This window comes from Bacillus sp. F9_6S_D1_P_5 (genome assembly GCF_054823925.1).
This window is the reverse complement of record NZ_JBTREW010000009.1, coordinates 172,204-218,460: the sequence shown is the minus strand read 5'-3', so window position 1 is coordinate 218,460 and position 46,257 is coordinate 172,204. Positions and strand designations below refer to the sequence as shown.

56 protein-coding genes and 1 riboswitch (1 of these 57 only partly in view) are annotated in these 46,257 nt (G+C 35.8%); of the genes, 51 read left to right on the top strand and 5 right to left on the bottom strand.

The genetic code is table 11. From position 1 onward, the window contains the following. Window positions 1-120: 120 nt before the first annotated feature. On the bottom strand, window positions 121-807 hold the full coding sequence (locus tag ACUXEY_RS13800) for a hypothetical protein (protein WP_166702151.1): 687 nt from the start codon (window positions 805-807) through the stop codon (window positions 121-123). Window positions 808-1,053: 246 nt separating this feature from the next. Beyond that, window positions 1,054-1,193: riboswitch (FMN riboswitch) on the top strand. Between the two features lie 162 nt (window positions 1,194-1,355). On the opposite strand from ACUXEY_RS13800, the gene ACUXEY_RS13795 reads away from it, so the two are divergent. Continuing rightward, the gene (locus tag ACUXEY_RS13795; protein ID WP_000810851.1) at window positions 1,356-1,934 is read left to right on the top strand and encodes an ECF transporter S component; all 579 of its coding nucleotides are present in this window, start codon (window positions 1,356-1,358) and stop codon (window positions 1,932-1,934) included. A 124-nt stretch (window positions 1,935-2,058) separates the two neighbouring features. Here ACUXEY_RS13795 and ACUXEY_RS13790 read toward each other — a convergent pair whose 3' ends face one another. Beyond that, window positions 2,059-2,307: a ferredoxin gene (locus ACUXEY_RS13790; RefSeq protein ID WP_166702152.1), complete on the bottom strand. Its 249-nt coding sequence runs from the start codon at window positions 2,305-2,307 to the stop codon at window positions 2,059-2,061. A 298-nt stretch (window positions 2,308-2,605) separates the two neighbouring features. Between ACUXEY_RS13790 and ACUXEY_RS13785 the strand changes: the two genes are divergently transcribed. From ACUXEY_RS13785 to ACUXEY_RS13730, 12 genes are all read left to right on the top strand, one after another. Beyond that, complete coding sequence (locus ACUXEY_RS13785; RefSeq protein WP_166702153.1) at window positions 2,606-3,667, top strand: YpbB family protein; 1,062 nt, start codon at window positions 2,606-2,608, stop codon at window positions 3,665-3,667. Then, window positions 3,657-5,186 (top strand): RecQ family ATP-dependent DNA helicase, encoded by a 1,530-nt coding sequence (locus tag ACUXEY_RS13780; protein WP_166702154.1) that lies wholly within the window; start codon window positions 3,657-3,659, stop codon window positions 5,184-5,186. Before ACUXEY_RS13785 ends, ACUXEY_RS13780 begins: the two co-directional genes overlap by 11 nt. Continuing rightward, window positions 5,186-5,749, top strand: a complete 564-nt coding sequence (locus tag ACUXEY_RS13775; RefSeq protein ID WP_429602201.1) for a CPBP family intramembrane glutamic endopeptidase — start codon at window positions 5,186-5,188, stop codon at window positions 5,747-5,749. The genes ACUXEY_RS13780 and ACUXEY_RS13775 overlap by 1 nt, the downstream gene beginning before the upstream one ends. Before the next feature lie 22 nt (window positions 5,750-5,771). Further along, a complete protein-coding gene (locus tag ACUXEY_RS13770) occupies window positions 5,772-6,251 on the top strand; it encodes a LysM peptidoglycan-binding domain-containing protein (protein WP_166702156.1) in 480 nt (159 codons plus the stop codon). 58 nt (window positions 6,252-6,309) lie between these two features. After that, window positions 6,310-7,086 carry a metallophosphoesterase gene (locus tag ACUXEY_RS13765; RefSeq protein WP_166702157.1) on the top strand — a complete coding sequence of 259 codons (777 nt, stop codon included), beginning with the start codon at window positions 6,310-6,312 and terminating at the stop codon, window positions 7,084-7,086. Beyond that, window positions 7,086-7,949, top strand: coding sequence for a MerR family transcriptional regulator (locus tag ACUXEY_RS13760; RefSeq protein WP_461300927.1), 864 nt, complete (start codon window positions 7,086-7,088; stop codon window positions 7,947-7,949). The genes ACUXEY_RS13765 and ACUXEY_RS13760 overlap by 1 nt, the downstream gene beginning before the upstream one ends. A 77-nt stretch (window positions 7,950-8,026) precedes the next feature. Then, window positions 8,027-8,635 (top strand): genetic competence negative regulator, encoded by a 609-nt coding sequence (locus ACUXEY_RS13755; protein WP_048527005.1) that lies wholly within the window; start codon window positions 8,027-8,029, stop codon window positions 8,633-8,635. A 267-nt stretch (window positions 8,636-8,902) separates the two neighbouring features. After that, window positions 8,903-10,189, top strand: a complete 1,287-nt coding sequence (gene gudB, locus ACUXEY_RS13750; protein ID WP_048527007.1) for an NAD-specific glutamate dehydrogenase — start codon at window positions 8,903-8,905, stop codon at window positions 10,187-10,189. A 79-nt stretch (window positions 10,190-10,268) separates the two neighbouring features. Next, on the top strand, window positions 10,269-10,478 hold the full coding sequence (locus ACUXEY_RS13745) for a hypothetical protein (protein WP_048527009.1): 210 nt from the start codon (window positions 10,269-10,271) through the stop codon (window positions 10,476-10,478). A gap of 92 nt (window positions 10,479-10,570) precedes the next feature. Next, window positions 10,571-10,807 (top strand): DUF3961 domain-containing protein, encoded by a 237-nt coding sequence (locus tag ACUXEY_RS13740; RefSeq protein WP_098385274.1) that lies wholly within the window; start codon window positions 10,571-10,573, stop codon window positions 10,805-10,807. Window positions 10,808-10,886: 79 nt separating this feature from the next. Then, entirely contained in the window at window positions 10,887-11,417 is a 531-nt protein-coding gene (locus tag ACUXEY_RS13735) for a peptidoglycan recognition protein family protein (RefSeq protein WP_461300926.1), read from the top strand. Window positions 11,418-11,526: 109 nt separating this feature from the next. Further along, window positions 11,527-12,507, top strand: a complete 981-nt coding sequence (locus ACUXEY_RS13730) for a YpdA family putative bacillithiol disulfide reductase (protein WP_087958114.1) — start codon at window positions 11,527-11,529, stop codon at window positions 12,505-12,507. Between the two features lie 37 nt (window positions 12,508-12,544). Here ACUXEY_RS13730 and ansA read toward each other — a convergent pair whose 3' ends face one another. Then, window positions 12,545-13,519, bottom strand: a complete 975-nt coding sequence (ansA, locus tag ACUXEY_RS13725; RefSeq protein WP_087958115.1) for an asparaginase — start codon at window positions 13,517-13,519, stop codon at window positions 12,545-12,547. Window positions 13,520-13,699: 180 nt separating this feature from the next. Between ansA and ACUXEY_RS13720 the strand changes: the two genes are divergently transcribed. The 4 genes from ACUXEY_RS13720 to ACUXEY_RS13705 all read left to right on the top strand — a co-directional run bounded on the left by ACUXEY_RS13720 (window position 13,700) and on the right by ACUXEY_RS13705 (window position 17,225). Then, the gene (locus tag ACUXEY_RS13720) at window positions 13,700-13,873 is read left to right on the top strand and encodes a DUF5359 family protein (RefSeq protein WP_166702160.1); all 174 of its coding nucleotides are present in this window, start codon (window positions 13,700-13,702) and stop codon (window positions 13,871-13,873) included. Between the two features lie 128 nt (window positions 13,874-14,001). Continuing rightward, on the top strand, window positions 14,002-14,679 hold the full coding sequence (gene cmk / locus ACUXEY_RS13715; RefSeq protein WP_044790500.1) for a (d)CMP kinase: 678 nt from the start codon (window positions 14,002-14,004) through the stop codon (window positions 14,677-14,679). A 335-nt stretch (window positions 14,680-15,014) separates the two neighbouring features. Then, window positions 15,015-16,163 (top strand): 30S ribosomal protein S1, encoded by a 1,149-nt coding sequence (gene rpsA, locus ACUXEY_RS13710; RefSeq protein ID WP_151631079.1) that lies wholly within the window; start codon window positions 15,015-15,017, stop codon window positions 16,161-16,163. Window positions 16,164-16,175: 12 nt separating this feature from the next. After that, a complete protein-coding gene (locus tag ACUXEY_RS13705) occupies window positions 16,176-17,225 on the top strand; it encodes a type 2 isopentenyl-diphosphate Delta-isomerase (RefSeq protein WP_429602170.1) in 1,050 nt (349 codons plus the stop codon). Window positions 17,226-17,530: 305 nt separating this feature from the next. Here ACUXEY_RS13705 and ACUXEY_RS13700 read toward each other — a convergent pair whose 3' ends face one another. Then, window positions 17,531-17,665, bottom strand: a complete 135-nt coding sequence (locus tag ACUXEY_RS13700; protein ID WP_000513900.1) for a YpzI family protein — start codon at window positions 17,663-17,665, stop codon at window positions 17,531-17,533. Window positions 17,666-17,781: 116 nt separating this feature from the next. Between ACUXEY_RS13700 and ACUXEY_RS13695 the strand changes: the two genes are divergently transcribed. The 29 genes from ACUXEY_RS13695 (at window position 17,782) to ACUXEY_RS13555 (ending at window position 42,388) form a co-directional block, all read left to right on the top strand. After that, a complete protein-coding gene (locus tag ACUXEY_RS13695) occupies window positions 17,782-18,393 on the top strand; it encodes a YphA family membrane protein (RefSeq protein ID WP_429602171.1) in 612 nt (203 codons plus the stop codon). Next, complete coding sequence (locus ACUXEY_RS13690) at window positions 18,386-19,279, top strand: YIEGIA family protein (RefSeq protein ID WP_098521194.1); 894 nt, start codon at window positions 18,386-18,388, stop codon at window positions 19,277-19,279. Before ACUXEY_RS13695 ends, ACUXEY_RS13690 begins: the two co-directional genes overlap by 8 nt. Continuing rightward, on the top strand, window positions 19,276-19,461 hold the full coding sequence (locus ACUXEY_RS13685) for a capping complex subunit for YIEGIA (RefSeq protein WP_098521193.1): 186 nt from the start codon (window positions 19,276-19,278) through the stop codon (window positions 19,459-19,461). Before ACUXEY_RS13690 ends, ACUXEY_RS13685 begins: the two co-directional genes overlap by 4 nt. A 124-nt stretch (window positions 19,462-19,585) precedes the next feature. Then, entirely contained in the window at window positions 19,586-20,896 is a 1,311-nt protein-coding gene (der, locus tag ACUXEY_RS13680) for a ribosome biogenesis GTPase Der (protein WP_098521192.1), read from the top strand. 18 nt (window positions 20,897-20,914) lie between these two features. Beyond that, window positions 20,915-21,937, top strand: a complete 1,023-nt coding sequence (locus tag ACUXEY_RS13675) for an NAD(P)H-dependent glycerol-3-phosphate dehydrogenase (protein ID WP_029440681.1) — start codon at window positions 20,915-20,917, stop codon at window positions 21,935-21,937. A gap of 115 nt (window positions 21,938-22,052) precedes the next feature. Next, window positions 22,053-22,304, top strand: coding sequence for a stage VI sporulation protein F (locus ACUXEY_RS13670; RefSeq protein ID WP_000369753.1), 252 nt, complete (start codon window positions 22,053-22,055; stop codon window positions 22,302-22,304). 268 nt (window positions 22,305-22,572) lie between these two features. Next, entirely contained in the window at window positions 22,573-22,776 is a 204-nt protein-coding gene (locus ACUXEY_RS13665; RefSeq protein ID WP_001288997.1) for a DUF2768 domain-containing protein, read from the top strand. 64 nt (window positions 22,777-22,840) lie between these two features. After that, entirely contained in the window at window positions 22,841-23,554 is a 714-nt protein-coding gene (locus ACUXEY_RS13660) for a hypothetical protein (RefSeq protein ID WP_098521191.1), read from the top strand. Window positions 23,555-23,797: 243 nt separating this feature from the next. Beyond that, on the top strand, window positions 23,798-25,276 hold the full coding sequence (gene spoIVA, locus ACUXEY_RS13655; protein ID WP_000416519.1) for a stage IV sporulation protein A: 1,479 nt from the start codon (window positions 23,798-23,800) through the stop codon (window positions 25,274-25,276). A gap of 299 nt (window positions 25,277-25,575) precedes the next feature. Beyond that, window positions 25,576-25,848, top strand: coding sequence for an HU family DNA-binding protein (locus tag ACUXEY_RS13650; RefSeq protein WP_001043860.1), 273 nt, complete (start codon window positions 25,576-25,578; stop codon window positions 25,846-25,848). 120 nt (window positions 25,849-25,968) lie between these two features. Beyond that, entirely contained in the window at window positions 25,969-26,538 is a 570-nt protein-coding gene (gene folE / locus ACUXEY_RS13645) for a GTP cyclohydrolase I FolE (protein WP_001151482.1), read from the top strand. A gap of 215 nt (window positions 26,539-26,753) precedes the next feature. Further along, window positions 26,754-27,503, top strand: coding sequence for a heptaprenyl diphosphate synthase component 1 (locus ACUXEY_RS13640; protein ID WP_141539642.1), 750 nt, complete (start codon window positions 26,754-26,756; stop codon window positions 27,501-27,503). A gap of 29 nt (window positions 27,504-27,532) precedes the next feature. Further along, on the top strand, window positions 27,533-28,246 hold the full coding sequence (gene menG, locus ACUXEY_RS13635; protein WP_166702165.1) for a 2-heptaprenyl-1,4-naphthoquinone methyltransferase: 714 nt from the start codon (window positions 27,533-27,535) through the stop codon (window positions 28,244-28,246). Window positions 28,247-28,283: 37 nt separating this feature from the next. Next, window positions 28,284-29,246 (top strand): heptaprenyl diphosphate synthase component II, encoded by a 963-nt coding sequence (hepT, locus tag ACUXEY_RS13630; protein WP_048527036.1) that lies wholly within the window; start codon window positions 28,284-28,286, stop codon window positions 29,244-29,246. Window positions 29,247-29,370: 124 nt separating this feature from the next. Further along, window positions 29,371-29,817, top strand: a complete 447-nt coding sequence (ndk, locus tag ACUXEY_RS13625; RefSeq protein ID WP_000415885.1) for a nucleoside-diphosphate kinase — start codon at window positions 29,371-29,373, stop codon at window positions 29,815-29,817. A 270-nt stretch (window positions 29,818-30,087) separates the two neighbouring features. Then, window positions 30,088-31,260, top strand: a complete 1,173-nt coding sequence (gene aroC / locus ACUXEY_RS13620; protein WP_429602175.1) for a chorismate synthase — start codon at window positions 30,088-30,090, stop codon at window positions 31,258-31,260. After that, window positions 31,260-32,345, top strand: a complete 1,086-nt coding sequence (gene aroB / locus ACUXEY_RS13615) for a 3-dehydroquinate synthase (protein ID WP_429602176.1) — start codon at window positions 31,260-31,262, stop codon at window positions 32,343-32,345. Before aroC ends, aroB begins: the two co-directional genes overlap by 1 nt. 108 nt (window positions 32,346-32,453) lie before the next feature. Then, window positions 32,454-33,566: a histidinol-phosphate transaminase gene (hisC, locus tag ACUXEY_RS13610; protein ID WP_166702169.1), complete on the top strand. Its 1,113-nt coding sequence runs from the start codon at window positions 32,454-32,456 to the stop codon at window positions 33,564-33,566. A gap of 360 nt (window positions 33,567-33,926) precedes the next feature. Next, complete coding sequence (locus ACUXEY_RS13605) at window positions 33,927-35,189, top strand: tetratricopeptide repeat protein (RefSeq protein WP_071723338.1); 1,263 nt, start codon at window positions 33,927-33,929, stop codon at window positions 35,187-35,189. A gap of 73 nt (window positions 35,190-35,262) precedes the next feature. Further along, window positions 35,263-35,799, top strand: a complete 537-nt coding sequence (locus tag ACUXEY_RS13600) for a ReoY family proteolytic degradation factor (RefSeq protein WP_001095922.1) — start codon at window positions 35,263-35,265, stop codon at window positions 35,797-35,799. A 153-nt stretch (window positions 35,800-35,952) separates the two neighbouring features. Continuing rightward, window positions 35,953-36,408 carry a YpiF family protein gene (locus tag ACUXEY_RS13595; RefSeq protein WP_166702170.1) on the top strand — a complete coding sequence of 152 codons (456 nt, stop codon included), beginning with the start codon at window positions 35,953-35,955 and terminating at the stop codon, window positions 36,406-36,408. A 143-nt stretch (window positions 36,409-36,551) separates the two neighbouring features. After that, complete coding sequence (qcrA, locus tag ACUXEY_RS13590; RefSeq protein ID WP_048527045.1) at window positions 36,552-37,064, top strand: menaquinol-cytochrome c reductase iron-sulfur subunit; 513 nt, start codon at window positions 36,552-36,554, stop codon at window positions 37,062-37,064. Beyond that, window positions 37,065-37,739, top strand: a complete 675-nt coding sequence (qcrB, locus tag ACUXEY_RS13585; protein ID WP_000932700.1) for a menaquinol-cytochrome c reductase cytochrome b subunit — start codon at window positions 37,065-37,067, stop codon at window positions 37,737-37,739. A 43-nt stretch (window positions 37,740-37,782) separates the two neighbouring features. Continuing rightward, on the top strand, window positions 37,783-38,550 hold the full coding sequence (qcrC, locus tag ACUXEY_RS13580) for a menaquinol-cytochrome c reductase cytochrome b/c subunit (protein ID WP_098345131.1): 768 nt from the start codon (window positions 37,783-37,785) through the stop codon (window positions 38,548-38,550). Window positions 38,551-38,673: 123 nt separating this feature from the next. Continuing rightward, window positions 38,674-39,264, top strand: coding sequence for a lipoprotein heptaprenylglyceryl N-acetyltransferase LhaT (gene lhaT, locus ACUXEY_RS13575; protein ID WP_461300925.1), 591 nt, complete (start codon window positions 38,674-38,676; stop codon window positions 39,262-39,264). A gap of 17 nt (window positions 39,265-39,281) precedes the next feature. Further along, window positions 39,282-39,968, top strand: coding sequence for a lipoprotein intramolecular transacylase Lit (lit, locus tag ACUXEY_RS13570; RefSeq protein WP_098345133.1), 687 nt, complete (start codon window positions 39,282-39,284; stop codon window positions 39,966-39,968). A 107-nt stretch (window positions 39,969-40,075) separates the two neighbouring features. Next, window positions 40,076-40,864, top strand: a complete 789-nt coding sequence (ypjB, locus tag ACUXEY_RS13565; RefSeq protein WP_098345134.1) for a sporulation protein YpjB — start codon at window positions 40,076-40,078, stop codon at window positions 40,862-40,864. Window positions 40,865-40,965: 101 nt separating this feature from the next. Continuing rightward, a complete protein-coding gene (locus ACUXEY_RS13560) occupies window positions 40,966-41,649 on the top strand; it encodes a zinc metallopeptidase (protein ID WP_087958132.1) in 684 nt (227 codons plus the stop codon). Window positions 41,650-41,746: 97 nt separating this feature from the next. Next, window positions 41,747-42,388 (top strand): uracil-DNA glycosylase, encoded by a 642-nt coding sequence (locus ACUXEY_RS13555; RefSeq protein WP_098345135.1) that lies wholly within the window; start codon window positions 41,747-41,749, stop codon window positions 42,386-42,388. 28 nt (window positions 42,389-42,416) lie between these two features. Here ACUXEY_RS13555 and ACUXEY_RS13550 read toward each other — a convergent pair whose 3' ends face one another. Then, window positions 42,417-43,298: a YitT family protein gene (locus ACUXEY_RS13550; RefSeq protein ID WP_461300924.1), complete on the bottom strand. Its 882-nt coding sequence runs from the start codon at window positions 43,296-43,298 to the stop codon at window positions 42,417-42,419. A 269-nt stretch (window positions 43,299-43,567) separates the two neighbouring features. Between ACUXEY_RS13550 and ACUXEY_RS13545 the strand changes: the two genes are divergently transcribed. The 5 genes in view from ACUXEY_RS13545 to bshA are tightly spaced (at most 14 nt apart) and all read left to right on the top strand, a layout consistent with a single transcriptional unit that may run on beyond the window. Beyond that, window positions 43,568-43,909, top strand: coding sequence for a nucleotide pyrophosphohydrolase (locus tag ACUXEY_RS13545; RefSeq protein WP_001992677.1), 342 nt, complete (start codon window positions 43,568-43,570; stop codon window positions 43,907-43,909). Further along, entirely contained in the window at window positions 43,909-44,709 is an 801-nt protein-coding gene (dapB, locus tag ACUXEY_RS13540; RefSeq protein ID WP_098345136.1) for a dihydrodipicolinate reductase, read from the top strand. The genes ACUXEY_RS13545 and dapB overlap by 1 nt, the downstream gene beginning before the upstream one ends. Before the next feature lie 14 nt (window positions 44,710-44,723). After that, window positions 44,724-45,119, top strand: coding sequence for a methylglyoxal synthase (mgsA, locus tag ACUXEY_RS13535; protein ID WP_098345137.1), 396 nt, complete (start codon window positions 44,724-44,726; stop codon window positions 45,117-45,119). 11 nt (window positions 45,120-45,130) lie between these two features. Then, complete coding sequence (gene bshB1 / locus ACUXEY_RS13530) at window positions 45,131-45,835, top strand: bacillithiol biosynthesis deacetylase BshB1 (RefSeq protein ID WP_429602179.1); 705 nt, start codon at window positions 45,131-45,133, stop codon at window positions 45,833-45,835. After that, window positions 45,832-46,257, top strand: the 5' end (the start) of a protein-coding gene (gene bshA / locus ACUXEY_RS13525) for an N-acetyl-alpha-D-glucosaminyl L-malate synthase BshA (protein ID WP_166702173.1). 720 nt of this gene lie beyond the right edge of the window; the window shows 426 of its 1,146 coding nt (coding positions 1-426); it begins with the start codon at window positions 45,832-45,834; its stop codon lies beyond the right edge, outside the window. The genes bshB1 and bshA overlap by 4 nt, the downstream gene beginning before the upstream one ends.

Sequence of the window (46,257 nt, the reverse complement as noted above, 5' to 3'; positions counted from 1 at the left end):
AATTCTATGATTTTATATTGTTTTCTTTCACTAAAATCAAAAAAGATTCCGGAGTGTTGGGAACCCCTTCAGGGTTTCCCAACACTCTGAAAAAAAGAGCTAGTTTAACTAGCTCTTTTTTTACCAAAAAATAAAGACACATATAAACCCAGAAATAGCTAAGTAGCTATATAAGTAAAATACTTTCGTTCTTGTTTTTTCATTTGTTCGAAACAGTACAATAGTCGGTTCAATTAAACCTATTGTCAAACAAAGTAAACCAAGAAGCATACAACCGATTGAAATGGAGTACAGGGCGATTTGTGGTGCTTGAAATGGAATCATCCATTTTAATAAAAATGCAATAAGTGCAGTGTAGCAAATGCTGCCGATGTATTTATTCAATGGTGTATTAGAACGAAAACCTGGAAGTTTTTTTAAGAAAGAGCGGGAAACAACTTCAGTTTGTAAAGATGTGTGCTCTTCGATTATTTTTTGAGCTTCTTTTCCTTTTTGGAAAAGGGATAATATCCAGTTTCGCTCCCCTTGGAAAATAAATTGAGAAGTTGTTAAATAATGATCCACCTTCACTTTATTCCAACTCTTCCACGGATGACGCTCACATAATTTTAATTTACTTTCTGTTTTTTTATCATACTGATAAATACTGATGCCATCCTCATCGAAAGCAGCATAGTATGTCTCGCTTGAGAATGTGCCTAAATCAATTGGACAGTAGAAAAGTAATTCTTTTTTTAAGTAAAAGTATTCTTTTCGTAAGTTTTTTTTCATTGCTTCTCGAATAGAGTGTCTCTTTTCTTTCTTCATGACATTTCCTCCATAATCCAGAAAATGTTCTTATCTTAACAATTCAACATCTTATCACTTTTAATTATATATGACTAGGGGATTCATAGGAGAAATGCCGAATACTAAAAAATATGGGGATGTATTGTAAAATATAACGAATTGTTTTGGTTATATAAAATTAATAACTTATTTTTAATAAGTTACGCTTTTTTTGTTCACAATACGATCATGTTGTTGTATAATGAAATGGAAAATAGAATATCGGTCTATCTTCGGGGCAGGGTGAAAATCCCGACCGGCGGTGATGAACTATATGTGATTTTGTTCTAAGCCCGCGAGCCGTTAAGGCAGGATTTGGTGTGATTCCAAAGCCGACAGTATAGTCTGGATGGGAGAAGATGGAGGTTCAAGCGTTCAAAAAAGATATGGATTTGAACGTCTGTTTGATGTGCCTTAAATTCTCCCTTTGTGTAAAACACAAAGGGTTTTTTCGTTCTATGAAAAAGTAGGCATAGCAGAACCTTTCCACTTTCCATGAGATGATCGATGGAAAAGGAGAGAGAAAGATGAAACAAAAAAACAGTGTAGTGCAGATGGTGAGTGTAGCGATGCTAAGTAGTATTGCATATTTACTGATGATGTTGGACTTCCCGTTCCCAGGGCTTCCGCCATTTTTAAAAATTGATTTTAGTGATGTACCAGCTCTAATTGCTGCGATTATTTTCGGGCCAGTTGCGGGGATAATTGTAGAGGCGATAAAGAACATTTTACATTACGGGATTCAAGGGAGTTTAACGGGAGTACCAGTTGGAGAAATTGCTAACTTTATTGCAGGATGCTTATTTATTGGACCAGCAGCTTTCTTGTTTAGAAAGTATCGTACTGTTAAAAGTTTAACGACAGGATTAATGCTAGGGACAATTACAATGGCGCTCATTATGAGTGTATTAAATTACATCATCATATTCCCAGCTTACACTTGGTTTTTAAATTCACCAGCTATGTCTAGCGAAGCTATAAGAACGACGGTTGTAACGGCAATCTTACCGTTTAATTTAATTAAAGGAATTGTTGTGACAATTGTATTTGTAGCGTTATTCTCACGCCTGAAAGTATGGGTGTTTGCAAAAATGAAAAATGCATAAATGTAAAATAAAAAACCATTAGTAGTATGGAACTACTAATGGTTTTTTATTAAGGAGAATGAAAATGGAAAACAAAAAATACCCCTCAAATGAATGAGGGGTATTTTTTGAAGTTAATAAAAGACTATTCGAATTTTAAAGCATCGCCGTCGAATGTTTCGTCAGCAACTTTGATTGAGTCAGTTGGACAACCTTCGAATGCATCCATCATATCTTCAAGTAATACATCTGGAATTTCAACGATACCTTGGTTATCGTCTAATGTTACGAATGCAATACCTTCATCATCATAGTCATAAATGTCTGGTGCAGCAGCGCCACAAGCACCACATGCGATACAAGTATCTTTATCAACGATTGTATATTTTGCCATCTTTTTTCCCTCCTGATAATATGTATGTGAAAAGCTCGCCATAAAAATTATAACCTTATTGTAAAACGGTTTTTAAAACTTTTCAACATAAAATTATAATGATAATGCTTATCAATTAGAGTGTCAACTAATTTTTGCATTATGTCATAAGATTTTCAAAATACGTAAATGTTATTTCGTTTGGTACAATAGACTATATACAAGTATATGTTGCCGGTATGATAAGTTTGATGAGTAACGGTAGACGGTGCAATCATACTAAAAAGCAATTAAATTAGACTGAAAGGTGGAAGCGGTAATGCAACTACAATATACTTTATTGTATTGTTTAAAACAATTGAATGGTGAAAGAACCGTTTCTTCTATTTATTATTTATTAAAGGGAAAACGTTCTTCGCAAACGTTTCAAGATGGAAATATGTTCCGAATTTCTTTTTTGTTTGGAATATATAAATCATTAAATAGAACTGACTATGATCGTGAAGTTGCAAAGTTATTGCAAGCAGATTGGATTCAAGAGATACACGAAAATACATATTTGTTAACACCTAAAGGTAAAAAGCAGTTACATACATGGGAGGAAGGGTATGCTTTTCCAGCGCATTTACATGGTTTGCACTATGGTGAATTAGGTGAAACATTTTGGAGAAGATTATCTTTAACTATTCAAACTATATCTAATTTACAACAGAATAATACGAAGTTTATTCCTATTCAACAAGATACAGAAATAATGGTGTGGGTGAAACGTTTTTTAACAAGTATGCCGTATAAGCGAAGTGAATTAGCGAAAAGATTATGGAAAGAAATACATAATCTTTTAGGTAAATGTGATGTGATAGAAGCGACGATTGTAACATATAGATTAACAGGATATGAACGTATCGGTTGTACATTGCAGCAGTTAGCGGAAATTACGAAACAAGATATATTCAGGGTGTACTTTTTATTTTGGGGTACAATTCATTTCCTTATACAAGAAGTTCGAGATAAAGAAAATGAATTTCCATTATTAGCTGAGATTATCTCTTATCCAAATGAGAGAGCTGAATTATTTAGTTTATCAACGAAAAAAACATATAATTTTTGGAGGCAAGGGCGCTCTTTAGAAGAAATAGCGACGATTAGAAATTTAAAGGTTGCAACGATAGAAGATCATTTTGTTGAAATTGCTTTGCGAGAAAGAGATTTTTCTATCGAGATGTTTATGGAAAAAGACAAGATAGATAAAGTAACAAAAGTAATTGATACATTACAAACACGTAAGTTGCGCGAGTTGAAGCAAGCGGTTGGAGAGGATATTTCTTATTTTGAAGTTCGTCTTGTATTGGCGCGGATGGAGGGTATAAATGAAACTTGAGGAATATTTATATAGGTGGTTTGGATATTCTGAATTTCGTCCAGGTCAAAAAGGGGTAATTACAGATTTATTGGAAGGAAAAGATGTTATAGCGATGCTTCCAACCGGAAGAGGGAAGTCAATGTGCTATCAACTTCCGGGGCTAATGCAAGAAGGAACAGTACTTGTTGTATCACCATTATTATCTTTGATGGAAGATCAAGTTACACAATTAAAATATGTTGTGAAAAACCGAGTGATAGCATTTAATAGTTTTCGGACATTACATGAAAAAAGAGAAGCGATGAAAAAATTAGCTTCATATAAATTTATTTTTGTTTCGCCAGAGATGTTACAGTCGGAATTGTTGATAAGAGAATTGAAGAAAGTTCATATTTCATTATTTGTTGTGGATGAGGCCCATTGTATTTCGCAATGGGGATATGATTTTAGACCGGATTATAAAAAACTAAATGTAGTCATTGAAAATATCGGGTCTCCTACGGTGCTAGCATTAACGGCAACGGCGACGAAAGATGTACTTCGAGATATAGCAGAGAGTCTAGATTTGAAGAATGTGAAGCAGCATGTATACTCAATTGATCGTCCAAATATTGCAATGGAAGTACAATTTGTAGAGACGATAGAAGAGAAGAAAGAAGCGCTTTTGGACCAGGTGATGTATTTACAAGGACCAGGGATTGTATATTGTTCAAGCAGAGCGTGGACAGAACGTTTAACGGAATATTTAAGAGGAAAAGGCGTGACTGGTGTCGCTTTCTATCATGGTGGTATGGAACATGAAGAGCGTATGTTAATTCAACAGCAGTTTATGAACGACCAGTTGCAGCTAGTAATATGTACAAGTGCTTTTGGTATGGGAGTAAATAAGTCGAATACGAGATATATTATTCATTTCCATTATCCGACTAATATAGCTTCTTATTTGCAAGAAATCGGAAGAGCTGGAAGAGATGGTGAACCGAGTATAGCTATCTTACTATGTAGTCCGTTAGATCACGATTTGCCAATTTCAATCATTGAAGACGAATTGCCAAGTCAGTCACAAATACAATTTTTATTCTCTTTACTACAAGAAAGAATGTTTCAAACGAAAGAATTACCAATAGAAGAGGTAGAAGAAATTTGTTATAATGCAGCAAGATTTAATGAACAATATTGGCGTTTCATCCGCTATCATCTGGAGCGGCTTGGAATCATACAACAGCGAAAATTAATATTAGAGAGCTTGTCAGATGAAATTATGAACAGATTAATAGCTGAAGTAGAAATAAGACTACGTAATAAATATAGTGAGCTAGAAAACATGAAATCATGGATACAAGTGAAAGGATGTAGACGTGAATATTTGCTGCAACAGTTCGGTTATAGAAAAGAGGACGAGTTGCAGAATTGCTGTGACTATTGTCATATTACAAAAACAGATTATAAAAAAAGACAAGCGCAACAATCGGATTTCGACTATAATTGGGAAACAGAGTTACAAAAGCTTTTCGGTCTAGAAAAGATGGGGGAATGATGAACATTCAAAGGCATAATATAGAAGATATGAGTCCGAAAGAAATAAGACTAAATCTGTATATCACACAGTTCATTATTATCGGTATCGGTTGTTTACTAGCATATATATTATTCCGAGATATAAAATCGGTGTATAGTCTGTGGAAATGGGAACCGATGTCTATACTTATAATAGGTGGCTTGTTAGCGATTGGTATTGTGTTATTAGATTATGTTGCAATGCGAGTATTTCCAGAGTCTTGGTTTGATGATGGTGGTATTAACGATAGGATGTTTCAAGGAATGTCAATTATGCATCTACTCGTTATTACGTTCATTATCGGCTTTGCAGAAGAATTTTTATTTAGAGGTGTAGTACAGACGCACTTTGGAATTGTAATAGCGAGTTTAGTATTTGCAGTGTTACATATTCGATATATAAAAAAGCCGTTTTTGTTTTGTTTCGTCTGTTTCATTAGTTTTGTCTTTGGTTATGTATTTGAATGGACAGGAAATTTGTTTATAACAATCTTTGCACACTTTCTTGTAGATTTTATAATGGGACTCCAATTAAGAAAATAAATGGAAGGTGGTGGTGAACAACATGAGGAAACGAATTCCTGATTTTGAAGAGGAATTAGAAGTTGAGCGAGTGGAAGAAAAAGAAGGTTTACCGCCGCGTAGTGAAATTCATAGAAATAAAGAGAAAAAACAAAAGTTTAAAATGAATCATATTTTCGTCCGGGTTTTAACATTTCTATTCATATTACTACCAATTAGTATTTTATGGTATACAGATAAATATATTCAGGTGAAAAGTGATGGTAATAACGCTGGAAAAAGTGCATTTGAGGTCATTTTCTTTGATTCAGCTAAATCTGATTCTGAAGCATCGTCTGAGAAGATCGTAACGCATACGGTGAAAGAGGGAGAAACTTTAGAAAGTATAGCGAAGCAATATTTTTCAGATGAAACTGGGATCGAAGTAATTAAAAAGTATAATGACTTAAAAGAAGATGAAGTGAATGTAGGTCAAGAATTAAAAATTCCGATAAAAGATAAGTCCACAAAACAAGAGAGTTAGTAAAACACTTACTATAAAAACTGAGGATTATCTTTATGAGGAAGGGAGTAAAAAATATATGATATGGATTATCTTATTAAGTACTCTCATATGTATTGGTAGTATATTTCTTCTTGTCATGTATAGAGAAGCAATGCGTAATACGGTGCTAGAACATACTTTAATATTTGAAGAGTTTCCGAAAAGTTTTCAAAAAGTAAATGTATTTTTTATATCTGATATTCATAGAAGGATCATTTCAAATTCGTTAATTGAACAAGTAAAAGGAAAAGTAGATCTTGTAATTATTGGTGGTGATTTAGCGGAAAAAGGTGTCCCTTTATCGCAAATCTCTGCAAATATACAAAAGTTAAGAGCGATAGCTCCTGTATACTTTGTATGGGGAAATAATGATTATGAGATTGAATATCATGAATTAGATGCTTTGTTATTAGAAAATAATGTGAAAGTTTTAGATAATACAAGAGTTGTATTTGAGTCTGAATTAGGAGAGAAAATTTGTTTACTTGGTGTAGATGATGTTGGGGTGAAACGAGATCGTTTAGATTTAGCGTTGGCTGATTGTAAAGAAGATGGTTTTCGCATATTAATTAGCCACAATCCTGATATAATAAACAAAATGTCTGGAAAAGAGCAAATTTCCCTTGTGTTAAGTGGACATACACATGGAGGGCAAATCCGATTATTCCCATCTAAAAAATATTTAAAAGGTGGCGTATATAAGCATTCAAATGTGACTCTTTTTGTTAGTAATGGTTATGGAACAACGTTGATCCCATTTCGTTTCCGAGCACCTGCTCAAACACATATTATTACGTTACGGGGAGGGAAATGATGCCGACTCTAAACGGAAAATATAACATAAAAGCTGTTTCGAATATAATTGGAATTCAGCCGAGTACGCTTCGTGCGTGGGAAAGACGATATCAAATTATTGCTCCAAAGCGGAATCATGCGGGGCATCGATTATATACAGAAGAGCATATTCAAATTTTGAAATGGTTAATGGACAAGGTTTCTTCCGGCATGATGATTGGACAAGCAGTTCAATTATTAGAAGGGAATCGTTTGCAGAGTGAGGTTCAAAAAGAAATACATTCGGATAGAGAAGTTGTTTTAGTGGACGATTTACTACAAGCTTTGTTAAAATTTGATGAAATTACAACTTCTGCATTGTTAAACGAGGCTTTTAGTATTTATGCAACAGAAAAAGTTATAGCAAGTATTGTGCTTCAAGTGTCAAATAAATTGTTAACGTTAAAAAATAATAATAAAGTTACAATGGTGCAGTTCCAATATGTCGTATCATTTTTACAAACTCGTCTAGGGATGGTGTATCATAATGCATCATCGTTTTCTTCTATACACAAAGTTGTTGTGTTAGAAAATAATATGTTGAAAGGGTTTGTTTTCTCAACGTATTTACGATTAAAAGGATATGAGGTGATATATATTAGGTCAAGCTTAGCAGAAGATCGTATTTTATTAGCTGTTGAGCAAATACAACCTACATATGTAGTAGTCTCTTTTGATGATGGACGAGAACTTAAGAACGTGAATGTATTACAAGAAAAAAATGAGGCCTTTTCTGTTGGGGTTATAGGAGAACTAAGTGCTCGAGATCAGTTGAACATTCAAACAAACCTAATTGGTGATACGAAAGAAGAATGGGATGAGTGGTTAAAAATGTTAGAATAGTTGTTCGAAAAGAACCATCTATTTTCTATTTCATATAATAAAAATTATATTCATTGGTTACGTAGGGAGGGTATGAGATGAGGCTGGAACGATTAAATTACAATAAAATAAAAATTTTCTTAACATTTGATGATTTATCTGAACGAGGATTAACGAAAGAAGATTTGTGGAGAAATGCACCGAAAGTACAGCAATTATTTCGTGATATGATGCAAGAAGCAAATAAGGAATTAGGATTTGAAGCGGATGGTCCGATTGCAGTTGAAGTATTTTCTCTACAAGCGCAAGGGATGGTCGTAATTGTAACGAAAGAACATCAAGAAGTTGATACAGATGATGAGTTCCGTGACGAGTTTATTGAAATGCAAGTGACTCTAGATGAAAGCGAGCATATACTTTATGAGTTTGCTACACTAGATGACGTAATTAACCTGTCGAATCGTTTATATAACCTTGATGTAACTGGCGGAAAATTATATACGTGGGATGGGCGTTTCTATCTTTGGATGGAAGAAGAGGAGCAAATTCAATTACTGAAGGCAGATTTTATAGCTATTTTAGCGGAATATGGCAATCCGTCTACGGCAACTATTTATCGCCTAATGGAATATGGTAAAGAATTAATGGATTCTCAAGCAATTGAACAAATACACAATTACTTTGTGAAAAAAGAAAACCTTAGCTAATAATATATAGCTAAGGTTTTCTTTTTTCATTTACTTAAATGTATCTTTCCAAATTGCTGTATGTAAGTAAAATAAAAAACATTTAAATATTTAAGTATTTTACTTTTCTAAAAGCAATAAAAGGACTATAATGATAGTGAAAACGCTTGCAACAGAAAATAGTTTGTATATATTTGTTAGCGTTTTCTATTGCATTCCAAATTTAACGGTGTATACTAGGCAATGAAGGTTTACTAAACAAGTGAAATTACAGGGGGTTTACTTACTATGGTAGCCGAAAAGGGAACTCAAACAAAAACACAACAACAAAGGGAACAACATTTTGAACTATTGAATTCAACACAAATTGTTATCAGTGAAGCGTTAGAAAAATTGGGTTATCCAAACGAAGTATATGAATTATTAAAAGAACCAGTTCGTATGATGACAGTGAAAATACCAGTTCGTATGGATGACGGGACTGTTAAAATATTTACAGGATATCGTGCACAACATAATGATGCTGTTGGTCCAACGAAAGGTGGAATTCGCTTCCATCCGAATGTAACAGAAAATGAAGTGAAAGCACTTTCAATCTGGATGAGTTTAAAATGTGGTATCGTTGATTTACCATATGGTGGAGGTAAAGGTGGAATTATCTGTGACCCACGTGAAATGTCATTCCGTGAGTTAGAAAGATTAAGCCGCGGTTATGTACGAGCAATTAGCCAAATCGTAGGACCGACGAAAGATATTCCAGCTCCAGATGTATTCACAAACTCTCAAATTATGGCGTGGATGATGGATGAGTATAGCCGTATTGATGAATTTAACTCACCAGGATTTATTACAGGTAAACCACTTGTATTAGGTGGATCACATGGACGTGAAACAGCAACGGCGAAAGGTGTAACAATTTGTATTCGCGAAGCTGCAAAAAAACGCGACATTGATATTAAAGGTGCACGCGTTGTTGTTCAAGGATTCGGTAATGCTGGTAGCTTCTTAGCTAAATTTATGCATGATGCAGGTGCGAAAGTTATTGCAATCTCAGATGCTTACGGTGCATTGCATGATCCAAACGGATTAGATATTGATTATTTATTAGACCGTCGTGATAGCTTCGGTACAGTAACAAAATTATTTAATAATACAATTTCAAATAAAGAATTGTTAGAACTTGATTGCGATATTTTAGTTCCAGCTGCAATTGAGAACCAAATTACAGAAGAAAATGCTAACAATATTAAAGCGAAAATCGTTGTTGAAGCTGCAAATGGTCCAACAACATTAGAAGCAACTAAAATTTTAACTGATCGCGGCATTTTACTTGTTCCAGACGTATTAGCAAGTGCTGGTGGTGTAACGGTATCTTACTTTGAGTGGGTACAAAATAACCAAGGTTACTACTGGACTGAAGAAGAAGTAGAACAACGTTTAGAAAAAGTAATGGTAAGATCATTTGATTCTATTTATGAAACAGCACAAGTTCGTAAAGTGAACATGCGCTTAGCTGCGTACATGGTCGGTGTTCGTAAAATGGCTGAAGCAAGTCGCTTCAGAGGTTGGGTATAATATTATAATGTGAGAAAACGTGATTCCTTTCGAGGGAATCACGTTTTTTTTGTTGAAGTATTAGAGAGAGGTGTTGTATATGGAAAATGAAATGATGGAACGAGTAGAACAACTAGAAGAAAAGGTTAAAAGGTTAGAGGGAGAGCTCGCGAGAACGACGAAATCCGAAAAAACAAGTATCGTTCGGGTGTTCGGGGAAGGACTGCTGTTTTTAATATTTGGTGCGGTTGTAGTAGGGCCGATTATCGCCTTTGTAATCACGATTCTTACTTCGTTTGCTGAAAAATAAAAAGAAAAACAAAAGAACGCTTGTTCTACACGAACAAACGTGCTATACTTTCCTTAGATAAACAAAACGGAAATGATTTTAAGGAGAGATAAATGATGAAAATGACAGTAGACCAAAGATTTATGATGCCAGCAGATGTTGTAGAGCGAGTGGAAGTATTAAGAAACAAACAAAGTAAGCGCGGCACATTATTACAATCAGTAAATACATTTTTCGGTTTAGATACGAAAGAAGATTGTGTTTGGTTTTACGGTTTTTATGGCGTTGCTGTAAGTATTTTATTATTTATGGTGTTCACATCAAATATTTTCGATTTTCTCTTCGCGTAAGAAATATGCTATAAGGGCATTGCTACCGAATACATATATAAAGAAGTAAGGTAATCTTCTGAAGCGGGAGTTGGTAGTAATGGCGATGTTTCCTATAGAACGTAATTATATTGGATATGGAAGTTCACGACCGGGAATCCCTCTTTCTAAAGTCAGGTTTATTGTAAGTCATGATACGGGGAATCCTGGTAGCAATGCGATAGGGAATCGGGATTATTTTAATGAAATACAACCGAAAGCTTCGGCACATACATTTATAGATGACAAAACAATATTAGAAATTATTCCTATAAATGAAGTGGCCTACCATGTTCGATATGGTGTGTCGACGGATAATGACTTATATGGTTATGATGCGAATAAGGCGGCTATTGGAGTGGAACTTTGTTATGGCGGTAATGTTAACTTTTGGGAAGCGTATACCCGTTTTACATGGTATCATGCGTATTTATGTCAATATTTCGGCTTGAATCCGAAAAAAGCTATCGTATCACATAAAACCCTTGACCCAGCTAGAAAGATTGATCCTGAAAATGTATTAGGGAAACAAGGTATTAAATTTCAGCAGTTTTTAGCAGATGTCTATCGGATGTATGTTTCGTTTAGATGACAAATATATGAAAAATGAATACAATAAAGATAGGTGCCTACTGCTGTAAGTAGGTTTTTTCTTGTTTATATAAATATTGTATTGGTAGAAGACTAGGAGTGAGCCGGGTATGCAGAAAGAAACAGCTATCATAATTGGAGGCGGTCCGTGCGGATTAGCAGCAGCAATTTCGTTGCAAAAGGTAGGGATAAATCCGTTAGTAATTGAAAAAGGAAACATTGTAAATGCGATTTACAATTATCCAACTCATCAAACATTTTTCTCTTCTAGTGAAAAATTAGAAATTGGTGATGTAGCCTTTATTACGGAAAATCGTAAGCCAGTTCGAAATCAAGCGCTTGCGTATTATCGTGAAGTAGTAAAGCGTAAATCTGTACGTGTAAATGCTTTTGAGCGAGTGGAGAAAGTTCAAAAAGATGGAGAAGTTTTTCATGTTGAGACAACAAAGCGTGACGGAAGTAAAGAAATATATATAGCGAAGTATGTTGTTGTAGCAACTGGATATTATGACAATCCAAATTATATGAATGTTCCAGGTGAGGAATTGAAGAAAGTAGCTCACTATTTTAAAGAGGGACATCCTTATTTTGATCGAGATGTAGTAGTTATAGGTGGAAAAAATTCGAGTGTAGATGCCGCGTTAGAACTTGTTAAAGCAGGTGCGCGTGTAACGGTACTATATCGCGGAAGTGAGTATTCACCAAGTATAAAGCCGTGGATTTTGCCAGAGTTTGAGGCATTAGTACGAAATGGTACAATTCACATGCATTTTGGGGCTCATGTGAAAGAAATTACTGAACATACGTTAACGTATACAGTGGATGGTGAGGCAAATACAATCCAAAATGATTTTGTATTTGCGATGACTGGTTACCATCCTGACCATAGCTTCTTAACGAAGATGGGTGTTCGAATTGATGAAGAGACAGGACGTCCGATTTTTGCAGAGGATACGATGGAAACAAACGCTGAAAATATTTTCATTGCAGGTGTAATTGCTGCTGGAAATAATGCAAATGAAATATTTATTGAGAATGGTCGATTTCATGGGGATGCGATTGCGCAAACCATTTCAACAAGAGAAATGTAAAAAGAAGCTGTCGAAATAAACTTCGACAGCTTCTTTTTTAATCGTGCATAAACATATTTTGGATTGTTTCATGTGAAGTCGTATTCTCTAGTGCAACTAATAATTTAATACGTGCTTTTTGAGCATTTAAACCGTATGTGAATACAATCCCCATATCTTTTAATTGTTTGCCGCCACCTTCATAGGAATATACATCTTGAACGATGCCGTTAAAACAGCGAGAAACTAATACGACAGGAATTCCTTTATTTATTAATCGTTCTAGACTAGGAAGTGTTCTTGGGGGTAAATTACCTTGTCCAAGTGCTTCAATAACAATCCCGTCTACTGGAAGATTTTCAATTGCTGCTAACAATGTATCGTCCATACCAGCGTACGCTTTTAGAACGACTACATTTTTAGAAACCTGTTTTACTGAATATGTTTCGTGATGTACTAAAGCATGGTGGAATACAACACCACGTTTTGTTACCATACCAATTGGTCCATATTGTGGACTTTGGAATGTTGCTACATTACTTGTATGTGTTTTCGTTACATTTGTAGCGCAATGAATTTCGTCGTTTAATACGACTAAAACGCCTTTTTCTGCGGCTTCATTACTGCTAGCGACTTTTACAGCTGATAAGAAGTTATATAGACCGTCAGCACCTAATTCATTGCTAGAGCGCATTGCACCTGTCACAACGATCGGAATAGTTGCTTGTACTGTTAAATCTAAGAAATAGGCAGTTTCTTCTAATGTATCCGTACCATGCGTAATGACTACGCCATGAATGTTGTCTTGTTTTACTCTTTCATCAATGATGACTTGTAACTGTAACATTTCGCTCGGTGTCATATGAGGAGATGGTAGATGGAACACATCTTCAACGATTAAATCAACATCGCCTTCTAAATCAGGAATAAATTTTAAAAGAGGATTTTTTTCACCTGGTTGTACGACCCCAGTTTCTTTGTCTTCCTCCATTGCAATTGTTCCACCTGTGTGTAAAACTAGGATTCTTTTCAATGCTTATACCCCTTTCAAGTAAAAAAATACATTTAGAACATAACATGTTTTGAGTAAATTCGACAATGGAAATGTATAAAAGTATGCCTCGAAAATGACAATAAAATTAACTGCTATATGTACGATGTATAAAATCACGAAACGAAATGTGCAAATATAGTATAGGAGGGAGCTATTACGTTGAAAAAGATGGAGAGAATTCTTATTCGTATATTAATAATACAATTCATTTGTCTTTCTGTTGTGCAATTGTTATTTATACATAAGGCATCAGTTAAATATTTATCTAAAATTGTTTATTATGAAGGTGTCATGGTAAAAAACAAAGCAGAAATCTTACAGGTGAATAGGTAGTTTTCATTTTCTTCTATGAAGGATTATGCTACAATAATTGAGGATTTAATGACGTGAAGCAAATGAGAAGAAGCAGGAGAATACCTGCTTTTCGTTTTGTTTTATAAGTGAAAAAATGAGGTGTTACAATGGATAAACGAATTTCAATTGCTATAGATGGTCCAGCAGCCGCTGGAAAAAGTACAGTTGCGAAAGTTGTAGCGAAGAAGCTTTCTTACGTTTATATTGATACAGGCGCAATGTATCGTGCGATTACATATGCAGCCCTTGAGCAAAAAGTGGATATTGAAAATGAAGAGCAGTTAATGGAAGTTGTAAAAAATGTAAAAATTGAGTTTCAGCAAGGAGAAAATACACAACTTGTATTTTTAAATGGACAAGATGTTTCGGAAGTAATTCGTACACCTGAGGTGACGAATCGAGTATCGATTGTGGCAAAACATCGTCTTGTTCGTGAAGAAATGGTACGTCGTCAACAAGAGTTAGCGGAAAAAGGCGGCGTTGTAATGGATGGCCGTGATATCGGTACACATGTGTTGCCAGATGCTGAAGTGAAGATCTTTATGCTTGCTTCTGTTGAAGAAAGAGCGGAAAGAAGACATTTAGAAAATATGAATAAAGGTTTCGATTCTAATTTAGAGCAGTTAAAAGAAGAAATTGCTCAGCGTGATAAATTAGATTCAGAACGCGAAGTTTCTCCTCTCAAAAAGGCTGATGATGCATTGGAATTAGATACAACTTCTTTATCAATTGAAGAAGTTGTCCAAAAAATTATGAGTATTGTTTCAGGAGTGTTTGCGAAATAAAGAAAGGGGGATAGCCTCTTTCTTTTTTTGTTTGTATAGAAATGTAAAGGATACGTGAATTATGAGTCTCTTTCCTTGACAAATGATCGGATTTGTAAGAAGTTAGTAAAAGAGAGATGAAACTTTCAGAATATATTCGCTATTATATTTCAAAACATACTTTCTTCAAGATGATTTTGCTGTATACTATTTATATAGGTTTAATATATTTTCTAGTGAAATGTTTGAAGCCTGAGTATGTGATGATAAATTCTTAAACATGCAAATGAAAACAATTGTTTTCATTTCGTATATACATAAAAAATGCTTTGTCAATTCTGTAGGGAGGTATTTCCATGGTAGAGAAAATGAATGAAGAAGTTATGGATTCAAAAGAATTACAAGTTGGTGACGTTGTTACAGGTTCTGTAACGAAAGTTGAAGAGAAACAAGTGCTTGTAAATGTTGGATACAAAACAGATGGCGTAATTCCAATTAGTGAATTAGCTAACGTTCATATTGAAAAAGCAAGCGATGTTGTAGAATTAGATCAAACGCTAGAATTAAAGGTTATTAAATTAGAAGAAGAAGATCTTGTCTTATCTAAACGTGCTGTTGATGCAGAAAAAGCATGGGTAGAATTACAAGAGAAATTCACTTCTGGTCATGTGTTTGATGTTACTGTAAAAGATATTGTGAATGGTGGATTAGTTGTGGACCTTGGTGTTCGCGGTTTTATCCCAGCTTCACTTGTAGAAGTACATTATGTAGAAGATTTTACTGACTATAAAGGCAAAACATTAGCTGTGAAAATTGTTGAATTAGACCGCGAAAAAAATCGTGTAATCCTTTCACATAAAGCAGTAGTAGAATTAGAACTAGATTCTAAGAAAAAAGAAGCAATCTCTTCATTAAAAGAAGGAGACGTTGTTGAAGGAACAGTACAACGATTAACTGATTTTGGTGCGTTCGTTAATGTTGGTGGTGTGGACGGTTTAGTTCATATTTCACAAATTTCACACGAACGTGTAGAGCAACCTTCTGAAGTATTAGAGCAAGGTCAAAAGGTAAAGGTTAAGGTGTTATCTGTTGATGCTGATACACAACGTATCTCTTTATCAATTAAAGCAGCTCAACCGGGACCTTGGGAAAATGTTGCTGGCGAACTAAAAGCTGGAGATATTCGTGAAGGAGTCGTAAAACGTCTTGTTACATTCGGTGCGTTCGTTGAAGTTTTACCTGGCGTTGAAGGTCTTGTACACGTATCTCAAATTGCAAATCGTCACGTGAAAAATCCAAATGAAGTATTGGAAATGGGACAAGAAGTAAAAGTGAAAGTGCTTGAAGTCCATGTAGCAGAGAAACGTATTTCTTTAAGTATAAAAGAAGCGCTTGAAGAAAATAATGTAATTGAAGATTACAGTCAGTATGAACCAAATGCTGATTCTGCTACTTTCCAATTAAGTGATATTATTGGTGAACAACTGAAAAAATTAAAGAAATAAAGAGGGGTACAAGTGGTAAGGGCAAAACGTAAATTAGATCATATTGAATACGCTCTTTCTACTGGTCAGTCTCGTACGCATGGCTTTCATGATATTGATTTTGTGCATCAAAGCTTGCCAAATTCAAATTATGACACAATAACATGTGAAACAAAAATCGGCGAACTTTCACTAAGTTCGCCGATTTTTATCAATGCGATGACTGGTGGTGGAGGAGAGAAAACGTTACATATTAATGAGCAATTAGCATATGTAGCGAAACATCATAACCTTGCTATGGCTGTAGGCTCGCAAATGGCGGCGTTAAAAGATGAAAGTGAGGCTGCTTCTTATAAGATTATCAGAAAGGTAAATCCAAATGGTATTTTCTTTGCTAATTTAGGTAGTGAGGCAACTATCGAACAGGCAGAGCGTGCCGTTGATATGATTGAAGCAAATGCATTGCAAATTCATTTAAATGTCATACAAGAGTTAACGATGCCAGAAGGAGACCGTGACTTTACTGGTGTACTTCAGCGCATTGAGAAAATTGTTTTAAATAGTAAAGTTCCTGTCATTGTGAAAGAAGTTGGATTTGGGATGAGTAAGGAAACAATGCAACAGTTAGCGAGCGTAGGTGTAACGGCAATTGATATTGGTGGACAAGGTGGTACGAATTTTGCTGCTGTTGAAAATGAAAGAAGACAGCGAATGCTTTCTTATTTTAATAACTGGGGCATACAAACAGCTACCTCGATTATTGAAGCAACCTCTACAAATAATAACCTCTCTTTTATTGCATCTGGGGGTATACAAACAGCGCTTGACGTAGCGAAAGCAATCGCATTAGGGGCGAATACAACTGCGTTTGCTGGATACTTTTTACGCATTTTAATGCAAGATGGTATCGAGAAGTTAGTGGATGAAATTGACCTTTTACATACAGATTTGAAATTTATTATGACAGCTCTCGGTGCGAAGACGATAGAAGAATTGCAATCTGTACCTCTTGTTGTAAAGGGCGAAACATATCATTGGTTAACGCAACGTGGTATTGATACGACGCATTATAGTAGAAGATAAAAAAATCAACCGTTTGGTTGATTTTTTTATCTTCTATTCTTTTTAGTGATATAAATTGAGGGATGGAATTAATATTTTATAAAAATGAAATTATTCTTATATATAAACATTATCTTGTGAAAGTTGCGACTGAAAAATATAGATAGTGTGTTACTGGATTGTAGAATAAGGTTTAATTTTGCCAAGGGGAATAGGGAGGGATAAAAATAAAGCATAGAAAGATTTGTATATAAAATATTATTTCAATATAAACAAAAATGTAAAAGACGGTTTCGTACAATATCGAAACCGTCTTTTTGTATTCATTAGTGCTGATTCTGCTTGCGAGCTTGTTCTGGTGTGTCCAGTCCAGTAGCACCCGGATATTGTAGTGATTGGTCACGGTCAGATTCAACGCGGCGTGATTCTCTTAGTTTTCTTTCTTGACGATCTTTACCCATAATGAATAGCACCTCCTTATTAAAAGTGTTGCTGTTATATGAAAAAACTATGCGCGAAGAAAGTGGATTAACTTTCATAAAAAGTTCCCATAATGGAAAACATAGGAGGTGAAATGATGGAAGGGAGTACTTTTTATTTTATAGCTTGGATAGGGTGGATCGTCGTAACATTTTTTATGAAAAAGGACTCTATTCGGTGGAAGATAAGCGCTTGTATATTGATTTTTATTATTTGCTCTCCGTTACATGTAACGATTGCTTCATTCACGGTATCAGTAAATGCACTTTTGCTTTGTATTGTTGCTTTTATAGGAATCACGCTCTATTCTATTTGGAAAAAAATATATAGCTTACTTTCGGCACTTATTATTGCAATGTTATATACAAGTTTTCATTTGTTAGAAGTATATGATCCAATTTGGATTGTGGTGGACAGGTTGTTTTTGTTAAGCAGCGCCCTTGTGTATGCATCGGTTTTATTACATGAGGATCGCATATTACGATTATGTTCTCTTTATATAGGAATGTTACAGGGAGAATTGTTAGTGAAACTTATTTTTCGAAAGTTACATTTCCCTTATGATTACGGAAGTTTAGCGTTTTTTGATATCGTCGCCGTTTCTACATTGTTCATGGCAATTTTGTTTTGGATTGCAAAAGCATCAATATATATGGAACAGTTCAAGAGAAAAACACGTAAAAGAAAGGCGAGGGTAATACATGACTGAATATACACCGGCCATTTTATGCGGCGTAATAGCGGGGACAGTAACGAGAGTGCTAATGCTCCGGACGGATACGCGGCAATATCCGACGAGGCTCCATGGGAAAATTATTCACATTGCGATGGGGTTAATTGCAGCCGCTTTAGGAGCGATTGCAATCCCGTCCATTTTGAAAAAAGATTTTTCTGCCATTACGTTTCTTACGTTAGCAGCAACACAGTTTCGTGATGTGCGTAATATGGAAAGAAATACATTGCAACAATTAGATGGTTATGAGCTCGTACCGCGTGGAAATACATACATTGAAGGAATTGCATTAGTTTTTGAAAGTCGCAACTATTTGGCGATGTTAACGTCGTTTGCGACGACGTTTGCGTATATAGGGTTCCGTTCATGGATTGCTGGAGTAATTATGGCTATCATCGCATTTTTTATCGCGAAAAAATTAATGTCTGGCAGAAGGTTACATGATCTTGTTGATATCGAGCATGTTCCACTTCGTTTTGAAGGAGCAGGGCTGTATATTGATAATATTTATATTATGAATATTGGATTGCCAGCAAGACAAGAGGAAATTATGAAATATGGAATGGGTTTTATTTTAAAGCCGAAAACAATTGATGCGATGGTGACAATCTCCAACTTAGGACAACGACAGGCGATTTTACATGATGTTTCTGTTGCTTTAGGAATTTATAGAGATTCTGGTACGCCGGCGCTTGTACCGTTAGCGAAGCGTGATTTAGAGGATGGAAGAGTCGGAATCTTTGTCTTGCCGCAAGATCAAGATGCGGAGAAAGCGATAGGTGTCATAGGGAATGTGCCAACGTTAGAAAGTGCTGTTCATATGTCATCGGAAGCCCCGAAAGGAAGGGGAGATGAGGGATGATGTTAGAAAATGTAATCCTCGCAGTTATTACAACAGCGCCGGAGAAATTTGCTGGTGGTGCCCCTTTGTTTACTTGTGAATCGACAGAGGAGTTAGAATTTGTTGCAAATAATTTAGAGGCAATTTTAGATGGTATTGCGCATCGCTTACAAGAGAATGTATATATTATTGTGAAACATTAGCAACGTGTGTTATAATGTGAGGTGTTTTGATACGTTGAGAAATATTCTGGAATGCAAATCCCTTCTTGCACAAAGAAGGGTTTTTTACATAATAAACAGAAGCAATTTGAAAGGATGAAAGTATATGCCGAAACCAGTAATAGCAATAGTAGGCCGCCCGAACGTAGGGAAATCTACTATTTTCAATAGAATTGTTGGAGAGAGGGTTTCAATCGTAGAAGATATTCCAGGTGTAACGCGCGATCGTATTTATAGCGCTGGAGAATGGTTAAATCATGAATTTAACATTATTGATACAGGTGGAATTGATATTGGAGACGAGCCATTTTTGACACAAATTCGTCAACAAGCTGAAGTAGCGATTGATGAAGCAGATGTTATCATTTTTATGACAAATGGTCGTGACGGTGTAACAGCAGCTGATGAAGAAGTTGCGAAAATACTATATCGTTCAAATAAACCAGTTGTACTTGCAGTAAATAAAGTGGACAATCCAGAAATGCGCAGTGACATTTATGATTTCTATGCATTAGGATTTGGTGAGCCATTCCCAATTTCAGGTACACACGGATTAGGATTAGGTGACTTATTAGACGAAGCTGCACAGCATTTTCCAAAGATTGAAGAAGACGGATATGATGAAGATACAATTCGTTTCTCTTTAATTGGACGTCCAAACGTAGGGAAATCATCACTTGTAAATGCTCTTCTTGGTCAAGAACGTGTAATTGTTAGTAATGTAGCAGGAACAACTCGTGATGCTGTCGATACACCATATAGCAAAGACGGAAAAGATTATGTAATTATCGATACAGCTGGTATGCGTAAAAAAGGGAAAGTGTATGAAAGTACAGAAAAGTATAGTGTACTTCGTGCATTAAGAGCGATTGAACGTTCTGACGTTGTTTTAGTCGTTTTAGATGGTGAAGAAGGAATTATTGAACAAGATAAAAAAATCGCTGGATACGCTCATGAATCAGGGCGAGCTGTCGTTATCGTTGTAAACAAATGGGACGCAGTGAAAAAAGATGAGAAAACAATGAAAGCATTTGAAGAAAACATCCGTGCTCACTTCCAATTTTTAGAGTACGCACCGATTGTGTTCTTATCTGCGAAAACGAGAAAACGTACACAAACGTTAATTCCAGTTATCGATGAGGTAAATGAGAGTCACAGTATCCGTATTCAAACGAATGTATTAAATGATGTAATTATGGATGCGGTAGCGATGAACCCAACGCCAACACATAACGGTAGTCGTCTGAAGATTTTCTATGCAACACAAGTTGCGGTAAAACCACCAACATTTGTTGTGTTTGTAAACGATCCAGAATTATTGCACTTCTCATATGAGCGCTTCTTAAAGAATCGTTTACGTGAATCATTTGGCTTTGTAGGAACGCCGATTCACATTATCGCTAGAGCAAGAGACTAATGGAGAGGATGTGATTTTATGACAAAAATCACAGTAGTTGGAGCAGGTAGCTGGGGAACAGCGTTAGCGATGGTATTAGCTGACAATGGGCATGATGTACGTATTTGGGGAAATCGTTCTGAACTTATGGATGAGATTAATACAAAACATGAGAATAGTCGATACCTTCCAGGAATTACATTGCCAAGCACAATCGTAGCCTACTCTTCTTTAGAAGAAGCATTAGTAGATGTAAATGTAGTACTTCTTGTAGTACCAACGAAAGCGTACAGGGAAGTATTGCAAGACATGAAGAAATATGTAGCGGGTCCGACTACTTGGATTCATGCAAGTAAAGGAATTGAACCTGGTACGTCAAAACGTATTTCGGAAGTGATTGAGGAAGAAATTCCAGAGAACTTAATTAAAGACGTTGTTGTACTGTCTGGACCGAGTCATGCTGAAGAAGTTGGTTTACGTCAAGAGACGACGGTTACATCAGCGGCGAAGCGTATGGAAGCGGCTGAGGAAGTACAAGATTTGTTTATGAATAGTTACTTCCGTGTATACACAAATCCAGATATCGTTGGAGTTGAACTTGGTGGTGCGTTAAAAAATATTATCGCATTAGCTGCGGGGATAACTGATGGACTTGGATTAGGTGATAATGCGAAAGCGGCATTAATGACGCGTGGTTTAACGGAGATTGCTCGTTTAGGAAGAAAAATGGGTGGAAATCCGTTAACGTTTGCTGGTCTAACTGGTATGGGTGACTTAATTGTAACTTGTACAAGTGTCCATAGCCGAAATTGGCGTGCTGGAAATATGCTTGGAAAAGGACACTCTTTAGAAGAAGTGTTAGAAAGTATGGGTATGGTTGTAGAAGGTGTAAGAACAACGAAAGCTGCTCATGAATTGGCAGAGAAAATGGAAGTGGAAATGCCGATTACAGCTGCTTTATATGACGTGCTATTTAATGGGAATAATGTAAAAGATGCAGTAGGCTCATTAATGGGACGTGTTCGAAAACACGAAGTAGAAGCTATACCTGACTTACTGTAAAGAAAAGCGACAGAAGTACAATTGTACTTCTGTCGCTTTTTATTTTTTTGGGTCTTTTCACCATTTTTTTATTTTTGCATAGGATGAAGAGTAACTTGAGGAGAGGGTGAAAAGAATGGATAATAACATTTTTAATAACATTGAAAAAGAAGCGAAAGTGAATAAAGAAGATATTTTTAAATTAGCATCATCTGTACAAAATGCGAATTTACGTGATGAGACTGTGCTTCGCCAATTGATTCATCAAGTCGCTCTTATGGCAGGACGTGAAGTGCCAAAAGAACAAGAGGATCAAATTGTAAAAGCGATTATTAACAATAATATGCCAGCAGATTTTGGCTCGTTAAGCAAAATGTTTAAAAAATAAAATATGAGAAACAAAGAGTTTGTAGATTGCATATGATAGCCATGAAAGTATGGGAATAGAGCTGTTTTGGGCATATTTGGTCAACCGAAGCGAGAGGATACACTCGCTTCGGTTTTTATGTTTATGGAGACTAGTGGAAAATACTGAAAAACGTATTGATTACAGTTACACATTCGCAATTTGTAGTAAAATGTTCTTTTTGTATTTGTTTAAAGATTTTAATTTGTTAAAATAGTATAAAAATAGATTAATAAAAAGGGGTGTGTATATGTCGGAAGGGCTTATAAAAATGTGGTTTGCATTAGGGGCAATTGGATTTATGTTTTTTGCAGTAAGTTTTATTTTGCTAAGCAGATATAAAATAAAGAATAAAATTTTGAAAGGGATTACAGCTTTGGTAGCCTACACCCTTATGGTTGTATCAGGAATTGTTATATTTCTTGTTGTATTTAGTGGGCCTGTACAGCAGTAAAGGGGATGGTCTCGAAAATACTACATACGGAGCAAGTTATATTAGTATGAAAAGGTGATTACTAGTGAAAAAAATCCATATTATTTTAATATTTTGTTGTATCAGCCTTTTAACAGGATGTCTGTATCCGAAAGAAAATATGAAACAAAATGCTGTCCCTTATGAAGATCAGTTACAGGTCGTTCAAAAAGCTGTTGCGACATTTAAGGAGCAAAATAGTGGGATATTGCCAATTAAGACGCGGGATATGAATACGCCTATTTATCAAAAGTATCCAATCGATTTTCAAAAGATTGCTCCGCGTTACATACAAGAAGCGCCAGGGAACGCGTATGAAAGCGGAGGAGTATATCAATACGTATTAATAGACGTTGAAACAAACCCGACAGTAAAGTTAATTGATGTTAGGATGGCTGAACAAATTCAGGAATTATCTTTAAAGCTTCGGATGTATCGAGATGAACATCAATATCCACCTTTTAAAAAGGTAATTTCAGATGGAGTGTATGAATTAGATTTCAAAAAACTAGGATATAAAGATGTACCGCAAGTGACAAGTCCGTATTCTGGTAAAGGGCTTCCGTTTGTAATCAATGAAAAAGGAGAGATTTTTGTTGATTATAGAATCGATTTATATGAAGCGTTGAAAAAAAATGAAGGGCAATTTAAGGAGGGAGAAGATATTAGGAATATACTTTCGAAAGATTCTCCATTTGTACCTGCGTATTCTTTGCCGTATACGGTAAAGGATGGAGAACCAATTTTTTTAAAATCATAAGTCATGAACCTTTCTTTTAGTGAATAAGTTCTAGAAGAAAGGTTTTTTATGTTACACAACTTGCGATGCAAACAAAAGGTATTTTTTTAATAGTCATATGAAATTGGACAAAATTATATGATATATTGTCCGAACTTCTAGAATACCATTATATTATATCAGATATTATAGGCAACGTTAGAGAAGGTATTAGTTGACTATAAACGTGGAATTATTCCCAAAAATATTGAGGGAGGGAATCACTTGGAAAAGGTAGATATTTTTAAAGATATTGCGGAACGCACAGGCGGTGATATTTATTTTGGAGTTGTAGGAGCTGTTCGAACAGGGAAATCAACATTCATTAAAAAATTTATGGAACTTGTAGTTATTCCTAATATTGAGAATGAATCTGACCGTCAAAGGGCGCAGGATGAACTGCCTCAAAGTGCTGCTGGACGTACAATTATGACGACGGAACCGAAGTTTGTTCCAAACCAAGCGGTTTCTATCGAAGTAGATGAAGGTCTTGAAGTGAATATTCGATTAGTAGATTGCGTTGGATATACGGTTCCAGGAGCAAAAGGCTATGAAGATGAGAATGGCCCACGCATGATTAATACTCCTTGGTATGAAGAACCTATTCCATTCCATGAAGCTGCAGAAATTGGAACACGTAAAGTAATTCAAGAACATTCAACAATTGGTGTTGTAATTACAACAGATGGAACGATTGGTGAAATTCCAAGAAGAGATTATATAGAGGCAGAAGAACGCGTCGTAAATGAGTTAAAAGAAGTCGGAAAACCTTTCATTATGATCATCAACACTGTACAGCCATATCATCCAGATACAGAGCAATTGCGTCAAAGTTTATCTGAAGAATATGATATCCCAGTCATTGCGATGAGTGTCGAAAGTTTAAGAGAAACAGATGTGTACAATGTGCTTCGAGAGGCGTTATTTGAGTTCCCTGTTTTAGAAGTGAATGTGAACCTTCCGAGCTGGGTAATGGTGTTAAATGAAGGGCATTGGTTACGCCAAAGTTATCAAGAAGCTGTTCAAGAGACTGTTAAGGATATAAAACGTCTTCGTGATGTGGACCGTGTCGTGTGGCAGTTTAGTCAGTATGAATTTATTGATCGAGCGAGCCTAGCTGGCATTGATATGGGGCAAGGCGTAGCAGAAATTGATTTATATGCACCAGATGAATTATATGATCAAATTTTAAAAGAAGTAGTAGGGGTAGAAATTCGAGGGAAAGATCATTTATTGAAGCTTATGCTCGATTTATCCCATGCGAAAATAGAATACGATCAAGTGGCGGATGCCCTGCGTATGGTAAAGCAAACAGGATATGGTGTAGCGGCGCCTGCGTTAGCTGATATGAGCTTAGATGAGCCAGAAATCATCCGGCACGGTTCAAGGTTTGGTGTGAAATTAAAAGCTGTAGCTCCATCTATTCATATGATTAAAGTAGATGTGGAGTCTACGTTTGAACCAATCATTGGTACTGAAAAGCAAAGTGAAGAATTAGTTCGTTATTTAATGCAGGATTTTGAAGATGATCCATTATCAATTTGGAATTCTGACATATTTGGACGTTCGCTAAGCTCTATTGTTCGAGAAGGCATTCAAGCGAAACTATCTTTAATGCCAGAAAATGCGAGATATAAATTAAAAGAAACGCTAGAAAGAATTATTAATGAAGGATCTGGCGGATTAATTGCGATTATATTATAAGAAAAAAATCCCTCTCATCGTAGAGGGATTTTTTTAATTTTTGCATATAAAATAGAAAAATAAACAGTCATTATCTAATATATTGTTGTAAATTGTCAAGTTTCATCAGATTTTCACATTTTAAGAGTAACAATTTCCTTAAAAATATTGAATTATAAAGGAGAATCGTATAATATAGGCGTTGATAATGATTTATCTACATCTTTGTAGTATAGAATTTGCAAAAATTGCCTACAAATGAAAGTAAGACTCATTTTATGATCATTATACAGTCTTATCTTTGGGAGGAGGTGAATGGCATGAACAAGACAGATTTAATCAATGCTGTTGCAGAAGCAAGTTCCCTTTCTAAAAAGGACGCAACAAAAGCAGTAGACGCTGTTTTTGATTCTATCTTAGAAGCTTTAAAACAAGGTGATAAAGTACAACTGATCGGATTCGGTAACTTCGAAGTTCGTGAGCGTGCGGCTCGTAAAGGTCGTAACCCACAAACAGGTGAGGAGATTGAAATCGCTGCAAGTAAAGTACCTGCATTCAAACCTGGTAAAGCGTTAAAAGATGCGGTTAAATAATCCTTACATATTAACAGGGAAGAAGAGTTTCCTTTTTGGAAACTCTTCTTTTTGCTTTTAAAAACATAAATATGCTAGAATGTGTTCGTATCACTTTTAGGTTTTCGGGAGGGCTAGCGGATGGCAAAAGTTAATTTAGAACAAATTGAACATGCAGTACGCCTTATTTTAGAGGCAATCGGAGATGACCCAAATCGTGAGGGAGTACTTGATACACCAAAGCGTGTTGCGAAAATGTACGCAGAAGTGTTCTCAGGTATGCATGAAGATCCGAAAGAACATTTACATAAAGTGTTCGGAGAAGATCACGAGGAGCTTGTATTAGTAAAAGATATACCGTTTTATTCGATGTGTGAGCATCATTTAGTTCCATTCTATGGAGTTGCTCACGTTGCATATATTCCGCAAGGCGGAAAAGTGACAGGGTTAAGTAAATTAGCTCGCACTGTAGACACAATTGCACGTCGTCCACAACTACAAGAACGTATTACATCAACAGTAGCGAACTCTATTATGGAAGTACTAGAGCCGCATGGTGTAATGGTAGTAGTAGAAGCGGAACATATGTGCATGACGATGCGTGGCGTGAAAAAGCCAGGTGCGAAAACAGTAACAACAGCAGTACGTGGTGTGCTAGAAAATGATGCTGCGGCACGTAGTGAAATTTTATCTTTTATTAAAACGAAGTAAAGAAAAGTGGGAAACTGCTTTTCTTTTTTTTTTTTTTTGTAAATAAATGATATAGTTTTAGGAAGACAGAGTGAGAATAGAAAGACTCCTTACAAGAATGGAAGATGTTATTTCATTCGGTGGAAGTTTAGAAAGAGTAGCCAAGTTTTGGTTATAGAAAATAGAATGTATGTGTTATAATAAGTTTTATGAATTAGAAAACAAGGGTGATTTTTGTGTGTGACATCTACGGAGGGTATGCGGGTATAAGAGAGAAATTGATGGAGAAATTACGCCATCCTTATTTTATAAACTATATTGAAGAACCATATATTGATGAAGAGAAAATAGCATTGTTATATGGTGCTTTAAAAAGTGCAAAATTACATATAGAACAAATTGAGCATTATGTAGTAACGATTATGCTTGTTCAAATTGCGCTTGATACACATGAAAGAGTATCAAATAAGGCAGGGGAAGAAGCAAATGAATCGCATAAACGTCGCCAGTTAACAGTGCTTGCTGGTGATTACTATAGCGGGTTATATTATTACTTATTGTCTATGAATCGTGATATTGTTTTAATTCGTGCGCTTGCTGAAGGAATTAAAGAAATTAATGAACACAAAATAATGTTATATCAAAAAGCGCATAAAACGATGGATAACATAATGGAAAGTGTAGTAACGATTGAGTCTGCACTCTTACAAAAAACATGTAATCATTTTCATTTATCGCATTGGAAGCCGTTTATAACGTATGTACTAGGAAAAAATCGTCTTCAAAAAGAATGTGAACGATACGCTGATAAACAACATTCACCTGTTTTTCAAGCTGTTCAAGAGATTTTGAACGATAAAGCAGATGCAGAAACAGTTATGAATGGATGGATGATGGAACTGAGAAAGAAAGAAAATCAATTTTTAGAAAATCACACAGATATAAGCGAAATAAACTCTGTGTTAAGAGATAAATCGAAGACATAAGCAATTTTACATTGGAAGAAGGTACGAGCATGCAACAATCAAAAGAAGAAAGAGTACATGATGTATTTGAGAAAATCTCTGATAAATACGATGTAATGAATTCTGTAATTAGTTTTCAAAGACATAAAGCGTGGCGTAAAGAGACGATGCGCATTATGGATGTAAAACCAGGTAGTAAAGCACTTGATGTATGCTGCGGGACAGCGGACTGGACAATTGCACTAGCTGGAGCGGTAGGTGAACAGGGCAAGGTTGTTGGTTTAGACTTCAGTGAAAATATGTTATCTGTCGGTAAGCAAAAGGTAGAGGCGTTACAATTAAAACAAGTTGAACTTCTACACGGGAATGCAATGGAACTTCCATTTGAAGATAACACATTTGATTATGTAACGATTGGATTTGGTTTACGTAACGTACCGGATTATATGCACGTATTAAAAGAAATGACGCGTGTAGTAAAACCAGGTGGAAAAGTAATTTGTTTAGAAACATCCCAGCCAACAATGATTGGTTTTCGACAAGGGTATGTTTTATACTTTAAATACATCATGCCGTTATTTGGAAAGTTATTTGCGAAAAGTTATAAAGAATATTCATGGTTACAAGAATCTGCTAGTACATTCCCTGGTATGAAAGAATTGGCTAATATGTTCGAAAAAGCTGGACTTGAACGTGTACAAGTGAAGCCGTTTACTTTTGGGGTAGCAGCGATGCACTTAGGTATGAAACCAGAAGCAAAATAGAAAAAGAAAAAAGAAGTTTTAGGTTAAGGTGAACAATATGAAGTTACAACTTATGTACTCTTTTTTACGATCGGATATTAATGTGATAGAAAAAGAATTAAAAAAGACAGTTGCTTCTGAACAGCCATTAGTAGAAGAAGCGGCATTACAACTTATTGAAGCTGGTGGGAAGCGAATTCGTCCTGTATTTGTGTTGCTTGCGGGGAAATTTGGAGATTATAAGTTAGATGCAATTAAGCATGTAGCTGTTGCGTTAGAACTTATTCATATGGCTTCTCTTGTTCATGATGATGTTATTGATGCTGCTTTTTTACGACGTGGTAGTGCAACTGTGAATGCGAAATGGGGAGATCGCATTGCAATGTATACAGGGGACTATCTATTCGCTAAGTCTCTTGAATGTATTACAAATATCGAAATTCCTGAGGCGCATCAGGCGCTATCGCATACTATTTTAGAAGTGTGTAAAGGTGAAATTGAACAAATTAAAGATAAGTATAACTATGATCAAAATTTAAGAACATATTTAAGAAGAATAAAGCGAAAAACAGCATTATTAATTGCTGCGAGTTGCCAATTAGGAGCAATTGCTGCTGGCGCTAATCGTGATACGGTAAATCGTCTGTTTTGGTATGGATATTTCGTAGGGATGTCGTATCAAATAATTGATGATATTTTAGATTTCGTTTCCACAGAGGAGAAACTTGGAAAGCCTGCTGGCGGAGATTTACTACAAGGGAATATTACGCTTCCTGCCCTATATGCTATGGAAGATCCGGTTCTTTGTAAGAAAATCAAATCTGTACATGAAAATACAACAGCGGATGAAATGAAAGAGATTATTGAGGCTGTAAAGAATAGTGCTGCTATTGATAAAGCATTTGCGTTCAGTGAACGTTATTTACATAAAGCATTAGAAATTATAAAACCACTCCCACGTGGACAAGCGAAGTATGCATTACAAAATGTAGCAAAGTATATTGGAAAACGAAAATTTTAGTGTTTTTTCTAAAAAATAAAATAATCTCTCTATTTCAAAACTATTGCACAATTGTGATAAGGGTGTTAATATGTGTGTGGGGATATACAATTACATACATAATTCAGAAGTGGAGAGATTTTTTATGGAAAAAACATTTCTAATGGTTAAACCAGACGGTGTACAACGTGCCTTCATTGGGGAAATTGTAGCTCGTTTTGAGAAGAAGGGCTTTCAATTAGTTGGTGCAAAATTAATGCAAGTCACTCCGGAAATTGCTGGACAACACTATGCTGAGCACACAGAGAAACCTTTCTTTGGTGAATTAGTAGACTTTATTACATCTGGCCCTGTATTCGCAATGGTATGGCAAGGTGAAGGTGTAGTAGATACAGCTCGTAACATGATGGGTAAAACAAGACCACATGAAGCAGCTCCTGGAACAATTCGTGGAGATTTCGGTGTAACTGTTGCGAAAAACATTATCCATGGTTCTGATTCGTTAGAAAGTGCAGAGCGCGAGATTGCTATTTTCTTTAAAGAAGAAGAATTAGTTGACTACTCAAAATTAATGAATGAATGGATTTACTAATTATTTTGAAATAATTTGTAAACGCTTTAATTACTGTGATAATAGTAGAAAGTGCAAGGAGAATAGGGGTATTCTTCTTGCACTTTTTTTATTTCTATTAGTTACGAAGTTAGAGCTGTTATGATATATTGATATGTAAAGTAAAGGCCTATCGGAGAATAAGCGAATGGCTGATGTATTAATAACTCTTTCATATTTTTAGAGTAATGAAAGATAAAATTTTTGCTTAATATAGCGAGATAAATACATATACGAAAAGAGGAATAACGTATGCGATATATTACAGCTGGTGAATCTCATGGTCCACAACTTACAACGATTATAGAAGGTGTACCAGCAGGTCTACCAATAGTTGCGGCTGATATAAATGAAGAGTTAGCTAGAAGGCAAAAGGGATATGGGCGTGGTAGACGCATGCAAATTGAAACAGATCAAGTGCAAATTGTAAGTGGTGTTAGACATGGAGAGACATTAGGTTCTCCAATTGCACTTGTTGTTGAAAACCGTGATTTTGCACATTGGACAAAAATTATGGGTGCAGAGCCGTTAACGGAACAAGAAGAAAAAGAAATGAAAAGGAAAGTAACAAAACCAAGACCTGGACATGCTGATTTAAATGGTGCGATTAAATATGGTCATAGAGATATGAGAAATGTACTGGAACGTTCTTCAGCTCGCGAAACGACAGTGCGTGTTGCTGCTGGTGCGGTTGCTAAAAAAGTGTTAGCGGAACTTGGTATTACAGTAGCGGGCCATGTAATTGAAATTGGCGGCGTTGAGGCTAAGGAGACTACGTATCGTTCAATTGAAGAATTAAAAAGCATTACAGAAGCATCACCCGTACGTTGTTTAGATGAAGAAGCTGGTAATCAAATGATAAAAGCAATTGATGATGCGAAATCAAATGGTGATTCCATCGGTGGCATCGTTGAAGTAATTGTGGAAGGAATGCCAATTGGGGTCGGTAGCTATGTACATTATGATCGAAAACTAGATGCAAAATTAGCGGCTGCAATTATGAGCATTAATGCTTTTAAAGGTGTCGAGATTGGAATTGGTTTTGAGGCAGCACATAGACCAGGTAGCGAGGTTCATGATGAGATTCTTTGGAATGAAGAGAATGGATATACACGAAGAACAAATAACGCAGGTGGTTTAGAAGGCGGAATGACGACTGGAATGCCGATTGTTGTGCGCGGTGTGATGAAACCGATACCCACACTATATAAACCTCTTCAAAGTATCGATATTGATACGAAAGAGCCTTTTACAGCAAGCATTGAACGTTCAGATAGTTGTGCTGTTCCAGCGGCTAGTGTCGTTGCAGAAGCGGTTGTAGCTTGGGAATTAGCAACAGCTTTAATAGAACAATTCGGATTAGATCGTATCGACCTTATTCGTGAAAATATTGAGAAACATAATGAATATGCGAGGGGATTTTAATGGGAAACATACATATTCAAACAAAATCAAAAGAATATGATGTACATGTAGGAAAAGAATCGTTGTCACATTTGACAACAATCGTTCAAAACATGCAGCCATCTGTATCAAACATTATGATCATTTCAGATGAAGCTGTTGCGTCTTTACACTTACAGAAAGTTATAGATGCGTTGCAAATAGAGCAAAACGTATTTTCATTCGTTGTACCGAGTGGTGAAAAAGAGAAGTCTTTTGAAAATTTCTATGCGGCTCATACGTCAGCTCTTGAAAATAAATTAGATAGAAATTCTTTAATTATCGCACTTGGAGGCGGGATGATTGGAGATTTAGCTGGTTTTGTTGCCGCGTCGTTTATGCGTGGAATTCGCTTCGTTCAAGTTCCAACGACTTTATTAGCTCACGATAGCGCAGTAGGTGGGAAAGTAGCAATTAATCACCCGTTAGGTAAAAATATGATAGGTGCATTCCATCAACCAGAAGCAGTTGTATATCATACGCCATTTTTACAGTCTCTCCCTGAAAAAGAGTGGCGTTCAGGTTATGCAGAAGTGATAAAACATGCTCTTATTGGTGATGTAAAGCTGTATCATTGGCTGAAAGAAGAAGTGCAAACATTATCAGATCTTCGTGATGAGAAATTAATCCATATATTAACGAAGGCGATTCCTGTAAAGGCAAACATTGTATCGCAAGATGAAACAGAAAAAGGTGTACGTGCTCATTTGAACTTTGGACATACGTTAGGCCATGCTCTTGAAAAAGAACTAGGATATGGAAACATTACTCACGGTGACGGAGTAGCGGTTGGAATGTTATTTGCTTTGTTTTTAAGTGAGCAAGTGTACAATGTTGATCTTTCTTATGAAGAGATGAAGCAGTGGTTCATAAAGTACGGCTATCCCAAAATGCCAAGTGATTTGAATGTAGAGCGCCTCGTTCAATTGATGAAACAAGATAAGAAAGCGAATGCTGGAGCAATTCATATGGTGTTAATGCAGGAATATGGGGTAGTGAATGTCGTATCTATTCCAGATGAGACTGTTCATATTGCGTTAGAGGCATTTCAAAAGGATATGGCTTAAGAAGTGTTAGAGGTATTCTCGTAATAGTGGCGGTTAAGATAAACGATTACAGTGAGGGATGACAACCGTCTCGTAATCGAATTGAATAAAATGACTGGGGGAAGAAAAATGAGAGTGAAAGAGCAATTGTTAACTTTGAGAGCATATGTACCTGGAAAAAATATTGAAGAAGTAAAAAGGGAATATGGGTTATCAAAAATTGTGAAATTAGCATCGAACGAAAATCCATTCGGTTGCTCAGCACGTGTAACAGAAGCATTAACTTCTTTAGCGAGTCAATACGCTCTTTATCCAGATGGGTATGCCTTTGAACTTCGAACAAAAGTAGCAGAGCAGTTAGGTGTTAAGGCCGAACAACTGTTATTTGGTAGTGGATTAGATGAAGTCATTCAAATGATTAGCCGTGCATTACTACACGAAGGAACAAATGTTGTAATGGCGAATCCAACATTCTCGCAATACCATCACCATGCTGTTATTGAAGGAGCAGAAGTTCGTGAAGTACCACTTAAAGATGGCATTCACGATTTAGATGCGATGTTACAGCAAGTAGATGATAAAACGAAGATTGTATGGATTTGTAACCCGAATAATCCAACAGGTACATATGTAGAGAAACAAAACTTACTTTCATTTTTAGAATCAGTTCCTAAGTCAGCGCTCGTTATTATGGACGAAGCATACTATGAATATGCGGGAGCAGAAGACTATCCGCAAACAGTACCACTTCTTGAAAAGTATGAAAACCTTATGGTTTTACGCACGTTTTCAAAAGCATATGGTTTAGCTGCTTTCCGTATTGGATATGCGGTTGGTAATGAGAAGTTAATCGGGCAGCTAGAAGTAGCGAGGTTACCATTTAATACATCGACTGTAGCGCAATCTGTAGCACTTGCTGCATTAGAAGATCAAACATTTTTACAAGAATGTGTGAAAAAGAATGAAGAAGGATTAAATCAATATTACGCGTTTTGTAAGGAATATAACGTATTCTATTATCCATCTCAAACAAATTTCATTTTCTTAAAACTTGGTATTCCTGGTAATGAGGCTTTCGAACGATTAATGAAGAAAGGCTATATTGTTCGTTCTGGTGCTGCATTTGGTATACAGGATGGTATTCGTATTACTGTCGGTTTGAAAGAAGAAAATGATGAAATTATAGAACTATTGAAAGAGATTGTAAACGAGCAAGTAAAGAAAGAAGAAACATACTCTTAAGAGTTTGTAAAGGCTCCTAATATAGGAGTCTTTTTTATTTAAATAAAGAAGAACTGTAAAGGGTTCGCGCGGGCCAATAATTTATAAGGGAAGTTATTTGCACGGTAATGAAAGAAAACGGTACAATAGAAAGTAGTAATGCGGTATCGGTGTCATATTCGAATCGTTATGAGTGAAAGTACAAGTATGCTCTTTCTAAAGGTAGCGTTGTTACACCTAGTTGCTTATGATAAAGTGAAACTTTAATCAGTGGGGGCTATTCATCCTTCATTGATTATTAGCCTGCATCAATCGGGCTGCCTGCAAATAGCGGGTGAAATGAACAGAAAAGAATATTCTTTATAATTAAAGGAGACGTTTATGCAAAAGTTTGAACAAGCTGTTTCATATATTGAAAATGGTGAAGCGGAAAAAGGATTACAATTATTAAAAGAACAATTAAAAATTGCGAATGATGAAGAGAAGTATGATATCGCTCGCTATTATCATACACTTGGATTTACAGATGAAGCGTTAGCTATTACAGAAGATTTACGTTTATTGTATCCGGAAGAAAGTGAATTCACTGTATTTTTAGCAGAATTATATATTGATCTAGATAAAGAAGATGAAGCGATTGAAGTACTTCATGATATTCCGGAAAATGATGATTTATATGTTCAATCGTTATTACTTGTTGCGGATTTATTCCAAATGCAAGGATTCGATGATGTAGCAGAACAAAAACTATTAAAGGCGAAAGAAATGATGCCTGACGAGCCTGTTATTACGTTTGGATTAGCAGAATTATATAGTAGTAAAGGGGAAGAACAAAAGGCAATTACTCATTATGAGTCGCTATTAGCGGAACATAAAGTAATGGGTGGTGTTGTCATTGCACTTCGCCTCGGAGAAACGTTAAGTGCGATTGGAAATTGGGAAGAAGCGATTTCTTATTACGAAGCAGGTTTAGAGGAACAAAAAGATATTCACTCATTATTTGGATATGCCTTTACGTTATATCAAGGTGAAGAATATCAACGAGCAATTGGTGCTTGGCAAGAGCTAAAAGAATTAGATCCTGAGTATGCATCTCTTTACATGTATTTAGCGAAAAGCTATGAAAAAGAAGGAATGCTTCAAGAAAGCTATGAAACACTTCATGAAGGAATTAAAGTAGATGAGCTTTCTGTACCATTTTATGTAGAATTAGCGAACATTGCGGCGAAATTAGGAAAAATAGCGGAAGCAGAGGAAGTACTTCAAAAAGCGCTTGAGTTAGATCCAGGACATTTAGGTGCAACATTAAAATATGCGTATATCTTAAAGGAACAAGAAAAGTATGAAGAGCTAATTGCTGTTGTAGAGCGTGCAATTGATAGCGGAGAACCAGATACACAACTACTTTGGGATCTTGCGTTTGCAAAAAAACAATTAGAAATGTATTCGGATGCATTAAAACACTATGAAAGTGCATATACTTCTTTTAAGAATCATCCAGACTTCTTGGAAGAGTACGGTTATTTCTTATTGGAAGAAGGTATGCGAAAAGAGGCGAAAGAAGTATTTACTCAGTTAATACAACTAGACCCGACACAAATTCATATTGAAGAATTGTTATATAATTTAGAGGATTTTTCATAAGTTGGAAGGAAACTGAATGCCGCTTCTTGAATCTAAAAAGAAAAGAGAAAGACAGAGGAGGGACTTAATTGCTATGAATACCCCTGTTTCTGTAAACGAGAAGAAGGATTTTGTAAAATGGTTTTTGAATAATTACCAACTGAAACAGCGTGAATGTGTATGGATTTTGAATTATTTAATGAGTCACGACCAATTGATGCATAAAGTCCACTTCGTAGAGCATGCAAAATATTGTCCGCGTGGCTTAGTGATGTCCGCGAATTGTGTAAAAGATACACCGTTTCACTTTTTTAAACAAAATGTTATGACAACAGATGCTGAAAAATCGTTTCATGATATTCGTTTAAATCGAGATGAGGATATTTATATTCAACTCAATTTTAAATCATCGTTTCAAAATGCCAATTATGTAGCTGTATTAGAAGAAAACCCGTATTTACCAAAGCATATTGAAGTAAATGAAAAAGATCGTTTACTTGCAGAAAGATTTTTAGAAGAAAGTGTATTTTCTTTTAGAAGAGAACGTCTTTTGAAACAAATTGATGAAGCGCTAGATAAGCAAGATAAGGAAGCGTTTCATAAGTTAACAGCGGAGTTAAAGATGTTGTAGAATTCATTTGGATTCGTAAAATTTTACAAATTTCAGACTTTTTAAGAAAAACTACCTTAATATAGGTAGTTTTTCTTTTTTTACCTCTTTTAGTATGGTTTAATATATATAAAGTGAAAGTTCTGTCATTTGCAAAGGGAGGAGGGAAGTAATTTGAAATGGATTGTAAAAGATGTAGAACAGTTTGAGCAAGCAAGAGAGTATGTAGATACAGGTGTTATACCACTTTTATCAATTTCAGCAGCAAAAGAAATGAAAACGGTAGTAGAACAAGGCGAATTTATCGAATTGCTAAGTATGGAGCTGGAAAGAGAATATAAAGGAAGAGTGCTTTTACTACCTGCATTTACGTATTTAGTAGAAAGTCAAAAAAACGAAAAAGGTCGTTTGCAAGAATGGACAAATCATTTACAAGAGCAAGGTTTTAAGCATATTGCTTATGTTACAAGTGATTTTTCATGGAAAGAAGATATGCAAGAATTGCAGGGAGATTTATTTTGGTTTCCTTCATTAGCGTTAGAACAATTTAGTGATCAAGCGAAAAGAGAAGTTATTCATGCACATATAAAAAATATAATGGTGATGTTAGAAGAAAAATGGGGAAAGTAATAATAAACAGAAAGTTCTTATTATTATGAGTAGTATGATATTGACCTGTGCATGAGCGTATTATATCATGATAGTGTCCTAGTTTTTATTTTTTATATAATTTATCACGAGGGGACAATTTCTGATAGAGGGGGGAAATTTTCGTGAGCGAGAAAGAACATCGTGTGTCAAGAAGACAGTTTTTAAATTACACCCTTACAGGGGTAGGAGGCTTTATGGCAGCGGGTATTTTAATGCCGATGACGCGATTTGCGCTTGATCCGGTGTTAAGAAAAGAGGCGGGAACGGATATGGTTGCTGTTGCACAAGTAAAAGACATTACAACAGAGCCGAAACGTTTCGACTTTAAGGTAAAGCAGGTTGATGGTTGGTACAAGTCCGAAGAGCCAAAATCAGCTTGGGTTCATAAAGATGAAAGCGGAGACATTGTTGCGTTCTCTCCAGTATGTAAACATTTAGGGTGTACAGTTAACTGGAATTCGGACAAAGCACATCCAAATCAATTCTTTTGTCCATGTCATGGGGGCCGTTACACAAAAGACGGGATGAACGTTAAAGGCACGCCGCCCCTTGCTCCGCTTGATATTTATGAATCTAAAGTGAAAGATGGAACACTGTATCTAGGAAAAGCGAAGCCAAAAGGGGGTGCAAAGTAGATGTTAAATAAAATTTATGATTGGGTAGATGAAAGGTTAGATATTACACCAATATGGCGTGATATCGCCGATCATGAAGTACCTGAGCATGTTAACCCGGCGCATCACTTTTCTGCATTCGTCTACTGCTTTGGCGGACTTACCTTTTTCGTTACTGTAATTCAAATTTTGTCTGGAATGTTTTTAACGATGTATTATGTGCCTGATATTAAAAATGCTTGGGAATCGGTTTATTATTTACAAAATGAAGTTGCGTACGGACAAATCGTTCGTGGTATGCACCACTGGGGTGCTAGTCTCGTAATTGTAATGATGTTTTTACATACACTTAGAGTTTTCTTCCAGGGTGCATATAAAAAGCCTCGTGAGCTAAACTGGATTGTTGGTGTTCTTATTTTCTTTGTTATGTTAGGTCTTGGTTTTACCGGATATTTATTACCGTGGGATATGAAAGCGTTATTTGCTACGAAAGTAGGGATTCAAATTGCAGAGCAAACGCCGCTTATTGGTCCTTATATTAAAACATTACTCGCTGGTCATTCCGAAATTGTTGGCGCTCAAACATTAACTCGCTTCTTTGCTATTCACGTCTTCTTCTTACCAGCAGCACTTCTAGGTTTAATGGCCTTCCACTTCATCATGATTCGCAAACAAGGTATTTCCGGTCCGCTATAAGAGATTGCTAAATTAAAGGGGAAAGAACTAAAGGAGGGAGATTATGCATCGCGGCAAAGGGATGAAGTTTGTAGGAGATTCTCGGGTACCGGTAGCTCGGAAACCAAATATTCCAAAAGACTATTCTGAATACCCAGGGAAAACAGAAGCATTTTGGCCAAACTTCTTGTTAAAAGAATGGATGGTTGGTGCAGTTTTTTTAATCGGTTATTTATGTTTAACAGTGGCGCATCCGTCACCGCTTGAGAGAATGGCGGATCCAACTGATGCCGGATATATACCACTTCCAGATTGGTATTTCTTATTCTTGTATCAGTTATTAAAGTATTCTTATGCTTCTGGCTCATTTACCGTAATTGGAGCGTTTATTATGCCAGGGATTGCGTTTGGCGCATTACTGTTAGCTCCATTTCTTGATCGAGGCCCAGAAAGACGTCCATTGAAGCGTCCTGTAGCAACTGGATTTATGCTTTTAGCAATTGCATCAATTATCTTTTTAACTTGGGAATCTGTAGCACACCACGACTGGGAAGCTGCAAAAAAACAAGGAGCAATTGTAAAAACAGCACCAGTTGATAAAAATGATGATGGCTATAAATTAATGCAAAAAAATACTTGTTTAACATGTCATGGTGACAATTTACAAGGCGGGGCAGCAGCACCGGCACTGCAAAACTTAACTTTAAAGCCAGAAGAAATTGCTAAAATTGCGAAAGACGGAAAAGGTTCAATGCCTAAAGGAATATTTAAAGGTACAGATGAGGAACTGAAGAAGCTTTCGGAATTCGTTGCAAAGTATAATAAAAAATAATAAAAAGCTGACTACAAAGAAAAGTGTAGTCAGCTTTTTATTTTGATGAAAGAAGGTTTACTATATAATAGAGTAGAGTTTAAGAAAAGAATGACTTTGTTTGAAAGGTGTTGGACATACAGCTTGGTTTACTTGTATGCAATGTTAAGACAACGCCCTGTATTATTATTTTTATTAGTCGTTAACATATTAGGTACGATATACGGATTTATATGGTATGGAAATCAATTAAAAGAAACTTCACCTATATTTTGGTCGTTTGTACCCGATAGCCCGATGGCGAGTCTCTTTTTTGTCTTTGTTTTAATTGCTTTTTTAATAAAGAGAAATTGGGGATTAATAGAGGCGCTAGCGATTGTTACGTTAATAAAATATGGTATATGGGCTGTTGTTGTAAATGCAATTATGATCTATGTCAAAGGTCCTATTGGTCTTATCGGATATATGTTAATGCTTTCGCATTTTGCGATGGCAGTACAAGCAGTGCTATATGCGCCGTTTTACCGTATAAAAAAATGGCACTTTGCGGTAGCGGCTATATGGACATTACATAATGATGCAATTGATTATTTATTTTGGCAAATGCCGAGGTATGGAATTATGCATTTGTTTGTAGGAGAAATTGGTTATTTTACGTTCTGGTTAAGTATCGCAGTGCTTTGTGTTACATATTATTATTGCTTACGTGAGAACCGAAAACAGTTTTCTTTATGAACATTTAGGGGGAGAAAATGAAGAAGAATAAGAGTGGTACAAAAATATTGGATCGATTGATTACGATAGTTGTTTCATATAGCATAGCATTTTCTATATTTGCACTCGCAACAACGGCGGTTGTATACGGAAAATGGCTATATTATTTTGAAATTGATTTTTTAAACATTCCAGACTTAGCGGATATGACGAAGGCTGATATTAAAAGAAATTATGATGTGCTTATCACATATTTATCTCCGTTTTATGACGGAGCATTACAGTTGCCTACATTAGATATGTCTACAAATGGCCGTATTCATTTTGTAGATGTTAAAAATATTTTAGTGAAAATTCAATATGTGATGTATGCGACAATTATGATTGCAATAGTAGGTGGCATGTATTTATTAAAAAAGAAAAATGAAAAGTTTTTACTACACGGATCAATTTTAACAATTATCTTTCCGATCGCGCTTATGTTACCGATCGCTATTAATTTTGAAAAGAGTTTTGTATTATTTCATAAGCTGTTATTTAGTAATGATTATTGGATGTTCGATATTGAAACGGATCCGATTATATTAATGTTACCAGAAGAATTCTTTATGCATGCTGCGTGTGCTATTTTATTATTTATTTTATTCGGTAGCATAATTTCTTATAGCTTGTATAGATATTTCGTAAAAAAGAAAAAGATTTCAAAGGAAAAATTCTCTGTTTAAAGAGAATTTTTTTGTTTGTAAAACGGTAATATATTTTTCGGTCCAGTTCTGTTCTATTCTTGTCCCAATTAACATATTTTGTACTAGTAGTTATAGGGGGGACCGTGATGAAGAGAACATTAATTGGATTGATAGCATTTCTAATTATAATGTTTCCGTTACGTATATATGCTGAAGAGTGGAGTGAACTAACGGGGTTGTTAGATGACTCATTACAATTAGTGAAGCGTAATGAAGATGAAAAAGCAGTACAAGTATTACAACATTTCTCGGATCAGTTTGTCATAAAGGGGAATGAAAAGAAGCAAGAGGTGACGCCAGATCAAGTTAGAGTTATTTCGTTAGCTTATGACAGGGCGAAACAATCTCTCGCGGAAGAATCTGCAAGTAAACAAGTTAAAATTGATAATGTGTTAGCCCTGCAGCTTGCTGTTGATGCACAAGTATCAAAGTATCAACCGCTTTGGATGGAAAGAGAAGGAAAAATAATGGATGCCTTTTCTCAAATGGAAAAAGCGATGTCAAAAGAAGATACGGGACAGTTTCAACAAACATTAAATACATTTTTACATGAATTCAATATTATTTATCCAAGCTTAATGATTGCCTTGCCAGAAAATGAAGTGCAACGTGTAAACGCCCATTTATCTTATTTAGATGAATTTCGTAACGTTATGTTAAAAACAAAAGGTGGACAAATGCAAGTAGGAATCATTAAAGGGGATTTACAAAAAATATTTCACACAGTAAAAAAAGATGAAATTGCACCCTCTCTCATTTGGTTTATGACAATTACTGGAGGTCTTATTCTCTTCACATTAACTTATGTTGGATGGAGAAAGTATAAAGGAGAGAGAGAAAAAAGAAAAAGTAATGTGCACTCTAAGAATAGATAATGTAATAAATAAAGATAAGGATTGTAAGGTTTATTCATTGACAATGATGGCAGAAGAAAATAGAATGAGAAGTACTATAATTAAAACTTCAATGGAGGTTCATGATGTTTTATTTAATTTACTTCGCGATCATAATGATCATACCGTTGTATGCACAGTCGAAAGTACGTAGTGCCTATAGCAAGTATTCACAAGTTTATTCAACATCAGGTATGACAGGAGCGGAAGTGGCTCGAAAAATTTTAGATGAAAATGGATTATACAACGTAGCTGTAGAAGAAACACCAGGTCATTTATCAGACCATTATGATCCAACTGCCAAAACAGTTCGATTATCAACAGATAACTATTACGGTCATTCAGTTGCTGGTACAGCAGTTGCAGCACACGAAGTAGGACACGCAATTCAAGATGCACAAGATTATAACTTTATGCGTATTCGTCATTCGTTAGTTCCTGTGGCAAATTTTGGATCGAATATATCATGGGTATTTATTATGATTGGTATATTTGCGACAATGTCAAAACTATTGTTATTAGGAATTATTTTAATGGCAGCAGGTGTTGTGTTCCAACTCGTTACATTACCAGTTGAGTTTGATGCATCAAAGCGTGCAATGCAACAAATTGAAGCGTTAGGTATCGTATCAACAGATGAATATGGGCAAGCTCGTAAAGTATTAAATGCGGCGGCATTAACATATGTAGCAGCTGCAGCTGTAGCGGTATTTGAATTATTACGTCTCGTATTAATGTATACTGGCATGCAGCGTAGCGACGACTAAAGACTATCATTTGATAGTCTTTTTTGTATTGTGGATTGAATTATATAATGTATTGCAAATAGAAATAATAGAAGTAATGCGGAAAGGCGGTGGGGGAATGAAATATCCAAGTCATTTAGTAAAACAAGTGAAAGAACGTAGTGCTCCTTATCAGCTAGAAGGCTTTTTAAGTGGACAAGGTCCTGAAAATCCAAAGTTTATGTTGCTAGGAGAAGCGCCTGGTGAAACAGAAATTCATAATGGAATTCCGTTTAGCGGGAGAGCGGGAAAACAATTAATGGGTTTTTTAGAACGGATTGATGTTACAAGGGAAGAAGTATATATTACGAGCGCTGTTCGGAGTAGACCGTATAAGTGGAGAGAGAAAAAAGAACGAAATGGTGAGATTGTACAGAAAAAGTATAATAGAACGCCAAATCAAGGAGAAATACTCGCCCATGCGCCTTTATTAGATTATGAACTGGAGAAAATAAATCCAAAGCTTATCGTCACACTTGGAAATATAGGCCTTCAACGTTTAACAGGAAAAAATAAAAAAATAACTGATGTTCACGGACAATTATTAAAACAGCCCATTCAAAAATTAAAGGATATGCAAAGTGCAGCGTTTACATGGTCAGAGGAAGAATATCATATTTTCCCGACCTTTCATCCGGCTTCCATTTTTTATAATCGGAGTTTATTGGAGCTTATTTATGAGGATTTAGAAGAGCTTAAAAAATATGTAATAAAAAACTAGAAAAGCTAAAGAGCTTTTCTAGTTCGGTTTATGTATGTAACGGATTTTTATTTTCATCTAATGTAAAACCTTCACCAACTACATCATGTACGTCACTTACAGCAACGAAGGCATGAGGATCTACAGAAGTAATAATATTTTTTAATTTCACGATTTCATTTTTAGCGACAACACAATACAATACGTTCCGTTCTACTTTCGTATACGATCCAACAGCTTTTAAAAAGGTTGCTCCGCGCTCCATATCAGATAAAATTTTGGCAGCAATTTCATTGTTTTTATCTGAGATAATAGTTGCTCCTTTCGCTGCATAGGCTCCTTCTTGCATAAAATCAATGACTTTCGCCCCGATAAAAACAGCAACTAACGTATACATGCCTTCGCGGTATGATAAATAGGTAAGAATAGAGACGATAATGACGATAGCATCAAACATAAACATCGTTTTCCCCATACTCCAGCCAACATATTTATGAGCGAGTCTCGCGATAATATCTACACCGCCAGTAGTCCCGCCATATTTAAATATTATGCCAAGACCGATACCGATAAATGCCCCGGCGAATAAAGCCGCGAGTGTCATATCATTTTGTAAGTTTAAATGTAAGTTAAGAACGTCATAACGTTGAAAAATCCATAGAAATAAAGATACGCTGAATGTGCCAATTAGTGTATAGATAAATGTCGTTCTTCCAAGTAACTTCCAACCAATAAAAAATATAGGGATATTTAAAATTAAGTTTGAATAAGAAGGATCAAACTTAAATAGAAAATACAATAATAGTGTAATACCGGTAAATCCACCTTCTGCAAGGTGATTTTCAATATTGATATTCACAATACCGAAAGAAAAAATAGCGGAACCGATTAAAATGAAAATGATATTTCGAATCTTCAAATTTGATGTCATATAGAAATCCCCCTAATTATGTAAATTGCATTGCTCCGCTGATACGGTAAAACATAATGATAAGTAGTTTCTAGTTGTTAGTAAAAATAGTGAAGGCTGTAAAAACCCGATTGGTTCAACTAATCTTTTGCAAAAAACGCAAAAGAAAGTTTCACTTTATTATAGTCTATCCAAAAAAGGGTCGCAAATAGGTGTTTGGCGGGGAATAATATTTGTCAAATCGCGATGAATTGGCTAACATGAAAGAGGAAGGATTAGAGGTGAATTGTATGGAAGCAAAAACGATGAAGGATATGCAGAAAGAAGTAGATGCGTATATTGGTCAGTTTAAAGAAGGTTATTTCAGTCCACTTGCAATGATGGCTCGTTTAACGGAAGAAATGGGAGAGCTTGCAAGAGAGGTTAATCATTATTATGGTGAGAAACCGAAGAAAACAACTGAAACAGAACGTAGTATTGAAGAAGAGCTTGGAGATGTATTATTTGTTATGATTTGTATGGCAAATAGTTTAAATATTGATTTAGAAACAGCACATAACATTGTAATGAATAAATTTAATACTCGCGATAAAGATCGCTGGACACGTATTGATGAGGGAGAGAAAGAATAATGAAAGAAATTAAAGTAATTATCGCTGGACCAAGAGGACGTATGGGACATGAAGCAGTCCTTCTTATGGAAAGAACGGAACATTTTAATTTAGTAGCAGCAGTAGATTATAAGCATGGCGGAGAGAAAATTTCTGATTTACCAGGCATGCCAGCGCTAAATGCACCTGTTTACGCAGATTTACATACTTGTTTAGAAGAAGTAGAAGCTGATGTGTTGTTAGATTTAACAACGCCAGAAGTTGGGAAACAACACGTTACACTAGCAGTTGAGCGTGGACTTCGTTCTGTTATTGGTACAACTGGATTTACAGAAGAAGAACTAAAACAATTAACAGAGACTGCAAAAGAAAAAGCAGTAGGAACAATTATCGCGCCAAACTTTGCAATTGGTGCAGTTCTTATGATGAAATTCTCACAAATGGCAGCGAAGTATTTCCAAGATGTTGAAGTAATTGAATTGCATCATGATCAAAAGTTAGATGCGCCATCTGGTACAGCGGTAAAAACAGTAGAATTAATTCGTCAAAATCGTGAATCAAAGCAGCAAGGTCATCCGAATGAAGTAGAACAACTAGAAGGTGCTCGTGGTGCAAATGTAGACGGCATTCACATTCATAGTGTACGTTTACCAGGACTTATCGCACACCAAGAAGTAATGTTTGGTGGAGATGGACAAATGTTAACGGTTCGCCATGATTCATTCAATCGTGCATCATTTATGTCTGGTGTAAAACTATCAATTGAGACAGTAATGAATCTAGATCATCTTGTGTACGGTTTAGAAAACATTATCGACTAAAGGGGAGACAACGGATGAAAATTGCCTTAATCGCACATGACAAAAAGAAAAATGACATGGTTTCGTTTGCATACGCATATAAACCAATTTTTGAAAAACATGAATTATTTGCAACAGGAACGACAGGACTTCGTATTATGGAGGCAACTGGTTTAGTTGTAACAAGATATCAATCGGGTCCTCTTGGTGGCGATCAGGAAATTGGTGCCATGATTGCAAAAAACGATATGGATATGGTGATTTTTTTCCGAGATCCACTAACTGCTCAGCCGCATGAACCAGATGTAAATGCATTACTTCGTTTATGTGATGTATATGCGATTCCACTTGCAACAAATATGGCAAGTGCTGAAATGTTAATGCACGCATTAGAGCGAGGAGATTTAGATTACCGCAAGTTTAGAAAATGAGGGGAACAATTATGAGTGGATTACATATATTAGCGTTTGGTGCTCATGCCGATGATGTTGAAATCGGCATGGCTGGTACCATTGCTAAATATACGAAGCAAGGGTATGAAGTAGGTATTTGTGATTTAACAGAAGCTGATCTTTCTTCTAATGGAACGATAGAGTTAAGAAAAGAAGAAGCTAAGGCGGCGGCTCGTATAATGGGAGTAAAAACGAGACTAAATTTAGCGATGCCAGACCGTGGTTTATATATGAAAGAAGAATATATACGTGAAATTGTAAAGGTGATTCGTACATATAAACCAAAACTAGTTTTTGCGCCGTATTATGAAGATCGTCATCCAGATCATGCAAATTGTGCAAAACTTGTGGAAGAAGCTATTTTTTCAGCGGGAATTCGTAAATATATGCCAGAGGTTCCACCACATCGTGTGGAGTCTTTTTATCATTATATGATTAATGGTTTTCATAAACCGAATTTCTGTATAGATATAAGTGAGTACGTATCGATAAAGGTGGAAGCATTAGAAGCGTATGAAAGTCAGTTTTCAACAGGGAGTGATGGTGTGAAAACGCCGTTAACAGAAGGTTACGTTGAAACTGTAGTCGCTCGTGAGAAAATGTTTGGAAAAGAAGTTGGAGTCTTATATGCCGAAGGATTTATGAGTAAGAAACCGGTTTTATTACATGCTGATTTAATAGGGGGATGTAAATGAAATTGAAAATAGGTATTACATGTTATCCTTCTGTAGGTGGTTCTGGAGTTGTTGGAACAGAATTAGGAAAGCAATTAGCGGAACGTGGGCATGAAATTCATTTTATTACATCGGGTTTACCATTCCGGTTAAATAAAGTGTATCCAAACATTTATTTTCATGAAGTGACGGTAAATCAATACTCTGTATTTCAATATCCACCATACGATTTAGCATTAGCGAGTAAAATGGCAGAGGTTGCACAAAGAGAAAACCTAGACATTTTACATGTGCATTACGCAATACCACATGCCATTTGTGCTTATTTAGCGAAACAAATGATTGGAGAACGTATTAAAATTGTTACAACCTTGCATGGAACAGATATTACTGTGTTAGGTTCCGACCCTTCGTTAAATAATTTAATTCGTTTTGGTATTGAG

Excerpts from the sequence above, each read along its gene's own strand:
- rpsA (WP_151631079.1), top strand. The coding sequence starts at position 15,015 with ATGGTAGAGAAAATGAATGAAGAAGTTATGGATTCAAAAGAATTACAA.
- ACUXEY_RS13780 (WP_166702154.1), top strand. The coding sequence starts at position 3,657 with ATGAAACTTGAGGAATATTTATATAGGTGGTTTGGATATTCTGAATTT.
- ACUXEY_RS13650 (WP_001043860.1), top strand. The coding sequence starts at position 25,576 with ATGAACAAGACAGATTTAATCAATGCTGTTGCAGAAGCAAGTTCCCTT.
- ACUXEY_RS13560 (WP_087958132.1), top strand. The coding sequence starts at position 40,966 with ATGATGTTTTATTTAATTTACTTCGCGATCATAATGATCATACCGTTG.
- ACUXEY_RS13600 (WP_001095922.1), top strand. The coding sequence starts at position 35,263 with ATGAATACCCCTGTTTCTGTAAACGAGAAGAAGGATTTTGTAAAATGG.
- ACUXEY_RS13785 (WP_166702153.1), top strand. The coding sequence starts at position 2,606 with ATGCAACTACAATATACTTTATTGTATTGTTTAAAACAATTGAATGGT.
- ACUXEY_RS13685 (WP_098521193.1), top strand. The coding sequence starts at position 19,276 with ATGATGTTAGAAAATGTAATCCTCGCAGTTATTACAACAGCGCCGGAG.
- hisC (WP_166702169.1), top strand. The coding sequence starts at position 32,454 with ATGAGAGTGAAAGAGCAATTGTTAACTTTGAGAGCATATGTACCTGGA.
- ACUXEY_RS13760 (WP_461300927.1), top strand. The coding sequence starts at position 7,086 with ATGCCGACTCTAAACGGAAAATATAACATAAAAGCTGTTTCGAATATA.
- ACUXEY_RS13795 (WP_000810851.1), top strand. The coding sequence starts at position 1,356 with ATGAAACAAAAAAACAGTGTAGTGCAGATGGTGAGTGTAGCGATGCTA.
- gudB (WP_048527007.1), top strand. The coding sequence starts at position 8,903 with ATGGTAGCCGAAAAGGGAACTCAAACAAAAACACAACAACAAAGGGAA.
- ACUXEY_RS13800 (WP_166702151.1), bottom strand. The coding sequence starts at position 807 with ATGAAGAAAGAAAAGAGACACTCTATTCGAGAAGCAATGAAAAAAAAC.
- ACUXEY_RS13765 (WP_166702157.1), top strand. The coding sequence starts at position 6,310 with ATGATATGGATTATCTTATTAAGTACTCTCATATGTATTGGTAGTATA.
- mgsA (WP_098345137.1), top strand. The coding sequence starts at position 44,724 with ATGAAAATTGCCTTAATCGCACATGACAAAAAGAAAAATGACATGGTT.
- ACUXEY_RS13670 (WP_000369753.1), top strand. The coding sequence starts at position 22,053 with ATGGATAATAACATTTTTAATAACATTGAAAAAGAAGCGAAAGTGAAT.
- aroB (WP_429602176.1), top strand. The coding sequence starts at position 31,260 with ATGGGAAACATACATATTCAAACAAAATCAAAAGAATATGATGTACAT.
- ACUXEY_RS13730 (WP_087958114.1), top strand. The coding sequence starts at position 11,527 with ATGCAGAAAGAAACAGCTATCATAATTGGAGGCGGTCCGTGCGGATTA.
- lit (WP_098345133.1), top strand. The coding sequence starts at position 39,282 with ATGAAGAAGAATAAGAGTGGTACAAAAATATTGGATCGATTGATTACG.
- hepT (WP_048527036.1), top strand. The coding sequence starts at position 28,284 with ATGAAGTTACAACTTATGTACTCTTTTTTACGATCGGATATTAATGTG.
- ACUXEY_RS13755 (WP_048527005.1), top strand. The coding sequence starts at position 8,027 with ATGAGGCTGGAACGATTAAATTACAATAAAATAAAAATTTTCTTAACA.
- der (WP_098521192.1), top strand. The coding sequence starts at position 19,586 with ATGCCGAAACCAGTAATAGCAATAGTAGGCCGCCCGAACGTAGGGAAA.
- ACUXEY_RS13675 (WP_029440681.1), top strand. The coding sequence starts at position 20,915 with ATGACAAAAATCACAGTAGTTGGAGCAGGTAGCTGGGGAACAGCGTTA.
- folE (WP_001151482.1), top strand. The coding sequence starts at position 25,969 with ATGGCAAAAGTTAATTTAGAACAAATTGAACATGCAGTACGCCTTATT.
- ACUXEY_RS13605 (WP_071723338.1), top strand. The coding sequence starts at position 33,927 with ATGCAAAAGTTTGAACAAGCTGTTTCATATATTGAAAATGGTGAAGCG.
- ypjB (WP_098345134.1), top strand. The coding sequence starts at position 40,076 with ATGAAGAGAACATTAATTGGATTGATAGCATTTCTAATTATAATGTTT.
- ACUXEY_RS13790 (WP_166702152.1), bottom strand. The coding sequence starts at position 2,307 with ATGGCAAAATATACAATCGTTGATAAAGATACTTGTATCGCATGTGGT.
- ACUXEY_RS13700 (WP_000513900.1), bottom strand. The coding sequence starts at position 17,665 with ATGGGTAAAGATCGTCAAGAAAGAAAACTAAGAGAATCACGCCGCGTT.
- ACUXEY_RS13665 (WP_001288997.1), top strand. The coding sequence starts at position 22,573 with ATGTCGGAAGGGCTTATAAAAATGTGGTTTGCATTAGGGGCAATTGGA.
- qcrB (WP_000932700.1), top strand. The coding sequence starts at position 37,065 with ATGTTAAATAAAATTTATGATTGGGTAGATGAAAGGTTAGATATTACA.
- ACUXEY_RS13735 (WP_461300926.1), top strand. The coding sequence starts at position 10,887 with ATGGCGATGTTTCCTATAGAACGTAATTATATTGGATATGGAAGTTCA.
- ACUXEY_RS13690 (WP_098521194.1), top strand. The coding sequence starts at position 18,386 with ATGACTGAATATACACCGGCCATTTTATGCGGCGTAATAGCGGGGACA.
- ACUXEY_RS13775 (WP_429602201.1), top strand. The coding sequence starts at position 5,186 with ATGAACATTCAAAGGCATAATATAGAAGATATGAGTCCGAAAGAAATA.
- ACUXEY_RS13745 (WP_048527009.1), top strand. The coding sequence starts at position 10,269 with ATGGAAAATGAAATGATGGAACGAGTAGAACAACTAGAAGAAAAGGTT.
- dapB (WP_098345136.1), top strand. The coding sequence starts at position 43,909 with ATGAAAGAAATTAAAGTAATTATCGCTGGACCAAGAGGACGTATGGGA.
- menG (WP_166702165.1), top strand. The coding sequence starts at position 27,533 with ATGCAACAATCAAAAGAAGAAAGAGTACATGATGTATTTGAGAAAATC.
- qcrC (WP_098345131.1), top strand. The coding sequence starts at position 37,783 with ATGCATCGCGGCAAAGGGATGAAGTTTGTAGGAGATTCTCGGGTACCG.
- ndk (WP_000415885.1), top strand. The coding sequence starts at position 29,371 with ATGGAAAAAACATTTCTAATGGTTAAACCAGACGGTGTACAACGTGCC.
- ACUXEY_RS13770 (WP_166702156.1), top strand. The coding sequence starts at position 5,772 with ATGAGGAAACGAATTCCTGATTTTGAAGAGGAATTAGAAGTTGAGCGA.
- cmk (WP_044790500.1), top strand. The coding sequence starts at position 14,002 with ATGGATAAACGAATTTCAATTGCTATAGATGGTCCAGCAGCCGCTGGA.
- ACUXEY_RS13550 (WP_461300924.1), bottom strand. The coding sequence starts at position 43,298 with ATGACATCAAATTTGAAGATTCGAAATATCATTTTCATTTTAATCGGT.
- aroC (WP_429602175.1), top strand. The coding sequence starts at position 30,088 with ATGCGATATATTACAGCTGGTGAATCTCATGGTCCACAACTTACAACG.
- ACUXEY_RS13545 (WP_001992677.1), top strand. The coding sequence starts at position 43,568 with ATGGAAGCAAAAACGATGAAGGATATGCAGAAAGAAGTAGATGCGTAT.
- ACUXEY_RS13695 (WP_429602171.1), top strand. The coding sequence starts at position 17,782 with ATGGAAGGGAGTACTTTTTATTTTATAGCTTGGATAGGGTGGATCGTC.
- bshB1 (WP_429602179.1), top strand. The coding sequence starts at position 45,131 with ATGAGTGGATTACATATATTAGCGTTTGGTGCTCATGCCGATGATGTT.
- ACUXEY_RS13555 (WP_098345135.1), top strand. The coding sequence starts at position 41,747 with ATGAAATATCCAAGTCATTTAGTAAAACAAGTGAAAGAACGTAGTGCT.
- ACUXEY_RS13740 (WP_098385274.1), top strand. The coding sequence starts at position 10,571 with ATGATGAAAATGACAGTAGACCAAAGATTTATGATGCCAGCAGATGTT.